This is a genomic window from Rhizobium sp. 18055 (genome assembly GCF_902706285.1).
Lineage (GTDB): Bacteria > Pseudomonadota > Alphaproteobacteria > Rhizobiales > Rhizobiaceae > Rhizobium.
Map to the genome: position 1 here is coordinate 1 of NZ_CACSKD010000021.1, position 55601 is coordinate 55601.

At 62.5% G+C, this 55601-nt stretch carries 59 protein-coding genes and 1 pseudogene (1 of these 60 running past the window's edge); 17 read left to right on the forward strand and 43 right to left on the reverse strand.

What is annotated here, in order from left to right:
* Both GVL52_RS25225 and GVL52_RS25230 read left to right on the forward strand, forming a co-directional pair.
* On the forward strand, positions 1–209 hold a 209-nt coding region (locus GVL52_RS25225), incomplete at its 5' end, for an electron transfer flavoprotein subunit alpha/FixB family protein (RefSeq protein ID WP_200847900.1).
* A 188-nt stretch (positions 210–397) separates the two neighbouring features.
* On the forward strand, positions 398–1279 hold the full coding sequence (locus tag GVL52_RS25230) for a 3-hydroxybutyryl-CoA dehydrogenase (protein ID WP_160012181.1): 882 nt from the start codon (positions 398–400) through the stop codon (positions 1277–1279).
* A 322-nt stretch (positions 1280–1601) separates the two neighbouring features.
* Here the strand turns inward: GVL52_RS25230 and GVL52_RS25235 are convergent, their stop codons facing one another.
* A complete protein-coding gene (locus GVL52_RS25235; RefSeq protein ID WP_160012182.1) occupies positions 1602–2264 on the reverse strand; it encodes a TlpA disulfide reductase family protein in 663 nt (220 codons plus the stop codon).
* Positions 2265–2306: 42 nt separating this feature from the next.
* Here GVL52_RS25235 and argH point away from each other — a divergent pair, with 42 nt between their 5' ends.
* The 5 genes from argH to GVL52_RS25260 all read left to right on the forward strand — a co-directional run bounded on the left by argH (position 2307) and on the right by GVL52_RS25260 (position 8778).
* Entirely contained in the window at positions 2307–3707 is a 1401-nt protein-coding gene (gene argH, locus GVL52_RS25240) for an argininosuccinate lyase (RefSeq protein ID WP_160012183.1), read from the forward strand.
* A 133-nt stretch (positions 3708–3840) separates the two neighbouring features.
* On the forward strand, positions 3841–4035 hold the full coding sequence (locus tag GVL52_RS25245; RefSeq protein WP_160012184.1) for a lipoprotein: 195 nt from the start codon (positions 3841–3843) through the stop codon (positions 4033–4035).
* 12 nt (positions 4036–4047) lie between these two features.
* Positions 4048–5316 carry a diaminopimelate decarboxylase gene (lysA, locus tag GVL52_RS25250; protein ID WP_160012185.1) on the forward strand — a complete coding sequence of 423 codons (1269 nt, stop codon included), beginning with the start codon at positions 4048–4050 and terminating at the stop codon, positions 5314–5316.
* A gap of 173 nt (positions 5317–5489) precedes the next feature.
* On the forward strand, positions 5490–8204 hold the full coding sequence (locus GVL52_RS25255; RefSeq protein WP_160012186.1) for a TIGR02302 family protein: 2715 nt from the start codon (positions 5490–5492) through the stop codon (positions 8202–8204).
* A 127-nt stretch (positions 8205–8331) separates the two neighbouring features.
* On the forward strand, positions 8332–8778 hold the full coding sequence (locus GVL52_RS25260) for a hypothetical protein (protein WP_160012187.1): 447 nt from the start codon (positions 8332–8334) through the stop codon (positions 8776–8778).
* Between the two features lie 88 nt (positions 8779–8866).
* Here the strand turns inward: GVL52_RS25260 and GVL52_RS25265 are convergent, their stop codons facing one another.
* The 3 genes from GVL52_RS25265 to GVL52_RS25275 form a co-directional block, all read right to left on the reverse strand.
* Positions 8867–9226, reverse strand: a complete 360-nt coding sequence (locus tag GVL52_RS25265) for a response regulator (RefSeq protein WP_160012188.1) — start codon at positions 9224–9226, stop codon at positions 8867–8869.
* A gap of 130 nt (positions 9227–9356) precedes the next feature.
* A complete protein-coding gene (gene hpt, locus GVL52_RS25270; RefSeq protein WP_160012252.1) occupies positions 9357–9899 on the reverse strand; it encodes a hypoxanthine phosphoribosyltransferase in 543 nt (180 codons plus the stop codon).
* Positions 9900–9961: 62 nt separating this feature from the next.
* A complete protein-coding gene (locus GVL52_RS25275; protein WP_244619278.1) occupies positions 9962–10618 on the reverse strand; it encodes a hypothetical protein in 657 nt (218 codons plus the stop codon).
* Between the two features lie 204 nt (positions 10619–10822).
* Between GVL52_RS25275 and ftsE the strand changes: the two genes are divergently transcribed.
* The 4 genes from ftsE to GVL52_RS25295 all read left to right on the forward strand — a co-directional run bounded on the left by ftsE (position 10823) and on the right by GVL52_RS25295 (position 14152).
* On the forward strand, positions 10823–11482 hold the full coding sequence (gene ftsE, locus GVL52_RS25280) for a cell division ATP-binding protein FtsE (RefSeq protein ID WP_160012190.1): 660 nt from the start codon (positions 10823–10825) through the stop codon (positions 11480–11482).
* Entirely contained in the window at positions 11475–12485 is a 1011-nt protein-coding gene (locus GVL52_RS25285) for an ABC transporter permease (RefSeq protein ID WP_160012191.1), read from the forward strand. Before ftsE ends, GVL52_RS25285 begins: the two co-directional genes overlap by 8 nt.
* 74 nt (positions 12486–12559) lie before the next feature.
* A complete protein-coding gene (locus tag GVL52_RS25290; RefSeq protein ID WP_160012192.1) occupies positions 12560–13264 on the forward strand; it encodes a YdcF family protein in 705 nt (234 codons plus the stop codon).
* Positions 13265–13354: 90 nt separating this feature from the next.
* Positions 13355–14152, forward strand: a complete 798-nt coding sequence (locus GVL52_RS25295) for a 1-acyl-sn-glycerol-3-phosphate acyltransferase (RefSeq protein WP_160012193.1) — start codon at positions 13355–13357, stop codon at positions 14150–14152.
* Positions 14153–14166: 14 nt separating this feature from the next.
* Here the strand turns inward: GVL52_RS25295 and GVL52_RS25300 are convergent, their stop codons facing one another.
* Positions 14167–14697, reverse strand: a complete 531-nt coding sequence (locus tag GVL52_RS25300) for a gamma-glutamylcyclotransferase (RefSeq protein WP_160012194.1) — start codon at positions 14695–14697, stop codon at positions 14167–14169.
* 51 nt (positions 14698–14748) lie between these two features.
* Here GVL52_RS25300 and GVL52_RS25305 point away from each other — a divergent pair, with 51 nt between their 5' ends.
* The gene (locus GVL52_RS25305; protein WP_160012195.1) at positions 14749–15750 is read left to right on the forward strand and encodes a DUF2125 domain-containing protein; all 1002 of its coding nucleotides are present in this window, start codon (positions 14749–14751) and stop codon (positions 15748–15750) included.
* 265 nt (positions 15751–16015) lie between these two features.
* Here the strand turns inward: GVL52_RS25305 and GVL52_RS25310 are convergent, their stop codons facing one another.
* The 3 genes from GVL52_RS25310 to GVL52_RS25320 form a co-directional block, all read right to left on the reverse strand.
* Positions 16016–16945 carry a prephenate/arogenate dehydrogenase family protein gene (locus tag GVL52_RS25310; RefSeq protein ID WP_160012196.1) on the reverse strand — a complete coding sequence of 310 codons (930 nt, stop codon included), beginning with the start codon at positions 16943–16945 and terminating at the stop codon, positions 16016–16018.
* Entirely contained in the window at positions 16942–18051 is a 1110-nt protein-coding gene (hisC, locus tag GVL52_RS25315) for a histidinol-phosphate transaminase (RefSeq protein WP_160012197.1), read from the reverse strand. The genes GVL52_RS25310 and hisC overlap by 4 nt, the downstream gene beginning before the upstream one ends.
* 82 nt (positions 18052–18133) lie before the next feature.
* Entirely contained in the window at positions 18134–18910 is a 777-nt protein-coding gene (locus GVL52_RS25320) for a class I SAM-dependent methyltransferase (protein ID WP_160012198.1), read from the reverse strand.
* A 53-nt stretch (positions 18911–18963) separates the two neighbouring features.
* Between GVL52_RS25320 and gloB the strand changes: the two genes are divergently transcribed.
* The gene (gene gloB / locus GVL52_RS25325; protein ID WP_160012199.1) at positions 18964–19734 is read left to right on the forward strand and encodes a hydroxyacylglutathione hydrolase; all 771 of its coding nucleotides are present in this window, start codon (positions 18964–18966) and stop codon (positions 19732–19734) included.
* 14 nt (positions 19735–19748) lie between these two features.
* Positions 19749–20171, forward strand: coding sequence for a cupin domain-containing protein (locus tag GVL52_RS25330; RefSeq protein WP_160012253.1), 423 nt, complete (start codon positions 19749–19751; stop codon positions 20169–20171).
* Between the two features lies 1 nt (position 20172).
* Here the strand turns inward: GVL52_RS25330 and GVL52_RS25335 are convergent, their stop codons facing one another.
* The 11 genes and pseudogenes from GVL52_RS25335 to GVL52_RS25385 form a co-directional block, all read right to left on the reverse strand.
* Positions 20173–20514: a helix-turn-helix transcriptional regulator gene (locus tag GVL52_RS25335; protein WP_160012200.1), complete on the reverse strand. Its 342-nt coding sequence runs from the start codon at positions 20512–20514 to the stop codon at positions 20173–20175.
* 104 nt (positions 20515–20618) lie between these two features.
* Complete coding sequence (locus GVL52_RS25340; RefSeq protein WP_160012201.1) at positions 20619–21389, reverse strand: SDR family NAD(P)-dependent oxidoreductase; 771 nt, start codon at positions 21387–21389, stop codon at positions 20619–20621.
* Positions 21390–21588: 199 nt separating this feature from the next.
* Positions 21589–21996, reverse strand: coding sequence for a F0F1 ATP synthase subunit epsilon (locus GVL52_RS25345; RefSeq protein WP_160012202.1), 408 nt, complete (start codon positions 21994–21996; stop codon positions 21589–21591).
* 77 nt (positions 21997–22073) lie between these two features.
* Positions 22074–23522 (reverse strand): F0F1 ATP synthase subunit beta, encoded by a 1449-nt coding sequence (atpD, locus tag GVL52_RS25350; protein WP_160012203.1) that lies wholly within the window; start codon positions 23520–23522, stop codon positions 22074–22076.
* 23 nt (positions 23523–23545) lie between these two features.
* Entirely contained in the window at positions 23546–24430 is an 885-nt protein-coding gene (locus GVL52_RS25355; protein ID WP_160012204.1) for a F0F1 ATP synthase subunit gamma, read from the reverse strand.
* Between the two features lie 26 nt (positions 24431–24456).
* Positions 24457–25986, reverse strand: coding sequence for a F0F1 ATP synthase subunit alpha (gene atpA, locus GVL52_RS25360; protein WP_160012205.1), 1530 nt, complete (start codon positions 25984–25986; stop codon positions 24457–24459).
* The gene (locus tag GVL52_RS25365) at positions 25986–26552 is read right to left on the reverse strand and encodes a F0F1 ATP synthase subunit delta (RefSeq protein ID WP_160012254.1); all 567 of its coding nucleotides are present in this window, start codon (positions 26550–26552) and stop codon (positions 25986–25988) included. The genes atpA and GVL52_RS25365 overlap by 1 nt, the downstream gene beginning before the upstream one ends.
* Before the next feature lie 254 nt (positions 26553–26806).
* Positions 26807–27196: a DUF4345 domain-containing protein gene (locus tag GVL52_RS25370; protein WP_160012206.1), complete on the reverse strand. Its 390-nt coding sequence runs from the start codon at positions 27194–27196 to the stop codon at positions 26807–26809.
* Positions 27197–27309: 113 nt separating this feature from the next.
* Positions 27310–29523 carry a primosomal protein N' gene (locus GVL52_RS25375; RefSeq protein ID WP_160012207.1) on the reverse strand — a complete coding sequence of 738 codons (2214 nt, stop codon included), beginning with the start codon at positions 29521–29523 and terminating at the stop codon, positions 27310–27312.
* A gap of 59 nt (positions 29524–29582) precedes the next feature.
* Positions 29583–29711: pseudogene (locus tag GVL52_RS30990) on the reverse strand (AAA family ATPase); the annotation flags it as partial.
* Between the two features lie 21 nt (positions 29712–29732).
* Positions 29733–30680: a GNAT family N-acetyltransferase gene (locus GVL52_RS25385; RefSeq protein ID WP_160012208.1), complete on the reverse strand. Its 948-nt coding sequence runs from the start codon at positions 30678–30680 to the stop codon at positions 29733–29735.
* A 140-nt stretch (positions 30681–30820) separates the two neighbouring features.
* Between GVL52_RS25385 and GVL52_RS25390 the strand changes: the two genes are divergently transcribed.
* Positions 30821–31756, forward strand: a complete 936-nt coding sequence (locus GVL52_RS25390; protein ID WP_160012209.1) for a tyrosine recombinase XerC — start codon at positions 30821–30823, stop codon at positions 31754–31756.
* Between the two features lie 119 nt (positions 31757–31875).
* On the forward strand, positions 31876–32952 hold the full coding sequence (locus GVL52_RS25395; protein ID WP_160012255.1) for a TraB/GumN family protein: 1077 nt from the start codon (positions 31876–31878) through the stop codon (positions 32950–32952).
* Here the strand turns inward: GVL52_RS25395 and GVL52_RS25400 are convergent.
* The 19 genes from GVL52_RS25400 to sdhC form a co-directional block, all read right to left on the reverse strand.
* Positions 32930–33451: a DUF2867 domain-containing protein gene (locus GVL52_RS25400; protein ID WP_160012210.1), complete on the reverse strand. Its 522-nt coding sequence runs from the start codon at positions 33449–33451 to the stop codon at positions 32930–32932. The genes GVL52_RS25395 and GVL52_RS25400 overlap by 23 nt on opposite strands.
* Before the next feature lie 345 nt (positions 33452–33796).
* The gene (locus tag GVL52_RS25405; protein ID WP_160012211.1) at positions 33797–34087 is read right to left on the reverse strand and encodes a type II toxin-antitoxin system RelE/ParE family toxin; all 291 of its coding nucleotides are present in this window, start codon (positions 34085–34087) and stop codon (positions 33797–33799) included.
* A complete protein-coding gene (locus GVL52_RS25410; RefSeq protein ID WP_160012212.1) occupies positions 34080–34355 on the reverse strand; it encodes a type II toxin-antitoxin system ParD family antitoxin in 276 nt (91 codons plus the stop codon). Before GVL52_RS25410 ends, GVL52_RS25405 begins: the two co-directional genes overlap by 8 nt.
* 146 nt (positions 34356–34501) lie before the next feature.
* A complete protein-coding gene (lpdA, locus tag GVL52_RS25415; RefSeq protein ID WP_160012213.1) occupies positions 34502–35908 on the reverse strand; it encodes a dihydrolipoyl dehydrogenase in 1407 nt (468 codons plus the stop codon).
* A gap of 26 nt (positions 35909–35934) precedes the next feature.
* Positions 35935–36573, reverse strand: a complete 639-nt coding sequence (locus GVL52_RS25420; protein ID WP_160012214.1) for a LysE family translocator — start codon at positions 36571–36573, stop codon at positions 35935–35937.
* Between the two features lie 31 nt (positions 36574–36604).
* Entirely contained in the window at positions 36605–37357 is a 753-nt protein-coding gene (locus tag GVL52_RS25425) for an SDR family oxidoreductase (protein WP_160012215.1), read from the reverse strand.
* Positions 37354–37860 carry a hypothetical protein gene (locus GVL52_RS25430; RefSeq protein WP_244619279.1) on the reverse strand — a complete coding sequence of 169 codons (507 nt, stop codon included), beginning with the start codon at positions 37858–37860 and terminating at the stop codon, positions 37354–37356. The genes GVL52_RS25425 and GVL52_RS25430 overlap by 4 nt, the downstream gene beginning before the upstream one ends.
* A 7-nt stretch (positions 37861–37867) precedes the next feature.
* A complete protein-coding gene (locus GVL52_RS25435) occupies positions 37868–38257 on the reverse strand; it encodes an MAPEG family protein (protein ID WP_160012217.1) in 390 nt (129 codons plus the stop codon).
* 54 nt (positions 38258–38311) lie between these two features.
* Positions 38312–39559, reverse strand: a complete 1248-nt coding sequence (odhB, locus tag GVL52_RS25440) for a 2-oxoglutarate dehydrogenase complex dihydrolipoyllysine-residue succinyltransferase (RefSeq protein ID WP_160012218.1) — start codon at positions 39557–39559, stop codon at positions 38312–38314.
* Between the two features lie 130 nt (positions 39560–39689).
* Entirely contained in the window at positions 39690–42674 is a 2985-nt protein-coding gene (locus tag GVL52_RS25445; RefSeq protein ID WP_160012219.1) for a 2-oxoglutarate dehydrogenase E1 component, read from the reverse strand.
* Between the two features lie 166 nt (positions 42675–42840).
* Positions 42841–43743: a succinate--CoA ligase subunit alpha gene (gene sucD / locus GVL52_RS25450; protein WP_160012220.1), complete on the reverse strand. Its 903-nt coding sequence runs from the start codon at positions 43741–43743 to the stop codon at positions 42841–42843.
* 15 nt (positions 43744–43758) lie between these two features.
* On the reverse strand, positions 43759–44952 hold the full coding sequence (gene sucC / locus GVL52_RS25455; protein WP_160012221.1) for an ADP-forming succinate--CoA ligase subunit beta: 1194 nt from the start codon (positions 44950–44952) through the stop codon (positions 43759–43761).
* Positions 44953–44992: 40 nt separating this feature from the next.
* Positions 44993–45955 (reverse strand): malate dehydrogenase, encoded by a 963-nt coding sequence (mdh, locus tag GVL52_RS25460; RefSeq protein ID WP_160012222.1) that lies wholly within the window; start codon positions 45953–45955, stop codon positions 44993–44995.
* Positions 45956–46135: 180 nt separating this feature from the next.
* Positions 46136–47299 (reverse strand): cell division protein ZapE, encoded by a 1164-nt coding sequence (zapE, locus tag GVL52_RS25465; RefSeq protein WP_160012223.1) that lies wholly within the window; start codon positions 47297–47299, stop codon positions 46136–46138.
* A gap of 48 nt (positions 47300–47347) precedes the next feature.
* The gene (locus GVL52_RS25470; protein WP_160012224.1) at positions 47348–47869 is read right to left on the reverse strand and encodes a protease inhibitor Inh/omp19 family protein; all 522 of its coding nucleotides are present in this window, start codon (positions 47867–47869) and stop codon (positions 47348–47350) included.
* A 285-nt stretch (positions 47870–48154) separates the two neighbouring features.
* A complete protein-coding gene (locus GVL52_RS25475) occupies positions 48155–48934 on the reverse strand; it encodes a succinate dehydrogenase iron-sulfur subunit (RefSeq protein ID WP_160012225.1) in 780 nt (259 codons plus the stop codon).
* 12 nt (positions 48935–48946) lie between these two features.
* Entirely contained in the window at positions 48947–50803 is a 1857-nt protein-coding gene (sdhA, locus tag GVL52_RS25480) for a succinate dehydrogenase flavoprotein subunit (RefSeq protein ID WP_160012226.1), read from the reverse strand.
* Between the two features lie 8 nt (positions 50804–50811).
* On the reverse strand, positions 50812–51192 hold the full coding sequence (gene sdhD / locus GVL52_RS25485; RefSeq protein WP_160012227.1) for a succinate dehydrogenase, hydrophobic membrane anchor protein: 381 nt from the start codon (positions 51190–51192) through the stop codon (positions 50812–50814).
* Positions 51193–51203: 11 nt separating this feature from the next.
* Positions 51204–51599: a succinate dehydrogenase, cytochrome b556 subunit gene (gene sdhC, locus GVL52_RS25490; RefSeq protein ID WP_160012228.1), complete on the reverse strand. Its 396-nt coding sequence runs from the start codon at positions 51597–51599 to the stop codon at positions 51204–51206.
* A 314-nt stretch (positions 51600–51913) separates the two neighbouring features.
* On the opposite strand from sdhC, the gene GVL52_RS25495 reads away from it, so the two are divergent.
* Positions 51914–52498, forward strand: coding sequence for a hypothetical protein (locus GVL52_RS25495; RefSeq protein ID WP_160012229.1), 585 nt, complete (start codon positions 51914–51916; stop codon positions 52496–52498).
* 9 nt (positions 52499–52507) lie between these two features.
* Here the strand turns inward: GVL52_RS25495 and GVL52_RS25500 are convergent, their stop codons facing one another.
* The 5 genes in view from GVL52_RS25500 to tsaD are tightly spaced (at most 10 nt apart) and all read right to left on the reverse strand, a layout consistent with a single transcriptional unit that may run on beyond the window.
* Positions 52508–53155: a methyltransferase gene (locus GVL52_RS25500; RefSeq protein ID WP_160012230.1), complete on the reverse strand. Its 648-nt coding sequence runs from the start codon at positions 53153–53155 to the stop codon at positions 52508–52510.
* 6 nt (positions 53156–53161) lie between these two features.
* Positions 53162–53593 carry an EVE domain-containing protein gene (locus GVL52_RS25505; RefSeq protein WP_160012231.1) on the reverse strand — a complete coding sequence of 144 codons (432 nt, stop codon included), beginning with the start codon at positions 53591–53593 and terminating at the stop codon, positions 53162–53164.
* 2 nt (positions 53594–53595) lie between these two features.
* Positions 53596–53889, reverse strand: a complete 294-nt coding sequence (locus tag GVL52_RS25510) for a YciI-like protein (protein WP_160012232.1) — start codon at positions 53887–53889, stop codon at positions 53596–53598.
* Positions 53890–53899: 10 nt separating this feature from the next.
* Positions 53900–54883 (reverse strand): NAD(P)H-dependent glycerol-3-phosphate dehydrogenase, encoded by a 984-nt coding sequence (locus tag GVL52_RS25515; protein WP_160012233.1) that lies wholly within the window; start codon positions 54881–54883, stop codon positions 53900–53902.
* Positions 54880–55601, reverse strand: the 3' portion of a protein-coding gene (gene tsaD / locus GVL52_RS25520; protein ID WP_160012234.1) for a tRNA (adenosine(37)-N6)-threonylcarbamoyltransferase complex transferase subunit TsaD. The gene runs 373 nt beyond the window's last position; 722 of the gene's 1095 nt are visible here — the last part of the coding sequence; its start codon lies off the right edge, out of view; it ends in the stop codon at positions 54880–54882. The genes GVL52_RS25515 and tsaD overlap by 4 nt, the downstream gene beginning before the upstream one ends.

The following is a 55601-nucleotide window of genomic DNA, read 5'->3' on the forward strand; positions in this document are numbered from 1 at the left end:
AGGTCGGCCAGACCGGCAAGGTGGTCGCACCCGATCTCTATATCGCCGTCGGCATCTCCGGCGCCATCCAGCATCTGGCCGGCATGAAGGACTCGAAGGTCATCGTCGCCATCAACAAGGACGAGGAGGCACCGATCTTCCAGGTGGCCGACTACGGCCTCGTCGCCGACCTGTTCGAAGCCCTGCCGGAACTGCAGAAGGCGCTGTGATTACAATGACGCCCGGTTTCGCAGGCGAGACCGGGCTTTTCGCGCTTGCGTCAAATCTTTCGCATGTGCGAGCGACTGGAAAATTATCTTTTTAGGGTCTACTACTGCTGCCGGGCGATCATTCGCCCGGCAGTTTTGTTGGATAGGTACGGCAGGCGCGGGGGCGAGTGCCAAGCAGGGGTTTGGAGATGACTGCGGTGTTTAAAACGATCGGTATTGTCGGCGCAGGCCAGATGGGTTGCGGCATCGCGCAGGTTTCTGCAGGCGCAGGCTACAGGGTCCATATCTACGACCTCTCCCAGGACCGCATCGAGCATGGTCTCGCCACCATCAACGGCAACCTTGCCCGCCATGTCACCAGCGGCAAGATGACCGACGAGGAACGCGCCGCCTCCCTCGCCCTGATTACCGGCTCCTCCGACGTCAACGATCTCGCCTCCTCCGATCTGGTGATCGAGGCCGCCACCGAAGACGAAAGCGTCAAGCGCAAGATCTACACCCTCGTCTGCCCGGTCCTGAAGCCGGAAGCCATCATTGCCACCAACACCTCATCGCTTTCGATTACCCGACTTGCGTCGGCCACCGACCGGCCGGAGCGCTTCATGGGCATCCACTTCATGAACCCGGTGCCGGTGATGAAGCTGGTCGAGCTGGTGCGCGGCATCGCCACCGAGGAAACCACATTCAAGAAGGCCCGCGAATTCGTCGCCTCGCTGGAAAAGACCGTCACCGTCGCCGAGGATTTCCCGGCCTTCATCGTCAACCGCATCCTGCTGCCGATGATCAACGAGGCGATCTACACGCTCTACGAAGGCGTCGGCACGGTCGATGCCATCGACACCGCCATGAAACTCGGCGCCAATCACCCGATGGGCCCGCTGCAGCTCGCCGATTTCATCGGCCTCGACACCTGCCTGTCAATCATGCAGGTCCTGCACGACGGCCTCGCCGACAGCAAATACCGCCCCTGCCCGCTGCTGGTGAAATACGTCGAAGCCGGCTGGCTGGGCCGCAAATCCGGCCGCGGCTTCTATGATTATCGCGGTGAAGTTCCGGTTCCGACGCGGTAGGCTTTGTCGGGGGGGCGGTCTGGTTGCAATCTACAGAGCCAACAGCCCCCTCATCCCCGGTGCAACGAGTTGCACCTGCCCTGCCGGCACCTTCTCCCCATTGGGGAGAAGAGCACCCGCTCGCCAAGCCAATTGCCCAATTGTCCTCGGCCTTAGTCGCCAGCAACATGCAAGTTCGGGGAAGAACGCCCGCACCCAGCCCCTTCTACCCAACGGGGAGAAGTGCCGGAGCGCAGCGAGGCGATGAGGGGGCAAGCGACGCAAGGAGCGCGCGGCCGGAGCTAAAAGCGATGGCCGAACCCGACACACTCGAACCCCAACACTAAGAGCCCATCGCCCCCCGGATCAACGCCTTGGCATCCTCGCTGTCCCAGGCCGCCGGGCCGTTCATCGCCGAGATCAGGCAGCCCTTGCCGTCGATCAGCAGCGTCACCGGCAATCCGAACGCCAGCCCCTGCTTCTTCAGCCCGTTGAACACCTCGATGGTGTTGTCGCGATAGAGCTGCAGCGCGTCGACGCCGGTGTCGCTGAGAAAGATCTTCGGCTTCTCGTCATCGCCCGTGTCGATATTGACGGGTACCACCTGAAACTTGTCGCTGCCGAGCGCCTTCTCCAGCGCGTTCAGCGCCGGCATCTCCTCGCGGCATGGCACGCACCATGTCGCCCACAGATTGAACAGCACCGTCTTGCCGGCGAAATGGTCGAGCGTCATCGGCTTGCCGTCGGCGCCGTTAAACGCGATCGATGTCATCCGGCGCGGCTCGTCGGCGGTGACCATGGCCGCCACCTCGCCCTTCAGCAGCGGCTTGATCCGCGTGGCGATCTCCTTCGTCGCCTTGCATTCGCTCGCCGCCGTTTCGCCACCGCCATTGCCAGACCCGGTCTCCTTAATGTAAACCGCTGCCGCACCGGCAATGATGCCTGCGACGACCGCGATCCCGATCAGCTTGAGGGATGGCAGGCGCAAGGGCGTTCTTGTTGTCATTTCATTCTCCCGGACACGCGTTCTTCAAGGCAGGCATCTTTCATGGCCGACAGCACGGACACCAAATCCTCCAACCAGATGTGGGGCGGACGTTTCGCTTCCGGCCCAGATGCGATCATGGAGGAGATAAATGCCTCGATCGGTTTCGACAAGAAGCTGTTTGCGCAGGATATCCGCGGATCGATCGCCCACGCCACCATGCTCGCCCACCAGGGCATCATCCAGGCCGACGATAAAGACAAGATCGTCGAAGGGCTAAACACGATCCTGTCAGAGATCCAGAACGGCAATTTCGAGTTCTCCCGCAAGCTCGAAGACATCCACATGAATGTCGAGGCCCGCCTCGCGACGCTGATCGGCCCGGCCGCCGGCCGCCTGCACACCGCCCGCTCGCGCAACGACCAGGTGGCGCTCGATTTCCGCCTCTGGGTGAAGGAAGAGTTGCAGAAGACCGAGCAGCTGCTGACCAACCTGATCGCCGCCTTCCTCGACCGCGCCGAAGAACATGCCGACACCGTGATGCCCGGCTTTACCCATCTGCAGACGGCCCAGCCGGTCACCTTCGGTCATCATTGCATGGCCTATGTCGAAATGTTCGGCCGCGACCGCTCGCGCGTGCGCCACGCCATCGAGCATCTCGACGAGAGCCCGATCGGCGCTGCGGCCCTTGCCGGCACCGGCTATCCGATCGACCGCCACATGACCGCCAAGGCGCTCGGCTTCCGCGAACCGACCCGCAACTCGATCGACACCGTTTCGGATCGCGATTTCGCCATCGAGTTCCTGGCGCTGGCCGCCATCTGCGCCATGCACCTGTCGCGTCTGGCCGAAGAGATCGTCATCTGGTCGACGCCGCAGTTCGGCTTCGTGCGCCTGTCGGATGCCTTCTCCACCGGCTCCTCGATCATGCCGCAGAAGAAGAACCCGGATGCCGCCGAACTGGTGCGCGCCAAGACCGGCCGCATCAACGGCTCGCTGATCGCGCTGCTGACGATCATGAAGGGCCTGCCGCTCGCCTATTCCAAGGACATGCAGGAAGACAAGGAACAGGTCTTCGACGCTGCCGAGAGCATCGAGCTGGCAATCGCCGCGATGACCGGCATGGTCCGCGACCTGACGATCAACACAGCCCGCATGAAGGCTGCCGCCGGCACCGGCTATTCGACCGCCACCGACCTCGCCGACTGGCTGGTGCGCGAAGCCGGCCTGCCGTTCCGCGATGCCCACCATGTGACCGGCCGCGCCGTGGCGCTCGCCGAAAGCAAGGGCTGCGATCTGGCCGAGCTTCCGCTTGCCGATCTGCAGGCGATCAACGCGGCCATAACAGACAAGGTCTACGACGTCCTGACGGTCGAAGCCTCGGTTGCCAGCCGCAAGAGCTTCGGCGGCACCGCCCCGTCGGAAGTGCGCAAGCAGATCGCCTACTGGCGCGCCCGCAACTGAGTGTTTCGGGCGATGTGCTGAGCACTTCGCCGGTTCCCATCGGGCAAAGCCGAAGACCCCAACAATCAGGGTGCACAAGCCGGATAAACTTCGCTATGAAGATGTCCAACGCCGCCGCTCCAAGAGGAATCCCATGCAGACCAGCTTCCCGCAGATCATCCGCCTGACGGTTGTTTTCGCCGTGATCGGCCTTGCCGTTGCCGGATGCGGGCGCAAGGGCGATCTCGATCCGCCGAGCGTGCAGGCAACCAAGGGGGGCGACTCGTCCAAGCCGACGCAACAGCCCGGCGTCAAGGACAGGCCCTTCTTCCTCGATCCCCTTCTGTAACAGGCAACTCCAGTGAACCATTTCGAGTATCGCGACGGCATCCTTTACGCCGAGAACGTTCCCGTTCCCGAGATCGCCAAGGCCGTCGGCACGCCCTTCTACGTCTATTCGACCGCAACGCTGGAGCGCCATTACAAGGTGTTCTCGCAGGCTTTCAGCGATGTCGATTCGATGGTCTGCTACGCCATGAAGGCCAACTCGAACCAGGCCGTGCTGAAGACGCTGGGCAATCTCGGCGCCGGCATCGACGTGGTCTCCGAGGGCGAACTGCGCCGCGCACTTGCCGCCGGCATCCCGGCAAACCGCATCATGTTCTCCGGCGTCGGCAAGACCCCGCGCGAGATGGACTATGCGCTGGAAGCCGGCATCTACTGCTTCAACGTCGAATCCGAGCCGGAACTCGAGATCCTCAACCAGCGCGCCATCAAGGCCGGCAAGAAGGCGCCCGTCTCCTTCCGCATCAATCCTGATGTCGATGCCAGGACGCATGCGAAGATCTCGACCGGCAAGAAGGAAAACAAGTTCGGCATCTCCTGGGAACGCGCCCGCGCCGTCTATGCCCGCGCCGCCACCCTTGATGGCATCGAGGCCAACGGCATCGACATGCATATCGGCAGCCAGATCACCGAACTGCAGCCCTTCGACGACGCCTTCAAGCTGCTGCGCGAGCTGGTCACCACGCTGCGCGCCGATGGCCATGACATCCACCACGTCGATATCGGCGGTGGTCTCGGCATTCCCTACAAGGACGACAACAACCCGCCGCCGCTGCCCGACGCCTATGCGGCGATCGTCAAGAACCAGCTGCGCGAGCTCAACTGCAAGATCGTCATGGAGCCCGGCCGCCTGATCGTCGGCAATGCCGGCATCCTGGTCACCGAGGTGCTCTACGTGAAGGACGGCGGCGAGAAGACCTTCGTCATCGTCGACGCCGCCATGAACGACCTGATCCGCCCGACGCTGTACGAGGCCTATCACGAGATCCGCCCGGTGGTGATCTCCGCTGCCAACGCCCCGCGCATCAAAGCCGATGTCGTTGGTCCCGTCTGCGAAACAGGCGATTACCTGGCGCTCGACCGCGAAATGGCGATGCCGAAATCCGGCGATCTCATTGCCGTCAGCTCCGCCGGCGCCTATGGCGCCGTGCAGGCCGGCACCTATAACAGCCGTCTGCTGGTCCCCGAAGTGCTGGTCAAAGGCAGCGATTTCCATGTCATTCGTCCGCGCCGGACCTATGAGGAACTGATCGCGCTCGACAGCGTCCCGGCCTGGCTCGACTGAGGATAACAATCACTTTTTGGCGAACGGGCGGGAAAAACCGGCATTAGCAGGCGCTTGCCCTCGCCTTCGCCACAAAGAATGTTATCTTTTCCGCAGTGCGAATTGCCAGGCAGTCGCCGGAAGCGCCCTTTGCCCGTGACGCCAGCCCGAAACGCCAGATCGCGGAGACCGGATTGAAGAACAGCGCCAGCAGCAACAAGAAGGGTGCATTTGCCTTGCGGCCGTCCCTCGCACGGCTGGTTGCGGCAAAGCGCCTGACCGCGCAATGCGTGCTGTTTTTCGAGCAGCTTCTGCCGTTGCTGCTGCCCATCCTCTCGCTGGCAGCACTGTATCTCGCCGCCTCCTGGTTCGGCATCTTCCGTATTGTTCCGGATTGGCTGCGTATAGTCCTGTTGCTCGGCTTCGGCCTCGGCCTGCTCGCCACCCTCTATCCCTTCCGCAAGCTTCGCTGGCCGGACACGGCTGCCGCTGACCGCCTGCTGGAAGAGCGCAACGACCTGCCGCACCAGCCGGTCGCGGTGCAGGAAGACGAGCCGGCCTTCGACACCCCATTTGCCCGGGCGCTCTGGCGCGAACACCAGACCCGCATGGCCGAGAAGATCGCCACGCTGGATGCCGGCTTCCCGCAGCCGGATATCGCCACCCATGACCGCTGGGCGCTGCGCGCCGTTCCCGCACTGCTGATCGTCATCGCCTTCGGCTATTCGCTATCGACCAATGGCGGCTCGATCGGTGATGCCCTGCAGGCCCGCCCGCAGGCACAGGCAACCGATCCGGCCGTGCGCATCGACGCCTGGGTCACGCCGCCCGCCTATACCGGCCGCGCCCCTGTCTATCTCACCGCCACCGGTACCGAGCAGGCCGCCATCAAGATCCCGCAGCTGTCGAACCTGACCGTGCGCGTCAGCGGCGGCAAGGCGGACGAGAAGGTTGTCTTCTCAAGGGAAGACGGCCAGAAGATCGAGATTGCCGCCGCCGAAAACACTGCAGCCGCGCCGAATGGCCAGCCTGTTGCGCCGACACCCGCCGCTCAGCAGCCGACAGCAGCCCCCGCTGCCGCCACCACCCACATGATGAAGCTCGAGGAAAACGGCACGCTGGAGGTCAACGGCCGCAGGTGGACCTTCGACGTCATCCCCGACAGGGCCCCGGAGATCGCCTTCAACGGCATGCCGAAGCAGACGGTCAACGGCGCGCTGGAGATCGGCTTCACCATCAAGGACGATTACGGCGTTCAGGAAGCCTCGGCCGAGATCGTCCCCGTCGAGACCGACAGCACCGCGACCCCGCTCTATCCGCTGCCCGATTACAAGCTCGACATCCCGCGCCGCAACGCTCGCGACGCCAAGGGCCTGACAAGCAAGAACCTCACCGAGCACCCGCTCGCCGGCAAGCGCGTGCTGATCACCCTGGTTGCCAGGGACGCAGCCGGCCAGACCGGCCGCAGCCCGCCGCACGAAATGACGCTTCCCGCCCGCCCGTTCAGCGAGCCGCTGGCCGCAGCCGTTGCCGAGGAGCGCCAGACCTTCGCACTCGACACCCGCAAGATGCCCGACGCCATCGCCCTCAACGAGGCGCTGACACTGCGCCCTGAGGAGACGATCCCCAGCCTCACCAATTACCTGCTGATCGAATCGGCCCGCCAGCGCATGAAGCTCGCCAGGGGCGACGAGGCGCTGAAGGACACCGCCGACTATCTCTGGGACATCGCCATCGGTATGGAGGACGGCGACCTCTCGCAGGCCGAGCGCAACCTGCGCAACGCCCAGCAGAACCTTGCCGACGCCCTGCAGCGCAATGCGCCGGATGCCGAGGTCAAGAAGGCCATGGATGAACTGCGCAAGGCGATGCAGGACTACATGAAGGAGCTGGCGCAGCGCATGCAGAATGCGCCGATGCAGCCCAACCAGAACGCCCAGAACGTCATCCGCCAGCAGGATCTGGAGCGGATGATGGACCAGATCGAAAATCTCGCCCGCTCCGGCAACCGCGACGCCGCCCAGCAGATGCTGTCGGAACTGCAGCGGATGATGAACAACATGCAGGCCGGCAAGCCGCAGCGTGGCCAGCAGCAGCAGGGCCAGGACAACAGCCAGATGCGCCAGCAGATGGACAAGCTCGGCCAGATCCTGCGCGACCAGCAGAAGCTGATGGAGGAAACCTTCAAGCTCGACCAGCAGATGAAGGACCGCATGCAGCGCGGCGATCCCGGCATGGACCCCGATATGGGCATGAACGATCCGCTGATGAACGACATGCCGATGGACAATGACGGCATGCCGCAGGACCAGCAGCAGGGCCAGCAAAACCAGCAGGGCGAACAGGGACAACAAGGCCAGCAGGGTCAGAACCCCTCCGACCAGATGACGGCCGAACAGCTGCGCGAGGCGCTGAAGCAGCTGCGCGCGCAGCAGGATGCGCTCGGCAAGCAACTCGGCGAGATGCAGAAGAGCCTCGGCGAAATGGGCATGAAGCCGGGCCAGGGTTTTGGTCAGGCACAGCGCGAGATGGAAGGTGCGGGACGCGAACTCGGCGAGGGCCGCGGCGAACCGGCGATCCAGGGACAGGGCCGCGCACTGGAGGCATTGCGCCAGGGCGCCCGCGACATGATGAGCCAGATGATGCAGGCGCAGCAGGGTCAGCAGGGCCAAGGTCAGGGCCAGGGCCCGCAGGGGCAGGTCGGCCAGGGCAACCAGAACGGCCGCGACCCGCTCGGTCGTCCGCGCCGCGCCGACGGTCCCGATTTCGGCGACCAGGTGAAGGTGCCCGACGAGATCGACGTGCAGCGCGCCCGCGAGATTCTCGACGCGATCCGCGAGAAGCTCGGCAACAACCCTTCCCAGGAGATGGAACGGCGCTATCTTGAACGTCTGCTCGACATTCAATAAAGCACGCAGGATATAGCATTGATTTTAAACACGTCCCGGACCACGGCTTTTCACCCGTATGGGGCTATTCTTGACCCGCAGAAGCTTCGTAGTGTCGCGGCGGCAGGCGACGAACGATAGCGATTCGATGGCAATTCTCTTCAAGACGGTAATCGATGAAAACACGGCATTCGAGTTGATCGGCAATGCCCTGTCCAACCACGGCACCGAATATGACGGCTACCTCAACGTCGTCGCCGACGAAGGCGAGCAGACGCTCTCCTGGGGGCCGAACATGCACGCCGAGCAGTTCCAGGCCGAGGTCACCGAAATCTTCCGCGCCACCTGGGATATCTGTCGCTTCTGGGTGGTCTACGAGCGCCGCGACGACCGCAGGGACCCCGCCGCCAACGACATCCGCAACGCCGCCTTCAAGGTGACGCGTGCCTATGACGGCGTCGTCGTGGTCACCCTCAGCCTGCTCGGCAAGCGCGACGATACCGACGATATCGAACTGATCTTCGTCTGCTTCCGGGAGGACCCACAGCGCCGCAATTTCCGCGTCCGCTTCGAGGGAAAGTTCATTCCCGCGTAGGCGCGACTGGGAGCGTGCCGACCCGGATCGTCTCGGTGGTGGCCGAGGGCGACATCGTCACCGTCGGCTGGAGTAGGGGCTAATCCCCTCAGGCGGCCAGGGCGCGGGCCACGGCCTTGCGGATCTCGGGCAACGCAAACGGCTTCGATACGACGTCGATGATCTTCTCTGCGAGGTCGTCGGCGCGCTCGCGCTGTTCGGCATAGCCGGTCATCAACAGGATCTTCAGCGCCGGGAAGGCAGACTTTGCCTGATGCGCCAGCTCGATGCCGTCCATCACGGGCATGCGGATATCGGACAGCAGCAGGTCGTAAGCGCCGTCATTGAGCTTTTCCAGCCCCTCCGCACCGTCAGCCGCTTCTTCGGTCTCATGACCGTCGAGGCGCAAAGCGCGGGCGACGAAAGAACGCAGGGAATCCTCGTCTTCCGTAATCAGAATTCTTGCCATGATGTGCATTGCTCCGTTTCTTGCCCTGCTAGGCAAATCACACGACTCTCCTTTGCGAGAGGTAAACGGCGGCAGGGCATCGACGAAGCGATGGACGGGATGGTTAACAACCCGTCTTGAAAGGGCACACTCAGGCGTCGCCGGTGACGACGCCGACAAACGGAAGTTCGCGGAAGGCATAGGCCACATCCATGCCGTAGCCGACGACGAAATAGTCGGGGCATTCGAAGCCGACATAATCGGCCTCCAGCTTTTCCTTGCGCTTGACGCTCTTGTCGAGCAGCACGGCGATGGTGACGTTGCGGGCGCCGCGCTCGAACAAAAGTTCCTTCGCAAACTTCAGCGTCCGGCCGGATTCCAGAATATCGTCGATCAGCAGAACGTCGCGGTCCTTCACCTCGCTATCGATATCCTTGACGATGCGCACGCCCTGCGAGACCGTGCCGGTGCCGTAGCTCGACAGCGTGATGAACTCGACCTCGGGTGCCAGGCCCGTCTCGTGCAGCGCGCGGATCAGGTCGGCGGCGAAGATGAACGAGCCCTTGAGGATGGCGATAACAAGCAGGTCCTTGGTCGGACCCTGCGCGATTTCTTTGGCGATCACATGATTGCGCTCGGCAATCTGCGCCGCAGTGAAAAGAGGCTCGATATTTTTACCGCGCACCACAGGCATGAAGGTCTGCTCCCTGAAAAGAAGCACAAGCCGTTACCACAAACAGCGCGCTGAAACACCCCTTACGGCGCGAAGGAGAGCCGGACCTCCGGCATTTTTCCACTGGGATAGCGCACTCTGGTGGAGAACCCGCGGCTTTCGCCGCCATAGATGACATCGACCGGCGGGTTGATCACCACGCTGGCGACCAGATCGTCATCGGCATAAAGATTGGCTCGGATCGGCCGCACCACCTGCGTCGTGCCGCTGGCATTGTCGATGATGCCGTTGATCAGAAGCACCCGCATGCCGTTGGCATCGCGCGGCGTCGTCGTCACATGGGTGAAGTGCAGCGGCTGGAGATCGACGGCCGCATTGGATGTGGGCAGTCCCGAAAAGCCACCGGACAGACCGAAGACCAGCACGCAAAGTGCCACCACCAGGACCGTAAAGCGCTTGGCGGACGCCTGCTGCAACCAGGCTTCGCCAGCCTCGGCAAGCGAGGATGCCAGCAGCCGCAATGGCGATGGACGGGCAGCCGCTGCAGCAGAAGCCCGCCGGCTGTTGTCGTTGAAACCTTGGTTGTTAAACTCGGGCGCGCGCTGCTTGCCGATGACGACGAATTCGGCGTCGGCAATATCGGCCGCACGGCTCTGGCGCTGATCGCGCTTGGCCGGTTCCGGCGGCAGGAAATCATAGGCCCGCCCGGGCGCCTGGTGTCTGAACGAGGAGGATGTCATAACGACCGCCTTTCCGGTATCCACTGGTTTCGGGCCGCATTGGAAATGCGGCATTGAAACGTAACCTCTCTACTCGTAAATTTTATTGGTTAATGCTTCGCAAAGGCCGCCATCAAAGGGGCGTGTTTCCAGCGAAATTTACCGCTTGTTAACGGATCTGGTTAACAAGTCATCCGGTCAAACAACAAGAAACTGAGCGGCCCGTTGATCCACTTCGAGAATGTCGGTTTGCGCTATGGGATGGGACCGGAAATTCTCCGGGACCTGACCTTCGACATCCCGAGGAAATCCTTCCAGTTCCTGACCGGCCCCTCCGGCGCCGGCAAGACCACCCTGCTCAGACTGCTCTTCCTGTCGCTGCAGCCGACCCGCGGCCTGATCCGCATGTTCGACCGCAACATTTCCGATATTCCGCGCACCGAACTGCCGCTGCTGCGCCGCCGCGTCGGCATCATCTTCCAGGAATTCCGCCTCCTCGATCATCTCACCACCTATGAGAACGTGGCGCTTCCGCTGCGCGTGCGCGGCAAGGACGAGAGCTCCTACAAGACCGACGTGCTGGAGCTTTTGAAATGGGTCGGCCTCGGCGAGCGCATCAACGTGCTGCCGCCGGTGCTATCGGGCGGCGAGAAGCAGCGTGCCGCCATCGCCCGCGCCCTGATCGACCGCCCCGAGATCCTGCTCGCCGACGAGCCGACCGCCAACGTCGATCCGCCGATGGCCCGCCGCCTGCTCAATCTGTTCCTTGAACTCAACCGCCTCGGCACCGCCGTCGTCATCGCCACCCACGATCTGACGCTGATGGACCAGGTGGAAGCCCGCCGGATGATTCTTTCGGAAGGGCACCTCGACATCCATGACTGACCCCGCATCCCGCCCTTCCGCGAAGGCCGCAGCCAAGGGTCAGAAACGGCCGGAGATGAAGGTGCGCCCGACCGCGCCGATCCTCCCCTCCGCCAATATCCAGGGCAATGCGCTGATGGTGGTGATCGCAATCATGGCCTTCCTCGCCTGCCTGACGCTCGGCGGCGTCAGCATGGTGCGCTCGACGGCTGGAAGCTGGGAAAGCCAGATCTCCCGCGAGGTCACCATCCAGATCAGGCCGGATGACGGCCTCGACATGGACAAGGCGCTGACGGAAGCCCGCCGCATCGCGCTGACCTTCGTCGGCACCAAGGACGGCCAGGTGGTCGATGAGGCGGCCACCGCGCGCCTGCTCGAACCCTGGCTCGGCACCGGCCTCGATCTCAAGGAACTCCCCGTTCCCCGCCTCGTCATCGTCACCATCGACGAGAACAACCCGCCCGATTTCGACGCCATGCGCGCGCTGTTGAAGGACAGCATCCCGCAATCCTCGCTCGACGATCACCGCACCTGGGTCGATCGCCTCGTCTCGATGGCCCACACGACAGTGATGATCGGCACCGGCGTGCTGTTGCTGGTGTTCTCCGCCATGGTGCTGACGGTGGTCTTCGCCACCCGCGGTGCGCTGTCGGGCAATCGGCACATCGTCGAGGTGCTGCACTTCGTCGGCGCCGAAAGCTCGTTTGTCGCCAATGAGTTCCAGAAGCACTTCCTGAAGATCAGCCTCAAGGGTTCGGCGGTCGGCAGCGCGCTTGCAGCGCTGTTCTTCATGAGCGCCGGCTTCCTGCAGAGCCATACGCTCGCCACCCCGCAGACCGACCAGGCGACGGCGCTGTTCGGCACCTTCTCGGTCGGCGCGCTCGGCTATGCCGGCATCTTCGCGACGATGATCGTCATTGCCCTGCTGACCACCGTCACCGCCCGCGTGACCGTCATGCGCACCATCTACGAGATCGACACGCTGCGCTCGGATCCCACCCGCGCCGACGGCCTGCCCAATTAAGAACCCGAAGCGTATTTTGCCATGAAAGCGTCTGTTCGCCGCCTCAATCTGCGTATATTTTTCGATTCATGAGCATGAGCCACATGTTGCGCAACACGATTCGTTCGAAGCCGGAGCTCAATCGCTCCGACAGCGACCCTGTGCGCCGTGGGCCCGTTCGCCGCATGCTGCGTTGGGGCGGGTTTGCCGTCGTGCTGGCCGCAGCCCTGATCTTCGGCGGCTTCCTGCGCTTTGCCGATTCCGTCACCACATTGAAGCCGCCGGCAGAACCGCATGCCGATGCGATCGTCGTGCTGACCGGTGGCTACCAGCGCATCGACCAGGCGGTGGAACTGCTGCAGAAGGGGGCCGGCAAGCGGCTGCTGATCTCCGGCGTCCATCCCACCACAACGCGCGCCCAGATCCGCAAGATGACCCAGGCAGCCCCGGAACTCTTCAGTTGCTGCGTCGATATCGGTTATGATGCGCTCGACACCATCGGCAATGCCGAGGAAGCGACCAACTGGATTCACGCCAAGGGCTACAAAAGCGTGCTGATCGTCACCAACAACTACCACATGCCGCGCAGTCTGGCCGAACTCGCCTATGTCGATCCCGACACCCAGTTCATCCCCTATCCGGTGGTCAACACCGACCTGAAGAACGCCAACTGGTTCACCGATCCGAATGCCATGCGCGTCATGCTGGCCGAATATGCCAAGGTGCTGCTCGCCGGTGCCCGCAACATCACCGGCCTTGGCCGCCATCCCGGCCTGCGCTCGGCCGAAGGCGACGAATGACCGCCGACCGATCAGCGCTTTTTCTCCCCTTCAATATCGTGTAGGAGGGCTGGACCGCCCGTCAGGCGGATACTGGCCTCGGGAAAGTTCATGATCGCCCTGCGTTCCGTCCTCTTCAACACGATCTTCTACGCCAATCTCATCCTCAGGATGATCGTGTTTTCGCCCTATTATTTCCTGGCGCCGCGCCGGAGTGCCTATCGAATTCCGAAGAACTGGGCGCTGTCAAACCATTGGCTGATGGAAAAGATCGTCGGCACCACCTTCGAGATCGAGGGCCTCGAAAACCTGCCGGAGGGCGGCTACATCCTGGCACCGAAGCACCAGTCCTTCTGGGACACCTATGCGCTGCTTCCCTGGCTGAAGGACCCCGTCTATATCCTCAAGCGCGAGCTGATGTGGATACCGCTGTTCGGCTGGTACGCCAAGAAGCAGCGGATGATCCCGATCAACCGCGGTGCCCGCGGCAAGGTCATGGTCGAGGCGCTGCGCCGCACCAAGGAAGAACTCGCCACCGGCCGCCAGCTGATCATCTATCCCGAAGGCACCCGCCGCCCGCCCGGTGCCGAGCCGCTTTACAAATACGGCATCGCCCGGATGTACCGCGACCTGCAGCTGCCGGTCGTCCCCGTTGCCATGCAGCCCGGCCTGTTCTGGCCGCGCCGCAGCACCATGCGTTATCCCGGCCACTACAAGGTCCGCATCCTGCCGCCGATCATGCCGGGCATGGACCCGGACGCCTTCTTCGCCCACCTGATCGAGGTGACGGAACGCGCCAGCGACGAGATCCTGATCGACGCCGCCGAGCGCAACCCGTCCTTGCCGCTGCCGCCGACAGCCGTGGCCCGCCTCGAACAACTGCGCAAAGAGAAAGCTGCGACCACGTGATCAAGGCGGCCTGATCAGGCCGCCCGCAGCCGCTCGACCTCGTCCACCACGTCTTCCAGCCAGTGGTCGCGAATACCCATCTGCTTCAGATGCGCCAGCGTGTTGAACACATAGGCATCGTTCGGCCCGGATTGCCCCTCGGCCGCATGCACGATGCGCGCCGCTGCAACCGTATCCAGCGACCCTGCATATTGCGTGTGCGCGCGATCGACGACATAGGCGACGCCCTGCACGGTCTGCCCGCCCTGAAGCTGCAACGGAACCTGGCGCTCGAGATAAACGTTGGTCACCAGTTCACGGGCTCTGAGATAGGCAATCACCTCTTCCCAGTCGTCTCCCGCGATCCGAAATGCCATGCCGCGGCACGAGCCGCCGCGGTCGAGCCCCAGCACCAGCCCCGGATTTTGCTGCGTCCCCCGATGCACCCAGGAGCGCACGCACAGCGAACGCCGATAGCCATAGATGAGCGCCTCAGACCGCTCGACAAACGCAAAGCCCGGATTCCACATCAGCGATCCGTAGCCAAACACCCAAAATTCGTCCATATCGCAAGCCAGACCGAGATTCCTATTTGCGAACCACCATTGGAGAACATCATGGCAGCGTCAAGCCAATCCCGTAGCGGCAAGAAATTCTGGTTGCTGGGCGGGGGCATTGTTCTGGTGATCGCGCTTTATACCGGCGCCTGGTTCTATGCCGCCTCGGAACTGAAGAACACCGTGCTGAAGGCGATCGCGCCCGGCAACACCGCAGGCGTCACGGGCGAATGCACCGATATCGATTTCCGCGGCTTCCCGTTCCGCATCGGCCTCTATTGCTCGAAGGTCGATGTCGATGACAACGTCAACGGCGTCTCGGCAAGCTTCGGTGCGCTTCGCTCCGCAGCCCAGGTCTACGCCCCCGGCCACATCGTCTGGGAACTCGATTCGCCGGCCGAAATTCGCACCGCGCACGGCCTCGCCATCAATGCCGAATGGGCAAACATGCAGTCGAGCCTGGTCACCAAGCTCAAGGGCATCGATCACTCCTCGACCATCATCGACGGGCTGAAGGCCACCGCCGTGTCATCAGCTACCGGCCAGACGATCAATTTCGACGCCGCCCACACCGAGATCCACCTGCGCCAGAACGGCGCCGATCTCGACGGCGCCATCTCGCTGACCGACGCCCAGACGGTGATCAAGGACTGGCCCCAGGTCTTCCCGAAACTGTCGAGCAGCGCCGATATCACGCTCGCAGGCAAGGCCGGCATGATCGACGGCAGCGACAGGACCGGCCTTTACGGTGCCAGCGGCGAACTGCGCAAGGCGGTTGCCGATATCGGCGACGGCAAGGTGATGACGCTGAGCGGTCCGTTCTCCTTCGACACGGAAGGCTATCTCACCGGTCAGTTCAAGCTGCAGATCGAAGATCTCAGCGCCTGGCGCGACAGCATCAAGCAGACCTTCCCGGGCATCGCCAAGACCGTCGATACCGCGTCAAAGCTGCTGAAGGCGCTTGCCGGCGGCAGCAACACGGTCTCCGTCGATCTCGTCGTCCAGCGCGGCAACGCCACCGTCAGCGGCTTCATCCCGCTCGGCCAGATTCCGCCGATCTGAGGCCGTGCATCGATGGGTGGGGCGGAGAACAGAATAGCAAACTGTTGATGCGCATATAGGCCCGCATCACCCCTCATCCCGGACTTGATCCGGGATCCAGCTGCGTCGCGTCTGCGACGCAAGAAGGTCTTCCAACCCAAGGACTTGGGTTGGCTGGATCCCGTGTCAGGCACGGGATGAGGATGGAGAATGAGCAGTCCTGGGAGCCCGACAAGACAGCAGGGCGCGACCACCCGCACCATTCATCAACGCACAGCCCGAAGGATCAGGACTTCTTGTCGAGCGTGTGGGGACGGCCGAAATCCGGCGCATCGACATCCTGGCCGGCCTCGATGATCGAACGGCGGATCGCCCTTGTGCGGGTGAACAGGTCGAAGATCTTGTCACCCTCGCCCCAGCGGATCGCCCGCTGCAGATAGGCGAGATCTTCCGAGAACCGCGCCAGCATTTCGAGAATCGCATCCTTATTGTGCAGGCAGACGTCGCGCCACATGGTCGGGTCGGACGCCGCCAGACGGGTGAAATCGCGAAAGCCCGACGCCGAATACTTGATCACTTCCGATTGCGTGACGGTTCCCAGATCATCGGCCGTGCCGACGATGTTGAAGGCGATCAGATGCGGCAGGTGCGAGACGATCGCCAGCACCTTGTCGTGATGCTCGGGGTCCATGACGTCGATCTTCGAACCCAGCGCCTCCCAGAACCGGCTGAGCGCTGCGAGAGCCGCCTCGTCGGTATCGGCAAGCGGCGTGAAGATGCACCAGCGGCCCTCGAACAGGCCGGGGAAGCCGGCATCCGGGCCGGACTTTTCCGTGCCCGCCAGCGGATGGCCGGGGATGAAATGCACATGATCGGGCATATGCGGCTGCATCTGCGCAATCACCGATGCCTTGGTCGAACCGACATCGGTGACGATCGCCCCCGGCTTCAGGCTGCCGGATATTTCCTTGGCGACGCTTCCCGATGCACCGACCGGCACCGAAACGATCACCAGATCCGCATCCTTCACCGCCTCGGCCGATGACGTCGTATAGCGATCGCCAAGCTGCAGCTCCTCCGCCCGTTTCAGCGTATCCGCGCTGCGGGAGGCAATCACCACCTCTTTCGCCAGGCCCAGGCGCTTGATGTCGTGGGCCAGCGACGAGCCGATCAGGCCGATGCCGATCAACGCGATGCGATCGAACTGGATGGTCATACCTTCCGTCCCATAAACTCGCCGAGCGCCTCGATGACGCCGCGGTTCGCCTCTTCGGGGCCAACGCTCATGCGCAGCGAATTGGCAAAGCCGTAGCCCTTCACCGCACGCAGGATATACCCACGGCTGGCGAGGAAATCATCGGCCTGATCGGCGCGCTTGCCGTCCACATCAGGGAAATGGATCAGCACGAAATTGGTCACCGACGGCGTCACCTTGAGGCCGATCGCCTCGAAGGCGCCGGTCAGCTTGTCGATCCACATCTGGTTGAAGGCGACGGTCTCCTGCACGAAGGCCTGATCACGAACTGCCGCGGCACCGGCGGAAATCGCCGCCGCATTCATATTGAACGGGCCGCGCACGCGGTTCAGCGCATCGATGATCTCGGCAGGCGCATACATCCAGCCGACGCGCAGCGCCGCCAGGCCGTAAACCTTCGAGAAGGTCCGCGTCATCACGACGTTGGGGTTCTGCGAGACGATCTCGATGCCGGCCTCGTAATCGTTGCGGCGAACATATTCGGCGTAGGCGGCGTCGAGCACCAGCAACACATTCTTCGGCAGTTCTGCCTGCAGGCGGCGGATCTCGTTGACCGGCACATAGGTGCCCGTCGGATTGCCGGGATTGGCGATGAACACCATCTTGGTCGTATCAGTCACGGCAGCAAGGATCGCATCGACATCGACCGTCGCTTCCTTCTCCTTGACGGTGACAACGGTGGCACCGGCGCCCATGATCTGGATCTTGTAGACCAGGAACCCGTGCTCGGTGATAATCGCCTCGTCGCCGGGTGCCAGATAGACGTGGCAGAGCAGGCCGAGCAGCTCGTCCGAACCATTGCCGCAGAGAATATTAGCCGGGTTGAGGCCATGAACCGCAGCGATTGCCGCGCGCAGTTCGACCGCCTGGCCGTCAGGATAGCGCTCGAGACTGTCGGCAGCGGCGCGGTACGCTTCGATCGCCTTCGGGCTGGCGCCGAGCGGCGTTTCGTTCGACGAGAGCTTGTAGACGCGGGCCACACCCGGCGCATGTTCCTTGCCCGGCACATAGGCTGCGATGTCAAGAATACCGGCACGGGGAACAGGCTTGCTCGTCTCTACGCTCATGGGATCAACCTTGGAAAAGGCCGGAGGTTCCGGCTGAAAATTGCCCAGAGGCAATAGAACGGAAAGCCGGTTTTGTCGAGTGCTAGCGGCTACGCGTCGTCGGCACGCCATGCGGCGAAAGCACCGGCACGAACACGCGCCGTGAGGCGCGCGACGCCACCGGCAGGCCCTGATAAAGCCGCTTCTGCGCCTCGACGATGATGACGCCCGAAAACGCCGGCCACAGAGCCCGCCCGACCCGCTCGAAAGCGCCGCGAAGCCGCATCATCGTCCGCAGCTTCGACGGCGGAAACAACAGAGCCTCGGCCGAAGCGCCCGGCGTGAAATTCGTTTCCCGCAGCAGATGCGTCAGCTGGCCGCGCGAATAGGGGCGACCCGAGCCGAACGGCGTATGCTCCAGCCGCGCCCAGACGCCGCGACGGTTCGGCACCACGATGATCAGCCGGCCGCCCGGCGCCAGCACCCGCCAGAGTTCCTTCAGCGTCTCGCGCGGGCTCTCGGCAAACTCCAGCGAATGCACCATCAGCACCCGGTCGATCGACGAGTCGGGCAGCGGCAGTTCCTCGTCGAAGATCAGCGCCGTCGATGACAGCGATCCCATCGGCCAGTTCACCGCCCCCTGCCCCGCGGGCATGAAGGCGAAGGTGCGCTCGGTATCGGTCCGGAAGCGATCGAGGAACGGCACGGCATAGCCGATCCCCACCAGCCGCTCCTGCGGCAGCTTCACCCACAGCGAAGAGAGCGCCATGGCGATCGACTGCTCGGCGATGCGGCCGAGGTCGGAATGATAGAACTGGCGTAGGTCGACGATATCTGCGTGCATTGCGGCAAATGTTACCAGTGGGCGGTTGGACTTCAAGGCCGCAGCCTCTACATTCCTGACATCTACGGAATAAAGAGGTGCTTTAGATTATGAAATCTTTGGATTTAGACGTTTTTTTGTGCCGCACCGACAATTTCGGCGTGCTGGTTCACGATCCCGAAACCGGCCTGACTGCCTCGATCGACGCCCCCGATGCCGACGCGGTCATAGCAGCCGCAGACCGCCGCGGCTGGACCATCAGCCACATCTTCACCACCCACCACCACACCGACCATGTCGAAGGCAATCTGGCGCTGAAGGAAAAATACGGCTGCGAGATCATCGGCCCGATCAACGAGGCGGTGGCGATCCCCGGCCTCGACAGGACGATGGCCGATGGCGACACCTTCCTGTTCGGCGATCATCCGGTGAGCGTCATCGAGACCCCCGGCCATACCGCAGGCCACATCTGCTACAACTTCGTCGAGGACAAGCTGCTGTTTGCCGCCGACACATTGTTCGCGCTCGGTTGCGGCCGCCTGTTCGAAAAGCCGCCGGCCGACATGTGGCGCTCGCTGCAGAAGCTCGCCGTGCTGCCGGATGAAACCGCCATCTATTTCGGCCACGAATACACGCTCGCCAACGCCCGCTTCGCGCTCACCATCGATCCCGACAATGAACGCCTGAAAATCCGCGCCGCCGAGATCGAAGCCCTGCGCGCCGAGGGCAGGTTCACCATTCCAACGACGCTGGCCATGGAAAAGGAGACCAACCCGTTCCTGCGCGCCGCCGACCCGGCCATCCGCCGCAACCTGCTGATGGAGAGCCGCACCAACGAAGAGGTGTTCGCCGAGATCCGCAAGCGCAAGGACAATTTCTGATGCCAGCGGCGCAGATCTCGCCCGACGACATCATCCGCGAACTGGCGATGCAGCCTCACCCGGAAGGCGGCTGGTACGTGCAGACCTTCAGAGATGCGCAAGGCGGCGCCCGCGGCCACTCGACGGCGATCTACTATCTGCTGAAATCGGGGCAGCGCTCGCACTGGCACCGCGTCCACGATGCCGCTGAAGTCTGGCACTACTACGCCGGAGCGCCTCTGGCGCTTCACCGGGCCGAGGACGGCGGGACGATCGAAACGCTGACGCTCGGCCTCGACATTCTCGGCGGCGAGCGCCCGCAGGCGATCATCCCTGCCAACTGGTGGCAATCGGCAGAGACAACCGGCGACTACACGCTGGTCGGCTGCACGGTCTCTCCGGGTTTTGAATTCTCAAGCTTCGAGATGGCACCGCCTGACTGGGCACCGGGCGGCTGAGCTATTGCTCGACACCATCGGGCAACATGACAAACAGCGACTTCAGCAACGACACGGTGCCCGAGTTGCCGACGCGGTAGTAGATCATCCGCCCGTCGCGGCGGGTCTGCACCAGTCCCTCGAGCCGCAGCCGCGCCAGCTGCTGCGATACCATCGCCTGCTGCATGCCGAGAATGTCTTCGATCTGTCCGACGGTCTTTTCATCTTCGGCAAGAATGCAGAGAATGAGCAGTCGAGTATGGTGGGCGAGGGCCTTCAGCAGTTCACTTGCTTCGCGAGCCTTGGTCGAAAAACCCTGCAATTCATGATCGGCCATACCAGATCGTGGTGTCGGCAAGTGCATAATGTATCTCTAGTTGCATATATATCGAGACTGATGAGTCCTGATAACATATACGCAGCCGGCGATCGTTCGGATCTCCTAAAATACCAAAAAAAGTCGTACAATCAGCAGATAAGCTGACCGCCGTTGATTTCGAGCACCTGGCCGGTGACATAGCCGGAGAGCGTTGGCGCCGCCAGGAACAGATAGGCGGGTGCGCAATCCTCCGCCGTTCCCAGCCGCTGCAGCGGTATCGCCTTGCGTGTCTGCTCCAGTTTCTCGGGCGATGAGTAGCGCTGGTGGAAATCGGTTTCGATCGTGCCCGGCGAAACACAGTTCACCCGGATGCCATCGGGTGCCAGTTCGCGCGCCAGCCCCTTCGAGTAGGTAGAAACGAAAGCCTTGGAGGCGGAATAGATCGCCGATCCGGGACTTCCGCCCGTCAGCGCCGAGATCGATACCGTGTTGACGATCGCCGCTTCGCCTGCCGCCCTCAGCGCCGGCAGCAGCGCGCGCGTCACCTCCACCACCGAGGTCTGGTTCAGCTGCACCACCGCGCCATACTGCTCGTCGGTCAGCGTGTCGGCCGGAAAGCGACCGAACATCGTGCCGGCATTGTTGACGAGCACATGCACCTTGTCGAAATGCGTCAGCACCTGCGTCGCGAAGGCTAGGCTTCCCTCGCCAGTGGAAAAGTCGCCGGAGACGAGGATGGCGCGGCGATCCTCCTCCGCCGTCAGCAGGAAGTCCGGCAGGATCCGATCATTGTCGCGACCGGTGTGAACCAGCACCCGGGCGCCGCAATCGAGAAACTGCCGCGCGACTTCGAGCCCGATGCCGCGGCCGGCCCCTGTCACCACCACATTGCGGTTCTCGAACAACTTCGGATGAAACATCAGACTTCCCCCCATTCGCAGCCGAAACCGAACTGGTAACAGCGCAGCCGAGAATAGCCCTTGCACCGAGCAGTTATCAACCTCTTCAGGCGATTGATCGCGATCGTGCCGCAACGGCCGCGTCCGCTGCCGGGCCCTGTCGCAGGCAACAAAAAAGCGGCCCGAAAGGCCGCTTCGATGACAGTCCGATCCCGAAAGATCAGTCCTTGCGGACGACACCCGTAAGGTGTGTCATTTCCATGATGAAGTGTTCCAGCTTCGACTTGTGCTCGTGATGCTGGGCGTCCTCGAGTTCGGCCTTGGCAGCGTCGATGCGACGGTCAAGCTCGTCCCTCGAGAGATCCTCGACCGCGATTGCCGATTCGGCAAGCAGCGTGCAGCCGGTCGGCAGGATGTCGGCGAAACCGCCGAAAACCACGAAGTCCTTCTTGACGCCGCTCGCGGAACGAACGCTGACCACACCAGGCTTGATTGTCGTCATCGTCGGCGCGTGGTGCGCCATGACGGTCATCTCGCCTTCGGTTGCCGGAATGACAACTTCGGTCACCATCTCGGACAGCAGCAGGCGCTCCGGAGATACGAGTTCAAAATTGAAATTGTCAGCCATGACGTTTCACTTCTTGATTGTCTTTGAAACGAGAGACGGCGCGCAGGGGCGACCCCGGCGCGCCGTAAATGAATGCATCAAGCCGCTGCGGAGAGCTTCTTGGCCTTTTCGATGGCTTCTTCCATCGAGCCGACCATGTAGAAGGCTGCTTCCGGCAGATGATCGTACTCGCCGTTCACGAGGCCCTTGAAGCCCTTGATCGTGTCTTCGAGTGCAACCAGCTTGCCAGGCGCACCGGTGAACACTTCGGCCACGAAGAACGGCTGCGACAGGAAGCGTTCGATCTTGCGGGCGCGGGCAACGGCCAGACGGTCTTCTTCAGACAGTTCGTCCATGCCCAGGATGGCGATGATGTCCTGCAGCGACTTGTAGCGCTGCAGCGTCGTCTGCACCTTGCGGGCAACTTCGTAGTGCTCTTCGCCGACAACCATCGGGTCGAGCATGCGCGAGGTGGAGTCGAGCGGGTCAACGGCCGGGTAGATACCCTTTTCGGCGATCGAGCGCGACAGAACCGTCGTTGCATCAAGGTGGGCGAACGAGGTGGCCGGAGCCGGGTCGGTCAAGTCGTCGGCGGGGACGTAAATCGCCTGAACCGAGGTGATCGAGCCCTTGGTCGTTGTGGTGATGCGTTCCTGCATCTGGCCCATGTCGGTCGCCAGCGTCGGCTGATAGCCAACGGCCGACGGAATACGGCCGAGCAGAGCCGACACTTCGGAACCTGCCTGCGTGAAGCGGAAGATGTTGTCGACGAAGAACAGAACGTCCTGGCCCTTGTCGCGGAAGTCTTCAGCGATCGTCAGACCGGTCAGAGCAACGCGAGCGCGCGCACCCGGCGGTTCGTTCATCTGGCCGTAAACCAGAGCAGCCTTGGAGCCTTCGCCGCCGCCGTGCTTGTTGACGCCCGATTCGATCATTTCGTGGTAAAGGTCGTTGCCTTCGCGGGTACGTTCACCCACGCCTGCGAAGACCGAGTAACCACCGTGCGCCTTGGCGACGTTGTTGATCAATTCCATGATCAGAACGGTCTTGCCAACGCCTGCACCGCCGAAGAGGCCGATCTTGCCGCCCCTTGCATAAGGTGCGAGCAGGTCGACGACCTTGATGCCGGTGACGAGGATCTGTGCTTCGGTCGACTGATCGACGTAGGCAGGCGCGTCCTGGTGGATCGAGCGCTTGCCAGCTGTGACCAGCGGACCAGCTTCGTCGACCGGCTCGCCGATGACGTTCATGATGCGGCCGAGCGTTTCCGGACCAACCGGAACGGTGATCGGCGAACCCGTATCGGAAACCGGCTGACCGCGAACCAGACCTTCGGTCGAGTCCATGGCGATCGTGCGAACCTGGTTTTCACCGAGGTGCTGTGCCACTTCCAGAACGAGGCGGTTGCCGCCGTTCGTGGTTTCGAGCGCGTTGAGGATCGCCGGCAGTTCGCCTTCGAAAGCAACGTCGACAACGGCGCCGATAACCTGCGTGACTCTGCCGGCAGAGCCTGTCGCAGTCTTCTTGGGGGTAGCTGCCTTAGCCATCTTCTTACCCTCTTTCCCTTACCTCAGAGCGCTTCCGCGCCCGAAATGATTTCAATGAGTTCCTTGGTGATCTGAGCCTGACGCTGACGGTTGTAGGAAAGCGTCAGCTTATTGATCATCTCACCAGCGTTACGCGTCGCATTGTCCATCGCGCTCATCTTGGCGCCCATTTCACCGGCGACGTTCTCGAGGAGCGCGCGGAAAATCTGGACCGAGATGTTGCGTGGAATCAGATCCTCGAGGATCGATGCCGGATCGGGCTCGTATTCGTAGACTGCACCCGCATGTGCCGCGTCCTCGGCAACCACCTCGCCAGCCGAAGCCGGGATGAGCTGCTGTGCCGTCGGGATCTGCGAGATCACCGACTTGAACTCGGAATAGAACAATGTGCAGACGTCGAATTCACCGGCTTCGTACATCTCGATGATGCGCTTACCGATGCTGTCGGCATTTTCGAAGGCGATACGCTTGACCTCGCGAAGTTCCTTGCGCTCGACGATGAGCGGCAGGAATTCGCGGCGCAGGCTATCGTAGCCCTTCTTGCCGACCGTGAAGATCTTCACCGTCTTGCCTTCGGCAGCCAGCTTGCGGGCGTGGTCGCGGGCAAAACGAGAAATCTGCGAGTTGAAACCGCCGCAGAGACCGCGATCAGCCGTGCAGACAACGAGCAGGTGAACCTGATCCTTGCCTGTACCGGTCATGAGCGTCGGCGCACCATCCGCATCGGTGACGGCCTTGGCGATATTCGCCAGAACCGCACCCATCCGCTGCGAATAGGGCCGTGCGGCCTCGGCCGCCTCCTGCGCACGCCGAAGCTTCGCCGCGGCGACCATTTTCATCGCCTTGGTGATCTTCTGCGTCGCCTTGACGGAGGCGATCCGGTTTTTCAGATCCTTAAGTGAAGGCATCCGTGATCCGTCCTAACTGGGTCCGATTACGAGAAAGACTTCGCGAAGCTATCGATGGCAGCCGTAAGCTTGCCCTTCGTATCGTCGCTGATGGCCTTTTCGGTACGGATCGTGTCGAGGATCGCCGAACCTTCGGAGCGGAGGTACGACAGCAGACCCTGTTCGAACTTGCCGACCTGGTTGACCGCGACCTTGTCGAGGTAACCGTTGACGCCAGCGAAGATCACCGCAACCTGCTCTTCCGTCTTCAGCGGCGAGAACTGCGGCTGCTTCAGGAGTTCGGTCAGGCGTGCACCACGGTTCAGCAGGCGCTGTGTCGAGGCATCGAGGTCGGAGCCGAACTGGGCAAAGGCAGCCATTTCGCGATACTGGGCGAGCTCGCCCTTGATAGAGCCGGCAACCTGCTTCATGGCCTTGACCTGAGCGGCAGAACCAACGCGCGAAACCGACAGACCGACGTTAACAGCCGGGCGGATACCCTGATAGAACAGGTCGGTTTCGAGGAAGATCTGGCCGTCGGTGATCGAGATCACGTTGGTCGGAATAAACGCCGAAACGTCGTTACCCTGGGTTTCGATGACAGGCAGAGCCGTCAGCGAGCCAGCGCCCATTTCGTCGGAAAGCTTTGCAGCGCGCTCAAGCAGACGCGAATGCAGATAGAAAACGTCGCCCGGGTAAGCTTCGCGGCCCGGCGGGCGGCGCAGCAGAAGCGACATCTGGCGATAAGCCACAGCCTGCTTGGAAAGGTCGTCGTAACCGATCAGAGCATGCATGCCGTTGTCGCGGAAGTATTCGCCCATGGCGCAACCGGCAAACGGTGCGAGATACTGCATCGGAGCAGCATCAGACGCGGTCGCGGCAACGACGATCGAGTACTTCATTGCGCCACGTTCTTCGAGAACCTTGACGAACTGGGCAACGGTCGAACGCTTCTGGCCGATAGCGACGTAGACGCAGTACAGCTTTTCAGCGTCTGGGCCGTTGTCGTGGATGGCCTTCTGGTTCAGGATCGCGTCGAGAATGATCGCGGTCTTGCCGGTCTGACGGTCGCCGATGACCAGCTCGCGCTGGCCACGACCGACAGGGATGAGCGCATCGATGGCCTTGAGGCCGGTCGACATCGGCTCATGAACCGACTTGCGCGGAATGATGCCGGGAGCCTTGATGTCAACGCGCGAACGACGCGTTGCATTGATCGGGCCCTTGCCGTCGATCGGGTTGCCGAGAGCGTCGACAACGCGGCCGAGCAGTTCCGGACCAACCGGAACGTCAACGATTGCGCCGGTCCGCTTAACGGTGTCGCCTTCCTTGATGCTGCGGTCGGAGCCGAAAATAACGACACCGACGTTATCGGACTCAAGGTTCAGCGCCATGCCGCGAATGCCGCCCGGGAACTCGACCATCTCGCCAGCCTGGACATTGTCCAGACCGTATACGCGAGCGATACCGTCACCGACGGAGAGCACCTGACCGACTTCCGAGACCTGGGCCTCTTTGCCGAAATTTTTAATCTGATCTTTGAGAATTGCGGAAATTTCCGCGGCGCGGATATCCATCAGCCAACCTCTTTCAATGCAAGCTTAAGGGTAGATAGTTTGGTGCGAAGAGACGTATCAATCTGGCGGGACCCGATTTTCACGATCAGACCACCAAGAATCGAAGGATCAACGGTCACGTTGACCACCACGTCTTTGCCGGTGACGCTCTTCAACGCCGCCTTCAATTCAGTTTCCTGCGCGGTATCCAGCGCATGGGCCGAGGTCACCTCGGCTGAGACTTCGCCGCGCTGCTTTGCGGCGATGATACGGAAGGCCTTGATCATGCCCGGAAGGGCAAACAGGCGGCGGTTACGCGCCACGACCTTGAGAAAGTTTGCGACGAAACCACTGATCCCAGCTTTTTCGCTGATCGCAACGATCGTCTTCATCTGGTCTTCAGCCGAAAAAACCGGGCTCGAGATGAAGCGCTTCAGATCGTCGCTCTCATCCAACATCGCCTGAAAACGGTCGAGATCGGCGGTCACGGAAGGGACTGCCTTTTCCTCGAGCGCCAGTTCGAACAGCGACGAGGCATATCGTTCTGCAACACCAGATACAAGCTGGGACGTGTCTGCCACGGGCACAAATTTCCCTGATTTCAACCCAAGAATCCGGCCTCCGGCGGGCGCCTGATCTAAATTCCTGAATTCGTTATGATTTCCCCCAGAAATCGCAAGAGAAGCCTCTTGCTTCTTCCGAAATTCGGGGTCCGTCTAACATAGGATATCCGGACTCGCAACACGCGTAACGCCCTAATCCTGTTTTAGCATCGATTTCTGCCGGAAAAATGCGGAAACCGCCCGTGACCCACGGTCGCGGCCTCAGAATTCCATATGTTTCAGGCCGAAAAGAAACCGAAAACGTAGCCGAGCGGCAGCGCCGCGAGAACGATCTGCACAACCAGGAGTATATAATTCATGACAGTGCCGCCCCGGTCGGAGAGCAGCGAAATGATCCGCGCAAAGGCGGCCATCGCAAACGCCGCACCAAGCGCCAGGTAGGTCCAGTTTTGCGCCAGCATGATCGCTGACAGACCCGTGCCGAGATAGAAGCCGCCCATCGAGCGCTGCTCGGCATAGCCGTCCCGCCGTTCGCCGCGCGGTGCCAGCCCGAACACTTTCATGGCATAACCCGGCGCGAACATGATGAGGAAGCCCACCAGGGATGTAAATGCCGCTGCACCGAAGGCCAGTTGCTCGCCCAGCTCCGTCGGAAAATAGAAATCCATTGAATCGACCCCGAATAACCTGATTTGCAGCCCTTATGGCACGATTGCGGCAGGCCGCAAACGCCCGCAATCGGACGATCGACAGGAAGCCCCGATTTATAGAAAACCCGGATTTACAAGAAGCTCTGCGGATCGATGTCGAGCTGCACATGAATGGAGCCGCGCTCCTTCGGCGACTGCGACAGCATGGCCCGCAAGAACCCCTGCATGTCGGCGTTTTTCCGCCCATGCACCAGCAGCCGGAAGCGATGGCGGCCGCGCACGATCGCAAGCGGCGCCTCCGCCGGTCCGAGCACCGAAATCCCGGTCACGACAGGCGCCGCGTTGCGGATGCTGCGGGCATGCGCCTCGGCATCGTTGCGCGTTTCGGCCGACACGATGATCGATGCCAGCCGCCCGAATGGCGGCAGGATGGCACGCTCGCGCTCGGCGATCTCGCGCTCGTAGAAAGCAGCGGCATCGCCGGAGACGATCGCCTGCATGACAGGATGCTGCGGCTGGTAGGTCTGCAGCAGCCCGTGGCTCTTCAAGCCCGTACGCCCGGCACGCCCCGTCACCTGCGACAGCAGCTGGAACGTCCGCTCGGCTGCCCTCGGATCGCCATTGGCCAGCCCCAGATCGGCATCGACGATCCCGACAAGCGTCATCAGCGGAAAGTTATGCCCCTTGGCGACCAGCTGCGTGCCGATGACGATATCGGCCTCGCCCTTGGCAATCGCATCGAGCTCTAGCCTGAGCCGCTTCACGCCGCCCATGATATCCGACGACAGCACGATCGTCCGTGCTTCGGGGAAGTGGCGTTCCACCTCCTCGGCAATCCGCTCCACGCCCGGCCCGCAGGCAACGAGATGGTCGAAGGTGCCGCATTCCGGGCAGGCCTCTGGCGTGCGCTCGTTATAGCCGCACTGATGGCACTGCAGCTGTTTCTTGAACCGGTGCTCGACCAGCCAGCTGGAGCATTGCGGGCACTGGAAGCGATGGCCGCAGACCCGGCAAAGCGTCAGCGGCGCATAGCCGCGCCGGTTGAGGAACAGCAGCGCCTGCTGCTTCTTCTCCACCGTCTTGCCGATCGCCCGCACCAGCACCGGCGACAGGAAGCCGCCGCGCTCGGGCGCATGCCGGCGCATATCGACCAGATGCAGATCGGGCAGTGCCGCGTCACCATAACGGGTCGGCAGATGAATGGTGGTGTAGCGCCCGCTCTGGCCGTTGACCTGGCTCTCCACCGATGGCGTCGCCGACACCAGCACGACAGGGAAATCCCCGATCCGCGCTCGCACCACGGCCATATCGCGGGCATTGTAATAGACGCGATCCTCCTGCTTGTAGGCAGGGTCGTGCTCTTCATCGACGATGATCAGCCCGAGATCCTCGAACGGCAGGAACAGTGCCGAGCGCGCACCGGCAACCACCCGCACCTCCCCCATCACCGCTTGGCGCCAGACCTTCTCGCGCGTCCTCGGCGGCAGGTCGGAATGCCATTCGGCAGGCTTGGCGCCGAACCGGTCCTGGAAACGCTCCAGAAAACTCGCCGTCAGGGCAATTTCCGGCAACAGGATCAGCACTTGCTTGCCGCGCTTCAGCGTCTCGGCAATCGCCTCGAAATAAACCTCGGTCTTGCCCGAACCGGTGACGCCATCGATCAGCGACACCGCGAACTGGCCGTTGCGCACCTCGCCGAGAATTTCCTCCGCCGCTTCCTTCTGCGGCCCGGCCAGCCGCGACGGCGCAAAATCAGGATCGGGTTTGGCGACGATCGGCGGCGGGGCCAGGAAGATCGTCTCGAATATCCCCTGCGTCACCAGTCCGTCGACGACGCTGGTCGAAACCCCTGCCGCATGCGCCAGCCCGCTGCGCGTCCACGACATCCCGTCGCCGGCCGTCTCCAGCACCCGGGCACGCGCCGGCGTCATCCGCTCCGGCTGACCGCCGACGAAGCGCAGCCCCTCGACCATCGGCTCCGGATCGAAGGCATTCGGCACCCTCAGCGCCATCCGCGCCACCAGCCCCGGCGGCGACAGCGTGTAGCTCGCCACCCAGTCGATGAAGTCGCGCATCTCTTTGGCGAGTGGCGGACAATCGAACACCTTGGTGATCGGCCTCAGCTTCTTCGGATCGACGCCCTCGTCGCCACCCTCCCAGACCGTGCCGATCACCTGGCGCGGCCCGAGCGGCACCTGCACCACCGACCCCGGCTCCACCGCAATGCCCTCGGGCACCGCATAGGAATAGGGTTTTGGCGCAGGCATGGGAACGAGCACCGCAACCGTACGGACGGCAGGCGGTGGTGCAATCGGGCCAAAGAGATCGGACGAATCTATGCTCATCGGGCGCGACCATGCCCGCAACCGCAGCAAATTGAAACCCGCGACATCGGTGCCGCAGCCTTCAGCACACGATAGAGATTGGATTTTCCGACACCGTTTTCACCGAGAAACAACGCCGTCCCCGGCAGATCCATATGGATCGAACGGAGCGACCGGTAATTCTGGGCAAACATCGAGCGGAGCAGCATGCCTCGCTTTACCCTATCCGCTCAGCGAAATGAATGGGCCGCGGCCATCTCCGGTTCCGCAGGCGCCACCACCGGCTGGAACCGCGCATCGCCATTGGCCTTCAGCGCGTGCACCGTATGCGTCTCGATCGCCCGCGTGACCTCGTTGATATCGCCGTCGAGCTGCTCGACCGGGATCATCTCGCCGATGACGAAATCGAAGCGGTCGCCGCGCTTGTTGAGCAGCTCGTGGAATACCGTCATGTCCCTGAGCTCCGTCGACCATTTGGCGAACCAGTAGAACAGCCCGGAATTGCGCGCCGTCATGTGAACAGGCAGGATCGGCAGATTGTATTTGCGCGCCAGCCCGACGGCAGACGTCTTCCATGGGCGCTCGTTGAGCGTCCCGTTTGCCCAGTAGGCGATGCGCCCGGAGGGAAACAGCACCGTCGCCTTGCCCTCGCGCACGGCATGGTTGGTCAGCTGCAGCGTCTCGCGGGCCTTCAGCTTGCTCTTGAATTCCTCGCGCCACTCGACCGGAATGACCACCTCGGCAAACCGCGGATTGACCCGCACCGCATCGCGATTGGCAAACACCATCATATCAGGCCGGCGGTGCTTCAAGAGGTCGAAGACGGCGACGCCGTCGGCAATCCCGGTCGGATGGTTGCTCACCAGAATGAAGCCGCCGCTCTGAGGAATACGTTCGCCATGGCTGACATTGATGTCGAGATCGAGCAGATCGCTCATATACTCGAAGCACTGGAAGCCCGGCATGTTGGCAACGTCATTGGCGAATTTCATCGCCTTGTTGTAGCGCAGCAGCGTGTAGAGAAACGGCCGCATCACCGGCCATAGCGGGTGACCGACGATGCGCTGTCCGCGCTCGGCAATCAGCGTATCGACGATGTGGCCGGGTTTGCCCTGGGAGACCAGTGCGACCGCTTCTGCGAACTGTCCGAATGCCGTGATGGTTTGGCGCCGTGCCATGCAAGATCCTGCGTCGTTGGGAGCCAGTATCGCGATTATTATGATCGAAGCATGACAGGCACTTGGCCGATGTTAGCGATTCCATAACCGTCCCTCCTTCAGAGTTGGCAGTTGAACCGGCAAATTCAAGGGGCATGGACGTGAACGAACTCCTGATCATGGCCGACCCACGGCTGATGGCTGAACGCGCCGCATGGCTGCAGAGCCTTGCCAGCGAACGCCGCCTTTCCGAGCACACGCTCGACGCCTATGAGCGCGACACCCGCCAGTTCCTGACCTTCCTCACCGGCCATCTCGCCGGCCCGACGACGCTGAAGGACATCCACGCGCTGCGCCCCGCCGATTTCCGCGCCTTCCTCGCCGCTCGCCGCCGCGAGGGCTCCGGCGCCCGCTCGCTCGGCCGCAATCTGGCCGGCCTGCGCTCCCTGCTGCGCTATCTCGAAAAGAAGGGCCTGGTGAACGCCGCAGGTGCCGCCGCCATCCGCTCGCCGAAGCAGCCGAAATCGCTGCCGAAGCCGCTCTCCGACACACAGGCGATCACAGTTGTCAGCGACGAGGCACAGTTGCACGACGAGCCCTGGATCGCCGCCCGCGACGCCGCCGTCATGACCCTGCTCTACGGCTGCGGCCTGCGCATCTCCGAAGCGCTCGACCTTTTGCCCGGTGATCTTCGCCCCGGCGCCACCAGCCTCAGGATCACCGGCAAGGGCAACAAGACCCGCCTGGTGCCGCTGCTCTCCGTCGTCTTCGATGCCGTCGAGAAATACCGGGCGCTCTGCCCCTATCACCTGGCCGCCGACCAGCCGCTGTTTCGCGGCGCCCGCGGCGGCAAGCTGCAGCAGGCGATCATCCAGCGCACCATGCAGAAGATGCGCAGCGCCTTCGGCCTGCCCGACACCGCCACCCCGCACGCACTGCGCCACTCCTTTGCCACCCATCTTCTGGCCGGTGGCGGCGATCTGCGCACCATCCAGGAACTGCTCGGCCACGCCAGCCTGTCGACCACGCAGATCTATACCGGTGTGGATTCAGCAAGGCTTCTCGAGGTTTACGACCGCGCCCACCCCCGGGCGTAATCCTTTGTTAACGTCTTCCCTTAAAGGAATATGCGCAGGCGAGCGCGTAGAGCTAGGGCCTTACTCTTTGTGACCGGAACACCATCATGACGATCTCCCTTGGCCACCGCAGCCAGCCCATGGCAACAAGGCTTATGGCAACACGGCTCCCCGCTTCCCCGGGCAATATCGTGCTCTGGCTGATCGCCGCCTTCCATGTGGTGCTCGCCGCCATGCTGATCACAGCTCTCGTCTCCGTCTCGCCGGCTGCCGCCGCGGACGAGGCCAGCTGCACCGGCCGCAACATCCTTGATGATCTCAAGCAAAGCGATCCGGCCCGCTACGCGCAGGCAGTCAAGGAAGGCGATGCGGTGCCGAACGGCAAAGGCATCTTCTGGAAGATCGAAAAGCCGGGCATCAAGCCCTCATGGCTGCTCGGCAGCATGCATGTCACCGATCCGCGCGTGCTGCAGCTGCCGCCGCGCACCCAGGCCGCCCATGACGCCGCCGACACCATCGTCATCGAATCCGACGAGATCCTCGACGAGAAGAAGGCCTCGGCCGCTTTGATGATGAAGCCCGAGCTGATGATGTTCACCGATGGCACCACCATCGAAAAGCTGCTCTCGCATGAGGACTACACCCGCCTCGAGGAAGGCCTGAAGCAGCGCGGCATTCCGCTTTCCGCCGTCTCGCGCATGCGCCCGTGGATGATCTCGAGCGTCGTTGCGCTGCCGAGCTGCGAAATGGCCCGCAAGGCCAAGGGCGTGCAGTTCCTCGACCAGAAGATCGCTACCGATGCGGTCGCCGAGGGCAAGCAGGTCAAGGGCCTGGAAACGCTTTCCGAGCAGTTGCAGGCGATGGCCGAGCTGCCGACGGAATTCCACATGAAATCGCTGATCGAGACGCTGGAACTCGGATCGAAGATGAACGACGTGGTCGAGACCATGACCGATCTCTACCTCACCGGCGATATCGGCATGACCATGCCGATGCTGAAGACCGTCTCGCCCGAGGGCGAGGAGGAAGACAGCGACTACGCCGCCTTCGAGCAGCGCATCATCCTCGACCGCAACAAGGTCATGGCCGAACGCGCCGCCCCGATCCTTGCCAACGGCAACATCTTCATGGCCGTCGGCGCGCTGCACCTGCCGGGCGAACAGGGCGTCATCGAACTGCTGCGTAAGCAGGGCTTTACGCTGACGGCGGTGAACTGAGGGCTTTCAGCCGCTTGCCCATATGGGCCATCATCGCCACTACCACCAGATTGTGGAACGGCGTGATGACCGCGATGTATATCCGGCCGATCAGAATCTTGCGCCGCACCAGCGTCGTGGCGCTCACCCGCTTGACATCACCCGCATCCTCGACATCGATGACGACGCGAAAGTCGAGATGCCGGTCGTCGAAACCGACGATTACCTGCCGCGCGGATTGTGACAGCAACGGGAATATCCCGATCTTTTCCAGCCCCTCGGGCAAATCATGCGCTGCCGTCTTCAGCCCCAGTAGCGGACCGACGATCAGGTTACGCAACCGCATCAGACCTGTAATCCAGAACGGCGCATAGCCGAGCATCAGCCGCGCGGCCTTGATCGCCGTCAGTGATTCGGCAGGCACGCTCAGCTGATAGCAATCCGCCCAGTCGGCCTGCGGCAGCGCCGAATGCGGCAGGCATGGCGCGATCTTCAAAGGTCTGGCTGGCATCCACAACATGGCTGTCTCTTCCTCGGCAACAGTCTGGCCCAACAGATAGCACGTTGAGCCATGCAGCGCCGCCCTGTGCGGCAGCCTGCGGCAATACGCGCCGCCTCGTTGCTCGCCAGCAGTAACGCCTACACGACGCCGGCACGACATCCTCCGGGCAATGAGCGAGCGCCACGCATCCCTTCTCCCTAGTGGGGAGAAGATGCCGGCAGGCAGATGAGGGGGATGAGGCGCGCAAGCGCCGAATAGCGCATAAGGTACAAAAAGTCGGCTGATGGACTACCGAGTAGCCCCCTCATCCGGCCCTGCGGGCCACCTTCTCCCCAAGGGGAGAAGGGGACGACGCGCCACTGCCTACGCCAGCCAACTCTCCACGTCGCGCGGACCGTAAACGATGGTCACCACCAAGATCCCGTCAGCCGTTGGTTCGTAAACAGCGACATAACGCCCCTCGATCAAGATGCGCGCCGTGCGGCTCAGCTCCGGCCGGCGCGGCCCCATTTCGGGATGGCTGGCGGCGAGTTCGAATTTCTCCAGAAGTCGTCGCAACAGGCCATCGGCGGCTCGTTCATTGTCCGGTGCAATCGAACGCCAGATATCGCGCAGGTCGTCTTCCGCGCGAGGGCTGAGCGTGTATCTAGCCACGCGACCGTGCTTCCGCCTTCAACTCTGCGAGAAGCGTATCGGCATCGACCTCACGGCCCTCACCGCTCGCCATACCCTCGTCATAGGCCTTCCTGAGACGCGCCATCTCCATCCGCCGGATTTCTTCTCGCTGCTCCCAGAGGCGCAGGGCATCGCGGACGATTTCGCTGTTCGACGCATAGCCACCATTGTCGATGGCGTTCTGCATCGTCGCCGCCTGATGCGGCGTAAGGGACACTGTGAGGGTGCGCATGTTGGTGGCTTTCATGGCTGACCTTATAACACCGCCAACAGGATCTAACAAATATTGTTAGCTGCCGCCTTCGGTTGTGGATGACCGGCAACGCCTAATCCAAACAAAAAAAGCCGCGGTCCTTTCGAACCGCGGCCGCATCGGGATCGCTCCCTGATGTCCTACATGTGGATCGGCTTGAAGAATGCGGCGAGTGCCGCTTCCTTGACCGCTTCCGACATCGTCGGGTGCGCGTGGCAGGTGCGGCCGAGGTCTTCTGCCGAGCCGCCGAATTCCATCAGCACGGCGATCTCGTGGATCATCTCGCCAGCGCCGAAGCCGACGATGTGGCCGCCGAGAACGCGGTCGGTGGTCTTGTCGGACAGGATCTTCACGAAGCCGTCGGTGGCGAGCATCGCGCGGGCGCGGCCGTTTGCCGTGAACGGGAACTTGCCGACCTTGTAGGCGATGCCGGCCGACTTCAGCTCTTCCTCGGTCTTGCCGACGGAGGCGACCTCAGGCTGGGTGTAGACGACGCTCGGAATGACGTCGTAATTCACGTGACCAGCCTGGCCGGCGAGGATTTCGGCGAGAGCCACGCCTTCGTCCTCAGCCTTGTGCGCCAGCATCGGGCCCTTCACCACGTCGCCGATCGCATAGATGCCGGCAACATTGGTCTTGAAGTGGCCGTCGATCTCGACGCGACCGCGATTGTCGAGCGCAACGCCCGCCTCCTCGAGGCCGAGGCCCGCCGTGTATGGCTTGCGGCCGGTGGCGATCAGCACGACGTCGGCTTCGAGCGTCACCTTGTCGCCGCCCTTGACCGGCTCGAAGGTCACCTTCGCGCCCTTGCCGCCCTTTTCGACGCCGACGACCTTGGCGCCGAGGTTGAATTCGATGCCCTGCTTGGCAAGCATCCGCTGGAACTGCTTGGCGACGTCGCCATCCATGCCGCCGAGGATGGTGTCGAGATATTCGACCACCGTCACCTTGGCGCCGAGGCGCGACCAGACCGAGCCGAGCTCGAGGCCGATGACACCGCCGCCGACGACGATCATCGTTTCAGGAACCTTGTCGAGCGCGATACCGCCGGTCGACGAGATGATCACCTTCTCGTCGAGATCGACCTTCACACCCGGGATGCCGGCAACGTCGGAGCCGGTGGCGATCACGATGTTCTTGCCTTCGATTTCCTGCACCTTGCCGTCTTCGGCGGTGACGGAGACCTTGCCGGCCGAAACGATCTTGCCGGTGCCGAGGAAGCTGTCGATCTTGTTCTTCTTGAACAGGAAGGCGACGCCATCGACGTTGGCCTTCACGGTCGCATCCTTGTGCGCCAGCATCTTGTCGAGGTTCAGCTTCGGCGCCGGCACTTCGATGCCGAGCGCATCCATGCCGTGGCCGGCCTGATGGAACATCTCGGAGGCATGCAGCAGCGCCTTGGAGGGAATGCAGCCGACGTTCAGGCAGGTGCCGCCGAAGGTCGCGCGCTTTTCGACGACAGCAACCTTGAGGCCGAGCTGGGCCGCCTTGATGGCAGCGACATAGCCGCCGGGGCCGGTTCCGATAACGATCACATCATAGGACATTGGGTCTTTTCCTTTTCGTTATTTGTTTAGTCCGCCGCACGCGCAAGTGCGAGGCGGAAGCCGAAGCCGACAAGAGCGGCGCCGGTAATGCGGTTGAACCATTTGCCGCTGGCGATGAAGCGATCGCGGATCGGCTTGACGGTGAAGAAGGTGGAGACGCCGGCAAACCAGGCGACCAGCGCCGTGGCCATGCCGATGCCGTAGCTGAACTGGATCAGCGCCGGCGTGTCGTGATGGACCAGCGTCGAAAACAGCGACAGGAAGAACAGCACCGGCTTCGGGTTCAGGGCGTTGGTGACAAAACCCATGCCCAGGCACTTCAGCGCCGAAATCGGCTTGCGGTCTTCCTCGGTGACTTCGATCTCGCTGACATCAAAGCCCGGCGCGCGAAACGACTTGATGCCGAGATAGACGAGGTAGGCAACACCGGCCCACTTGATCAGCGCAAACAGCATCAGCGACTGCGACACGATCAGCCCGAGGCCGAGGATGGTGTAGCTGATGTGGAACAGCAGCGAGAAGCCCATGCCGAGACCGGTCATCATCGCGGCGCTGCGGCCGTGCACGATGCTCTGGCGCAGGATCACCGCGAAGTCGGCACCGGGCACGACGATGAAGATCGAGAAGACGGCCATCAGGCCGAGAAATTCGAGCAAGTACTGCATGTTCACACCGCCACTGGATTGATGTGCCCGGTCATCGACCGCCGCTCACATTGAGGATCGAACCCGTTATATAGGAAGCCTCCTGCGACAACAGGTAGAGCACCGCATCGGCGATCTCCTCTGCCGTGCCCGCCCGCTGCATCGGAATGCTCGGCGCCATGTCGCGCGCCCGATCCGGCAGGCCGCCCGATGCATGGATCTCGGTGGCGATCACACCCGGCCGCACCGCATTCACCCGCACCCCCTCGGTTGCCACTTCGCGGGCAAGACCGATGGTGAAGGTATCGATCGCGGCTTTCGAGGCAGCGTAGTCGACATATTGCGACGGCGAACCGATGATCGCCGCCATCGAGGAGATATTGACGATCGCCCCGCCCGTGCCGCCATGCCGGCTCGACATCCGCCGCACCGCTTCGGCGGCGCAGAGGACGGAGCCGGTGACGTTGATCCGCATCATCCGCTCGATGCGCTCGACCGACATCTCATCGACCCGCGCCGGTGCATCGACGATGCCGGCATTGTTGACCAGCCCGTCCAGCCGCCCGAAACGGTCATCGACAGCCTGAAACATCGCCACGATATCCCCAGCATTGCCGACGTCGCCCTTGATGGCAAAGGCCGCGCCGCCACCCGCTTCGATCGTGGAAACCACCGCATCGGCCGCCGCCTGGTTGGCCGCATAGTTCACCGCCACCCGCCAGCCTTTGGCAGAAGCAAGCAGGCAGATCGCGGCGCCGATGCCGCGGCTGCCGCCGGTGACGAGAAGAACGGGTGCATCAGTCATTTCGCGCATTCCTTGAAATCGAGCACGTCCCAGGGCGCCAAGGACGCCTTGCCCTCGCCCCAGACCGACGAGGCCCGAATGGCAGGCCCGATCCCTGGGAGAACCACCTTGTCGGCGGCATTGCCGGCTTCCGGCTGCAGATTGTCCATCTCGCCCCTGGCGTTCATCCCATAGACCATGCCCTGCCAGATGGTGCAGGCCTCCAGATCGGCGCCGGTCGCATCGCCGTCGGGGCAATGGAACATCACCATGCCGATCGACCGCACAGGATCCTCCGACGGCATCACATAGCCGTCGAGCACCAGCGCGGTCTTCAGCACGTTGAGCTTGAACTGGTTGCTGGCCGCCGCAGCCGGCGAATTGATTGGCGAGAAGCGCAGCTCGTAGGCGCCGTCGCGATCGGCATAGACGGCATTGGCCTGCTTGCACTCGGCAGCCAGTAGCGGCTGCCCGCACAGCGAGGCGAGAACGATGGCCGCAATGGTGATCGAAGGCTGACCCATCATCCCCTCACCACACGATGCCGATGAACATCAGCACCAGCCCGATTGCCGAGACCGACCAGATCCACGAACGATAAGGGCTGAGCCCGATCAGATAGGCTGGCAGGTAGGCGACGCGCGCCCAGAACCACAGTGCCGCGCCCCAATGGGTGAGGCTGTCCGAATGGCCGGAGGCGACGCTGACCACCGCAAGCGCGATAAAGATCGGATAGGTTTCCTGGAAATTCCTCAAGGCCCGGGTGGCGCGGCCGGTGAAAAGGTTCGGCTCGGGCTCGTGGTCGCGTGTCGAGTTGGCGTCCTTGACGCCGCTCTGCATGCGGTAGGCCGCCGCCTGCGCCATCATATAGGCAAAGGCGAGCGCAGCACTCCAGAGCAGATAGACAAGTTCCAGCGACATCAGATGTTCCGGGGCTGAGGCGAAAAGGGCCGCTCGCGCGGCCCTGTCGGTCTCTTAGAGATCGAGAACGAGGCGTTCCGGATCTTCCAGGCTTTCCTTGACGCGCACGAGGAAGGTCACGGCTTCCTTACCATCGACGATCCGGTGATCGTAGGACAGCGCCAGATACATCATCGGACGGATGACGATCTGGCCGCCGACGACGACGGGACGATCCTGGATCTTGTGCATGCCGAGAATGCCCGACTGCGGTGCATTCAGGATCGGCGAGGACATCAGCGAACCGTAGACGCCACCATTGGTGATGGTGAAGGTACCGCCCTGCATGTCGGCCATCGACAGCGCGCCGTCACGGGCGAGCTTGGCCAGACGACCGAGGTCCTTTTCGATGCCGGCGATCGACAGCTGGTCGGCATCGCGGATGATCGGAACGACCAGGCCCTTGTCGGTGCCGACGGCCATGCCGATGTGGCAGTAGTTCTTGTAGATCAGGTCGGTGCCGTCGATTTCGGCGTTGACCGCAGGCAGTTCCTTCAGCGCGTGGGTGACGGCCTTGGTGAAGAAGCCCATGAAGCCGAGCTTGACGCCGTGCTTCTTCTCGAACACGTCCTTGTACTTGGCGCGCAGGGCCATCACCGCGCTCATGTCCACCTCGTTATAGGTGGTCAGCATCGCTGCGGTGTTCTGTGCGTCCTTGAGGCGCTTGGCGATCGTCTGGCGCAGGCGCGTCATCTTCACGCGCTCTTCGCGGCCGGCGTCTTCGACGGTCGAAGGACCGCGCGGTGCGGCAGGAACCGCGGCAGGCGCAGACGCCGGAGCGGAGATGCCCTTGGCAACAGCAGCGATCACGTCGCCCTTCAGGACCTGGCCGCGCTTGCCTGATCCATCGACCTGATCGGCCGAGATGTTGTTTTCAGCGAGCATCTTCGAAGCTGCCGGTGCCGGCGGCATCGAGGTTGCGGTGGCCGAGGCGGAAGCTGCAGCAGCAACCGGTGCCGGTGCGGCAGGAGCGGGCTCGGCGGCCTTGGCAGGCGCAGCAGCAGGTGCCGAGGCAGCAGCGCCGGCGCCGGCCGAGATGTGGCCGAGCAGAGCGGCAAGACCGACGGTTTCGCCGGGCTGCACAATGATTTCCGAAAGAACGCCGGAGGACGGTGCCGGGACTTCGATGGTCACCTTGTCGGTTTCAAGCTCGACCAGCGGCTCATCGGCCTTGATGACATCGCCGACCTTCTTGAACCAGGTGCCGACGGTTGCCTCGCTGACGGATTCACCGAGAGTTGGAACGCGGATTTCTGTGGCCATTGTTTAAATCCTGAATTTTGATCCGTGAATTGTGATCACTGTGATGTTGGACGGCGTTCCGGCAGCGGGGCCGAACAGCGAATTAATGCGGAGAGGAAGCGGCCGCCGCTCCCTCTCCGATCTCATTCTGTTAGCCGCCGAGCGCATCCTCGAGGAATGCTGCGAGCTGTGCCAGATGCTTGGACATCAGGCCGGTTGCCGGCGAAGCGGCAGCCGGACGTCCGGTGTAGCGAACGCGCTGGTACTTCGCATCGATATGGGCGAGCACCCATTCCAGATACGGGTCGATGAACGACCAGCCGCCCATGTTCTTCGGCTCTTCCTGGCACCAGACCATTTCCGCATGGCGGAAGCGCGAGAGCTCGTTGATGAGCGCCTTCGCCGGGAACGGATAGAGCTGTTCGACGCGCAGCAGGTAGACATCGTCGATGCCGCGCTTTTCGCGCTCTTCGAGAAGGTCGTAGTAGACCTTGCCCGAGCACATCACGACGCGACGGATCTTGGCGTCCTTCTGCAGCTTGATCGGACCGTCCTTGATCACCTCGGCATCGTCCCAGAGCAGACGGTGGAACGAGGTCTCGCCGGCCATCTCCGCCAGACCCGACACTGCACGCTTGTGGCGCAGCAGCGACTTCGGCGTCATCATGATCAGCGGCTTGCGGAAGTCGCGCTTCAGCTGGCGGCGCAGGATGTGGAAGTAGTTTGCCGGCGTGGTGACGTTGGCAACCTGCATGTTGTCTTCGGCGCACATCTGCAGCCAGCGCTCGAGGCGGGCCGACGAGTGCTCCGGACCCTGGCCTTCATAACCGTGCGGCAGCAGGCAGACGAGGCCCGACATGCGCAGCCACTTGCGTTCGCCCGACGAGATGAACTGGTCGAACACCACCTGCGCACCGTTGGCGAAGTCGCCGAACTGGGCTTCCCAGAGCGTCAGCGCATTCGGACGCGCCAGCGAGTAGCCGTATTCGAAGCCGAGAACGGCTTCTTCCGACAGCATCGAGTTGATGACTTCGTAGCGTGCCTGGGTCGGCGACAGGTTGGCGAGCGGGATGTAGCGCTCTTCCGTTTCCTGATCGTAGAGAACCGAGTGGCGCTGCGAGAACGTGCCGCGTTCGCAATCCTGGCCCGACAGGCGTATCTTGTGGCCTTCGACGCAGAGCCCGCCGAACGCCAGCGCTTCCGCCGTTGCCCAGTCGATGCCTTCGCCGGTCGAGATCATGTTCGAGCGGTTTTCCATGAAGCGCTGGATGGTGCGGTGTGCGCGGAAGCCTTCCGGGATCTCGGAAAGCTTGCGGCCGATTTCCTTCAGCTGCTTCATCGGAACGGCAGTCTTGCCGCGACGCTGTTCGTCGGCATTGTCGGCCGTGCGCAAGCCCGACCACTCGCCGTCAAGCCAGTCGGCCTTGTTGGGCTTGTAGTGCTGGCCGGCCTCGAACTCCTGCTCGAGATGGGCGCGCCAGTCGGCCTTCATCTTTTCGACTTCGCCCTCGCTCAGCACGCCCTCGGCAACGAGGCGCTCGCCGTAGAGCTGCAGCACCGTCTTGTGGGCACGAATGACCTTGTACATCTTCGGCTGCGTGAAGGACGGTTCGTCGCCTTCATTGTGGCCGTAGCGACGGTAGCAGAACATGTCCAGCACGACAGGCTTGTGGAACTTCATGCGAAATTCCATGGCGATCTTGGCACCGTAGACGACCGCTTCCGGATCGTCGCCGTTGACGTGCAGGATCGGTGCTTCGATCATCTTGGCGACGTCGGACGGATAGGGCGACGAGCGCGAGAAGGCCGGATTGGTGGTGAAACCGATCTGGTTGTTGATGATGACGTGCATCGTGCCGGCAACGCGGTGACCGCGAAGGCCAGACAGGCCGAGGATTTCGGCAATCACGCCCTGGCCGGCAAACGCCGCGTCGCCGTGGATCAACAGCGGCAGCACCTTGGAGCGCTCGGAAAGCGGAATGGTGTCGCCTTCCCAGACGGTGGCGCCCATGTCCTGCTTGGCGCGCACCTTGCCCATGACCACGGGATCGACGATCTCGAGGTGCGAGGGGTTGGCCGTCAGCGACACGTGGATCTTGTTGCCGTCGAACTCGCGGTCGGAAGAGGCGCCGAGGTGATACTTGACGTCGCCGGAACCTTCGACTTCGTCAGGCGCGTAGGAGCCGCCCTTGAACTCGTGGAAGATGGCGCGGTGCGGCTTGCCCATCACCTGGGAGAGCACGTTCAGGCGGCCGCGGTGGGCCATGCCGAACACGGCTTCCTTGAGGCCCAGATGGCCGCCACGCTTGAGGATCTGCTCCAGCGCCGGAATCAGCGATTCACCGCCGTCGAGGCCGAAACGCTTGGTGCCCTTGAACTTGACGTCGAGGAACTGCTCGTAGCCTTCGGCTTCGATGATCTTGGCAAGGATCGCCTTCTTGCCTTCGGCCGTGAAGGCAACGCCCTTGTCCGGGCCTTCGATCCGTTCCTGGATCCAGGCCTTTTCCTCGGGGTTGGAAATGTGCATGAACTCGACGCCGAGCGTCGAGCAATAGGTGCGCTCGAGGATCTCGATCATCTCCGGGATGGTCGCGTATTCGAGGCCGAGCACGTTGTCGATGAAGATCTTGCGATCGTTGTCGGCGGCAGTGAAGCCGTAATTCTCAGGGGCCAGCTCGTGGTAGTCTTCCACCGGCGCGGCAATGCCGAGCGGGTCGAGCTTGGCGTGCAGGTGGCCGCGCATGCGATAGGCCCGGATCATCATGATGGCGCGCACGCTGTCGCGCGTCGCCTGCAGGATGTCGGCGCCATCGGTCGGCTTGCCGGCGGCTTCCGCCTTGGCCTTGACCTTGGTCTCGACGACCTTCTCGATCACGCCCCAGTTGCCGTCGAGCGCCGAAACCAGATCACCGCTGGCGGCAAGCGGCCAGTTGCTCTTGCGCCAGGAAGCACCCTTGGCTGCCCGCTTCACATCGTCAGGATTGTCTTCCAGCGCCTTGAAGAACGCCCTCCACTCCTCGTTGACCGAGGCGGGATCCTCCTCGAAGCGCGCGTGCAGCTGCTCGATGTAAGCAGCGTTGGCGCCATCCAGGAACGAAGTGATCTGAAACTGCTCGTTGGCTTCTTGCCGTGCCATGGTGATACGCGGACGTCGTCGTCCGCCTCCTGACTTTTGTGTTTTTGCCGATCTCCCGACCGGCTGCCGCATCTGTCTTCGCCGCCTGTCCGCGGCTCATTCCGTGTCGTGGTCTAAACCGGGCAGCACGACACGAATGCGTCCTGCCCGGGTCTTATAGATTGGATCAGCCCTTGAGGACTTCAACCAGCGTGGTGCCGAGGCGAGCCGGAGATGGCGACACCTTGATGCCGGCCGCTTCCATGGCTGCGATCTTCGATTCCGCATCGCCCTTGCCGCCGGAAACGACAGCACCGGCGTGGCCCATCGTGCGGCCCTTCGGAGCCGTACGACCGGCGATGAAGCCTGCCATCGGCTTCTTGCGGCCCTTCTTGGCTTCGTCGATCAGGAACTGGGCTGCTTCTTCTTCAGCCGCACCACCGATTTCGCCGATCATGATGATCGACTTGGTGGCGTCGTCAGCGAGGAACATTTCCAGCATGTCGATGAACTCGGTGCCCTTGACGGGGTCGCCGCCGATACCGACAGCCGTCGTCTGGCCGAGGCCTTCGTTCGACGTCTGGAACACCGCTTCATAGGTCAGCGTGCCGGAGCGCGAGACGATACCGACCGAGCCCTTGCGGAAGATCGAGCCCGGCATGATGCCGATCTTGCATTCTTCCGGCGTCAGAACGCCCGGGCAGTTCGGGCCGAGCAGGCGCGACTTGGAGCGGTCCAGGCGAGCCTTGACGCGAACCATGTCCATGACAGGGATGCCTTCGGTGATGCAGGTGATGAGACCGATCTCGGCGTCGATCGCCTCGATGATCGCATCGGCTGCACCTGCCGGCGGAACGTAGATCACCGACGCGTCGGCGCCCGTGCGTTCCTTGGCTTCGGCAACGGTGGCATAGATCGGCAGGCTTTCGCCCTTCGAGCCGGTCCAGGTTTCGCCACCCTTCTTCGGGTGGATACCGCCGACCATCTGCGTGCCGTAATAGGCAAGCGCCTGTTCGGTGTGGAACGTGCCGGTCTTGCCGGTCAGGCCCTGAACGAGGACCTTGGTATTCTTGTTGACGAGAATAGACATTATCAGGTCCTCAAATTAGGCGTTGATCGCCGCGACGATCTTCTTGGCAGCGTCGTCGAGATCGTCAGCAGCCGTGATCGCAAGACCCGATTCGTTGAGGATCTTCTTGCCGAGTTCGACATTGGTGCCTTCGAGGCGCACGACCAGCGGAACCTTGAGGCCGACTTCCTGAACCGCTGCGACAACGCCTTCGGCGATGACGTCGCACTTCATGATGCCGCCGAAGATGTTGACGAGGATGCCCTCGACCTTCGGGTCAGCGGTGATGATCTTGAAGGCAGCAGCCACCTTCTCCTTGCCGGCGCCACCGCCGACGTCACAGAAGTTTGCCGGCTCCTTGCCGTACAGCTTGATGATGTCCATCGTCGCCATGGCGAGACCGGCACCGTTGACCATGCAGCCGATGTTGCCGTCGAGCGCCACGTAAGCGAGGTCCCACTTGGAGGCTTCGATTTCCTTGGCGTCTTCTTCGCTCTCGTCGCGCAGCGCCTTGACGTCGTCGTGACGGAACAGCGCGTTGCCGTCGAACGACATCTTGGCGTCGAGGACGCGCAGATGGCCATCCTTCATGACGATCAGCGGGTTGACTTCGAGCAACGCCATGTCCTTTTCGCCGAACGCCTTGTAGAGCGCCGGGAACAGCGACTTGGCGTCTTCGGCGGCAGCGCCGGAAAGCTCGAGAGCCTTGGAGATCGCAGCAACGTCGGCAGCGGTTACGCCGGCTTCCGGGGCAATCGCGATCGTGTGGATCTTCTCAGGCGTGTCGTGGGCAACGGCTTCGATGTCCATGCCGCCTTCGGTGGAAACCACGAAGGCAACCTGACCGACCGAACGATCGACCAGGAGCGAGCAATAGAGCTCGCGGTCGATGTCGGCGCCGTCTTCGATGTAGAGGCGGTTGACCTGCTTGCCGGCGTCGCCCGTCTGGGCGGTGACCAGCGTGTTGCCGAGCATGTCCTTGGCGTGCGCCACGACTTCCTCGATCGACTTGGCGAGACGTACGCCGCCCTTGGCATCAGGGCCGAGTTCCTTGAACTTGCCCTTGCCGCGGCCACCGGCGTGAATCTGGCTCTTGACCACGTAAAGCGGGCCCGGGAGCGACTTGGCAGCAGCTTCGGCTTCCTCGACCTTGAGGATTGCCACACCTTCCGCGACCGGCGCGCCATAGCCCTTCAGCAGAGCCTTGGCCTGATATTCATGAATATTCATGGATCTATTCCTGTTTGGATTGCGTCAGCGGTCCGTCGGCTTACTTCAGCGACGGCGCGATGTTGATGCAGGCTTCGCACAGGCCGGCAACAGCGGCGACAGACTTGTCGAAGGCTTCCTTCTCGGCCTTGTTCAGGTCGATCTCGATGATGCGCTCGACGCCACCGGCACCGATCACCGTGGGAACGCCGACATACATGTCCTTGACGCCGTACTGGCCGGTCAGCTGTGCTGCGCAAGGCAGAACGCGCTTCTTGTCCTTGAGGAAGGATTCAGCCATTTCGATCGCCGACGCTGCAGGCGCGTAGTAGGCCGAACCGGTCTTCAACAGACCGACGATTTCGGCGCCGCCATCGCGGGTGCGCTGGATGATTTCTTCGAGGCGTTCCTTGGTGACCCAGCCCATGGTGATCAGGTCGGTCAGCGGAATGCCGCCAACGGTCGAGTAACGGGCGAGCGGCACCATCGTGTCGCCATGGCCGCCGAGAACGAACGCCGTGACGTCCTGAACCGAAACGTTGAATTCCTTGGAGAGGAACAGGCGGAAGCGCGACGAATCCAGAACGCCGGCCATGCCGACAACCTTGTTCGCAGGCAGGCCGGAAAACTTCTGCAGCGCCCAGACCATCGCGTCGAGCGGGTTGGTGATGCAGATGACGAACGCATTCGGGGCATACTTCTTGATGCCGGCGCCGACCTGTTCCATGACCTTGAGGTTGATGCCGAGAAGATCGTCGCGGCTCATGCCGGGCTTGCGGGCAACGCCTGCGGTGACGATGCAGACGTCTGCGCCTTCGATTGCCGAGTAATCGCTTGCGCCGGTGAGGTTCGCGTCGAACCCTTCGACCGGCGAGGACTGGGCGATGTCGAGGCCCTTACCCTGCGGGATGCCGTCGGCGATATCGAAGAGAACGATGTCACCCAGCTCCTTGAGGCCGGCGAGATGCGCCAGCGTGCCACCAATCATGCCAGAACCAATGAGAGCGATTTTGTTACGCGCCATTTCGGTGTTTCCTTTGCGACCAAACTTCGTCGGGCGACGCACGAGGGGGCTGCGCCCAATTGCCGCAATCGCATAAACCCAAAGAGCTAAAATGGCAAATGAATATTTTGGCGTGAGTAATTTCAATCGTTTAGAACATAAAATTCTTACGTAAACGTAAGAATATGTATGACCAAATCGTTACTCGGCCGCCCGCTTCTCGTGGTGCAGGGCAAGATATTCGGCGCTCCGCATCTCGAACAGCCGCGATGCTGTCCGGTCGAATTCGAAGCCTTCAGTACCACGCGCTTGTGTCAGCAAGTTCTCAGGCATGGCCTCGGCGGAAATATATAGCCGCACCGCGTGGTCGTAGAGCGTATCGACCAGAATGATGAAACGCTTCGTCTGGTTCCGCTTCTCCGGTCCGAGCAAGGGAACGTGATCGAGAAATATGGCATCAAAGCGTTCGGAGATGGCAAGAAAGTCCGCAGCCCCCAGTGGCCTGTCGCAAAGATCGGCAAAGCTGAACCGCGCCAGCCGGTCGACGGCAAGCGGCACATGGATCGAGCGCCCCTTCATCGGAATCTCGATCGGATGCGCCTTGCGCCCGTGCAGCGCCTGGTTCCACGAGGCATCCATCGCCATGTCGGCGTGATTGCCGAGCGGTGTCAGGTAAACAGGCAGGCTATTGATCTTCTCCATCCGGTAATCGGTCGGAGAATCCAGCGTCACCGTCTCGACATACTGGTTGAGCAGGCCGATGAACGGCGTGAACAGGCTGCGGTTCAGCCCGTCGCGGTAGAGATTGTCAGGCTCGACATTGGAGGTGGCAACCAGGATGCAGCCGCGCCCGAACAGGTCGGCAAACAGCCGCGACAGGATCATCGCATCGGCAATGTCGGTAACAGTGAATTCGTCGAAGCAGAGCAGCTCGGCCTCGTCGTAGAGCGCGGCACCCACCACCGGGATCGGATCCGCCTGCTTGGTCTCACCGTTCTTCAGCTTCAGCCGGTGGGCGGCGATGCGGTTGTGCACGTCGGTCATGAATTCGTGGAAATGCGCCCGCCGCTTCTTCGGCGTCGGCGCCATGCCGAAGAACATGTCCATCAGCATCGTCTTGCCGCGGCCGACGCTGCCGTGGATATAGAGGCCCCTGACCTTGTCGGACGACTTCTTCTTGGCGGCGAACAGCCAGCCGAGCGCGCTCGACTTCGCCGCCGGGCGCTTCTGCTTCAGCTCCGACAGCACCCGATCGAGGCACCTGGCCACATGCATCTGGGCATCGTCGATCTGAAGCGCACCCGAGGCCGTCAGCGACTTCAATTGTTCGCTGACGCTCAAGCTGTAGTCTGGCATCGGTTGCATGTAAAATATCCGCCCGGAGAAGATCGGCGGAGCGAGCCGCCGGCTCGCTTATCGGCTGAGTGTGATCGGCTGCCCGGTGTTGGTCTGGCCGGTGAAGGCATTGTCGGCGGTCTTGTAGACGCTGCCGATCTGGTTGCCGCTGCGATCCTTGAGCAGAACCTGCTTGCCGGACACTTCCCAGGACCCCATCGCCGTCAGCTCGCCGACGCAGCCGCGCGTACCGCCGCGCGATCCGCTGCCGAGATTGGTGAGCGTCAGGAACATGTCGCAGGAGCCGTTGACCCGCCAGCTGCCGACCAGAGATTCCTTGGTGACATCCATGCCACCACCGCCGTTGGACGCCATGGCGCCCGGCTGGGCACCGCCCATCGGCGGCTGATTGGTCGGAGCCGCAGGAAACTGCGAGGAGCCCGACACCGGCGGCAACTGTCCGCCCTGAACCGAAGGAACCGGCTGCGCCGTCAAGGGCGCCGGCGCTGCACTGTAGCTGGCATCATTATACGCCGTACGCTGGCAACCGGCGAGTGACAGAACGACCGCCATACCTGTCATCGCATATCGCAACTGCATCTGAATGCTCCCGAATGTCCGCTTTTGTCGCATGAAACTAATGAATAGACTGATTTTCGAGTTAACGTATTTCACGTTGGTTAATCAAGTCGGCACAGCCTTAAATTGCCCGTGACAGAGCTAGGCCTGTAACGGCACAATTCAACCTTTGTGGCCGAGAACTTCCTGCAGATAGAATTTGTCAGCAAGGTGATGGGCAGCCATTTCATCGCGCCGGGCAGCCGGTTTGCACTGCAAAGCACGATCCGGCGGCCCTGATCCCGGGCCGCCATGCGATCAAACGCCCTAAACGCGACGCTCGACCATCATCTTCTTGATCTCGGCAATCGCCTTGGCCGGGTTCAGACCCTTCGGGCAGGTCTGCGCGCAGTTCATGATCGTGTGGCAGCGATAGAGGCGGAACGGATCTTCAAGGTTGTCGAGACGTTCGCCGGTCGCTTCGTCGCGCGAATCGATCAGCCAGCGATAGGCCTGCAGCAGCACGGCCGGACCGAGATAGCGGTCGCCGTTCCACCAGTAGCTCGGACAGGAGGTCGAGCAGCAGGCACACAGGATGCACTCGTAGAGACCGTCGAGCTTCTGGCGATCGTCGTGGCTCTGCTTCCATTCCTTGGCGGGAGCGGGAGAAACGGTCTTCAGCCACGGCTCGATCGAGCGGTGCTGGGCATAGAAGTTGTTGAGGTCTGGCACCAGATCCTTGACGACGGGCAGGTGCGGCAAAGGATAGATCTTTACCGTGCCGTTGATGTCGTCGAGACCCTTGGTGCAGGCCAGCGTATTGGTGCCGTCGATGTTCATCGCGCACGAACCGCAGATGCCCTCGCGACAGGAACGGCGCAGCGTCAGCGTCGGGTCGATCTTGTTCTTGATGTAGAGCAGACCATCGAGCACCATCGGGCCGCAATCGTCGATATCGATATAGAACGTATCGATCGACGGGTTCTGGCCATCGTCGGGGCTCCAGCGATAGACGCGGAATTCGCGGGTATTGGTCGCGCCAGCGGGCTTCGGCCATACCTTGCCTTCGCGCATCTGGGAATTCTTGGGGAGAGCGAGTTCAACCATGTCAAATTCCTCCTAGTACACACGAGCCTTGGGGGCGATCTTCTGCGGGTCGATGCCCTCTGCGATGAGCTCGGTATGCACAGGGCGGTAGTCGAGCTTGACGTCGCCGGCGTCGTTGACCCAGGCGAGCGTATGCTTGCGCCAGTTCTCGTCGTCGCGGCCGGCAAACTTGCCTTCGGTGTAATCCTCGCGCGCATGCGAGCCGCGGCTCTCCTTGCGGGCTTCGGCGCCGTAGATCGTGGTGATGGCGTTGGCCATCAGGTTCTGCAGCTCCAGCGTTTCCACCAGGTCCGAGTTCCAGATCATCGAGCGATCGGTGACCTTGATGTCGCGCATTTCCTGCCAGATGGCAGAAATCCGCTTGCAGCCCGATTCCAGCGATTCCTGCGTGCGGAACACGGCGGCGTCTTCCTGCATGGCGCGCTGCATCTTTTCGCGCAGAACCGATGTCGGCGTGCCGCCGCTGGCGTTACGCAGGCCGTCGAAGCGATCCATGATCTTGTCGCAGGCGGCAACGTTGAGCGCTGGAACCGGCGATGCGCGGTCGATGACTTCGCCGGCGCGGATGGCGGCGGCACGTCCGAACACCACGAGGTCGATCAGCGAGTTGGAGCCGAGACGATTGGCACCGTGCACCGAGGCGCAACCGGCTTCACCCACAGCCATCAGGCCGGGCAGGATGCGCTCAGGATTGTTGCTGTCGGCGTTCAGCACTTCGCCCCAGTAATTGGTCGGAATGCCGCCCATGTTGTAGTGAACCGTCGGCAGAACCGGGATCGGCTCGCGGGTCACGTCGACACCGGCAAAGATCTTGGCGCTCTCGGAAATGCCCGGCAGGCGCTCGTGCAGAACGGCGGGATCGAGGTGGTCGAGATGCAGGAAGATGTGGTCCTTGGCCTTGCCGACGCCGCGGCCTTCGCGGATTTCGAGCGTCATGCAGCGCGAGACGACGTCACGCGAGGCAAGGTCCTTGGCCGAAGGAGCATAGCGCTCCATGAAGCGTTCGCCCTCGGAATTCACGAGGTAACCGCCTTCGCCGCGTGCGCCTTCGGTGATCAGACAGCCGGAGCCGTAGATGCCGGTCGGGTGGAACTGCACGAACTCCATGTCCTGCAGGGGCAGGCCGGCACGCGCCACCATGCCGCCGCCGTCGCCGGTGCAGGTGTGGGCCGATGTTGCCGAGAAGTAGGCGCGGCCGTAGCCGCCGGTCGCCAGCACCACCATCTTGGCGGCGAAGCGATGGATCGTGCCGTCGTCGAGGTTCCAGGCAACGACGCCGGTGCAGCGGCTGCCGTCATCCGACATGATCAGGTCGAGCGCGAAATACTCGATGAAGAATTCGGCATTGTTGCGCAGCGACTGGCCGTAGAGCGTGTGCAGGATGGCGTGGCCGGTGCGGTCGGCAACGGCGCAGGTGCGCTGTACCGGCGGGCCTTCGCCGTAGTTCTGCATGTGGCCGCCGAACGGCCGCTGGTAGATCTTGCCCTCTTCATTGCGCGAGAAGGGAACGCCGTAGTGCTCCAGCTCATAGACCGCCTTCGGCGCTTCCATGGTCAGATACTGCATGGCATCGACGTCGCCGAGCCAGTCGGAGCCCTTGACGGTGTCGTAGAGGTGCCACTGCCAGCTGTCGGGCGTCATGTTGCGCAGCGATGCGGCAATGCCGCCCTGGGCGGCAACGGTGTGGCTGCGGGTCGGGAACACCTTGGTGATGCAGGCGGTCTTGAAACCCTGCTCGGCCATGCCGAGCGTGGCGCGAAGACCGGCACCACCGGCGCCGACGACGATCACGTCATAGGAGTGATCGACATACTTGTAGGCTTTGCCATTCTGAGCAGGGCCATTCTGAGTGGATGAAGTCGATGCCATGATATCAATTATCCTACGAACGCGATCTTCAGAATGGCGAACAGACAGAGCCCGGCCATCAGGATCGAAAAGAAGGTGTTGAGCATCACGAGCGCGATCTTGGTGACTTCATGGTGCACATAGTCTTCGATGATGACCTGCATGCCGAGCTTCATGTGGATGATGCCCGAGATGATCATCAGGCCCATGATGACGGCGACGAACGGGTTCGACAGCGCGTGCACGACCTCCGAATACGGCTGGCCGGCATGGACGATCATGAAGATGATGAAGAAGAGAAACAGCGGCACATTGGCCACCGCCGTCACGCGCTGGCGCCAGAAATGTTCCGTGCCGTCCTTGGCCGAGCCAAGACCGCGAACCTTACCCAAAGGGGTACGCATATCCATGAGATCAACCCTTAGAAGCGAATGATGAAGCCGATCACCCAGACCAGCACGGTCAGACAGAGCGAGGCGATGATGTTGAGCTTGGCGAGCTTGGTCGAGAAGTGCTTGTCGAAGCCATAGCCGAGATCCCACATGAAGTGGCGGAAGCCGCCGAGCATGTGGTGGATCAGCGCCCAGGTGTAGCCGAGCAGCACGAGCTTGCCGACGATGCTGCCGAGCACCCAGTTGGCCCAGTCATAGGACGACTGGCCGGTCGCGGCGGCGATCAGCCACCAGGCAATCAGGATCGTGCCGACATAGAGTGCGCCACCGGTGATGCGGTGGACAATCGACATGATCATGGTGGGGATTGGTTTGTAGATCTGCAAATGCGGCGACAGGGGCCGATTGTTTGTCACGTTCGCCATCAGAACCTCGCGGCGGTCTTTCTGCGCTCCTGGGAGCCAGGAAGCATCCAAGCAACCACACGATTGACAGAAAGCTGTGTGTGCGTTGCATCAATGGCGACGTTTAATCACGGAAACCCCTAACGACAAGTATAATTGACGCACCCGCGTAATTTAATCGATTTGCGTCTTGACGCCTCGGCAGGGATAGGCAAACCGGCCCACCCCACACCCCCTTGCGGATGATTTTTCAAGCGCCGATGGACAAGCCGCCGCTTTTGGCGCATTTTCGCGTTAACGCTTTGTTAAGAATTTGGTTTCCGGAGACCAGCGCGATGTGGAAGACATCCTCGAAACTCGTTTCGCTCGCTGTTGCGATGCTGATCGCCCTGCCTGCCATGGCAGGTGATTTCGGCGACAGCCCCTTCCCGCGCCATCACGGCGGCGGTCATCGGGGCGCAGGCTTTCAGGGCACAGGCTTTCAGGGCTCAGGCTTTCAGGGCTCAGGCCAGCACGGCCAGTTGATCATCCGCCATCAGGGTGCTTCGGTCATCGGCCAGTCGGGTGGCTGGAACAGAGGGCAGATGCGCTTTGCCGGCAATCACGACGGCTTTCGCGGGAAAAATCCCTGGCGGCGTGGCGGCTTCATCCAGCGCTTCTCCTCGCCATCATCGAGCTTTGCCCGCAACAATGTGCTGATCATCAACCGGACGGGGCAGGATCAGCGCCAGGGTGGCACCTATGCCGGGTCATCCTATGCTTTCGAGGCCAACGGCGGCACGTATATCGGTGCCAATGGTTATGCGATCTACGGATATCGGCCGACCGTCCGCCTGGCACCCATGGCCAAGGTCATCACCGTCTCCACCCGCCGCAATCCCTGCTCCTACGAAGCCGGCGTCTGCGTCATCCGCCACTGACATCCGGCTTCAACGTGTAAACCGCCAGACCGTGGTTTTCTTGACCTCGCTGTCTTCGAGCGCCCGCGTCACCGGCACCTCGTAGACGGCGCAGGCCTGCAGCTTATCCCTCGGCAGGTAAGCCCGCCCGGGATCGCCGACGATCACGCTCACACCTGACGAAGCCAGCCGCTCGAACCACGGCACCAGCGCCGCGGCAAAATCGCGATCATAGAAAACATCGCCGGCGAGCAGTACATCGGCATCGACATCGCTGCCGATCAGGTTCTCTCCGGTGAAACCGATCTCGACACCATTGAGCGCCGCATTCAGCGCCACCGCCGTCGCCGTCCACGGATCGATATCGGCGGCGAGCACACTGGTCGCTCCTGCCATTATCGCCGCAATCCCAACCAGCCCGGAGCCGCTGGCGAAATCCACCACGCGTTTGCCGGCGACAGTCTCGGGATGATCGAGCACATACCGCGCCAGCCCCTGCCCGCCGGCCCAGGCAAACGCCCAGAACGGCGGCGGCAGGCCGATCTCGGCGAGCTCCTCTTCCGTCTTCAGCCACAGCTCATGCGCCTCGGTCGCCAGATGCAGCCGGATTTCCGGCACATGCGGCGGCGTCATCGGGCTGGTATTGCCGCGGATGAAAATCTCGGGATCGGTCTTCACTTGAGGTCAGCGCGGCGGATTGTCGAGCCCGCCCATGCGGCAGACTTCCAGCCATTCCTCGTCGGTGACAGGCTGCACCGAAAGCCGCATCGACGTCACCAGCGACATCTTCGCGAGCTTCTCGCTCGCCTTCACATCCTTCAGCGTCACCGGCTTCGGCATATCGCAGACGGCGCGGATATCGACGCAATCCCACTTCGGATCGCCCTCAGCGGTCGAATCGGGATGCGACAACGCGCAGACCTCGACGATGCCGACCACTTCGAGCCCGTCATTGGAGTGGTAGAAGAAGCCCTTGTCGCCGATCTGCATTGCCCGCATGTTGTTGCGCGCCAGATAGTTGCGAACCCCGGTCCACTCCGTGCCCTTTTCGCCCGCAGCCTTCTGCTGCGCCCACGACCATTTGGCCGGTTCGGATTTGTACAGCCAGTGCGCCACGCTTACGCCTCCGGCTTGTTGAAGACCCAGTTGAACGGCTGGACCTCGACACTCGCAAACAGCCCGGCCTTGGCGTAGGGGTCGGAGTCGGCAATGGCAGTGGCCGCTTCGATGGTCTCGGCCTCGACGATCACAAGGCTGCCGCAGGGCTTGCCTTCAGCATCGAGAAACGGACCCGCCATCTTCAGCGTGCCGGCAGCGTTCAGCGCGTTGAGATGATCGACATGCTCAGGCCGCGTCTCCATGCGAACGTTGAGGTGGCCGGGCTTGTCCTTGCAAACAAAAGCGAAAAGCATGTGAATTCTCCTATTCGGTCGTGATCGGGCGCGTCATCAGCTGGTCGATCGCTTCGGCAACGCCGAGCTGACCCGAGATGATGGCGGAAACAGCGTCGGTAACGGGCATGTCGATCGCAAGCGGCTTTGCCAGCCGCGACACCACGGCAGCGGCAAAGGCGCCCTCGACCAGCTCGCCATGCGCGGGATCACGCGTCTCGCCGCGCCCGAGCGCGATGCCGAAACGCAGATTGCGCGATTGGTGGCTGGTGGCGGTCAGAACCAGATCGCCGAGGCCGGACAGCCCCGGAACCGTATCCGCCTGCCCGCCCTTGGCGACGACGAAGCGCGACATCTCGGCAAGCCCACGGGCAATCAGCGCCGCACGCGCCGAATCGCCGATCCCTGCACCCTCGACGATACCGCAGGCAATCGCCAGCACGTTCTTCAACGCCCCGCCCAGCTGCACGCCGATCCGGTCGGATGATGGATAGAGCCGGAAGGTCCGCCCCGAAATCGCCTGCGCCAGCCGCTCGGCAATCTCGCCGTTTTCGGCCGCCACCACCATCGCGGTTGGCAGCCCCTTGGCGATATCGGCGGCAAAGCCCGGTCCCGACAGCACGGCAATCGGATGCCCCGGCAGCGCCTTCGCCAGCATGTCGGTCAGAAGATTGCCAGTCGTCTTCTCGATGCCCTTGGCACAGGTGACGACAATGGCATCCTTGGCCAGATAAGGTTCGTATTGCCTTGCCGCGTCGGCCTGCGCCTGCGAGGGCATGGCAAACAGCACGATCCCGGCATCGCCGATCGCATCGGCCTCCGCCGAAAACAGCAATGCCTCCGGCAGCGGAATGCCCGGCAGCACGGCGTCGTGCAGATGCTCGGCCGCAAGATCGGCCATCAGCTGGGGATCGCGGCCGACCAGCGTCACCTTGTGCCGCCCGGTCAGCGCAATCACCGCGGCCAAAGCCGTGCCGAACGCACCGGCGCCGATGACGGCAATGGTCTCACTCATGCCTTCGCTCCCCGCTTGCCGAAGCCCAGCAATGCCTCGGCGTTCGAATCCAGCGGCCAGCGCGAGCGCGGCTGCACGTCGAGCTCATCGGGCAGAACGCCCGTCGCCATCCGCTCCAGCCCGGCCCAGGCGATCATCACCGCATTGTCGGTGCACAGATGCAGCGGCGGCGCCACGAAGCGGAAGCGGTTCTTGTCGCAGAGAGCCTGCAGCGTGCCACGCACCTCGAGATTGGCGGCCACGCCACCGGCCACGACGAGCGCCGGCTGCGCGACATCGGGAAACAGCGTCTTGAAGCGCTCCAGCCCGCGGCCGATGCGATCCTTCAAGGTTCGCGACACGGCGTTCTGGAACGAGGCGCAGATATCGGCCACGTCCTGATCGCTGAGCGGCGCGATCTCGGTCGCCGCCTGCCGCACCGCCGTCTTCAGCCCGGAAAAGGAGAAATTGAGCTTTGCCTCGCCGACCAGCGGCCGTGGGAACTTGAAACGCTCGGGATTGCCAGATTTCGCCGCCCGCTCCACCGCCGGCCCGCCGGGATAGGGCAGGCTCAGCAGCTTGGCGGTCTTGTCGAAAGCCTCGCCCAGTGCATCGTCGATCGTCGTGCCCCAGCGCTCGTAATCGCCGACGCCGCGCACCAGGATCAGTTGCGTATGACCGCCGGAAACCAAGAGCATCAGATAGGGGAACGACAGCCCGTCGGTCAGCCGCGCCGTCA

What these genes read in the sequence shown, in the direction of transcription:
- GVL52_RS25230 (WP_160012181.1), top strand. Translation starts at nt 398, where the DNA reads ATGACTGCGGTGTTTAAAACGATCGGTATTGTCGGCGCAGGCCAGATG.
- GVL52_RS25235 (WP_160012182.1), bottom strand. Translation starts at nt 2,264, where the DNA reads ATGACAACAAGAACGCCCTTGCGCCTGCCATCCCTCAAGCTGATCGGG.
- argH (WP_160012183.1), top strand. Translation starts at nt 2,307, where the DNA reads ATGGCCGACAGCACGGACACCAAATCCTCCAACCAGATGTGGGGCGGA.
- GVL52_RS25245 (WP_160012184.1), top strand. Translation starts at nt 3,841, where the DNA reads ATGCAGACCAGCTTCCCGCAGATCATCCGCCTGACGGTTGTTTTCGCC.
- GVL52_RS25260 (WP_160012187.1), top strand. Translation starts at nt 8,332, where the DNA reads ATGGCAATTCTCTTCAAGACGGTAATCGATGAAAACACGGCATTCGAG.
- GVL52_RS25265 (WP_160012188.1), bottom strand. Translation starts at nt 9,226, where the DNA reads ATGGCAAGAATTCTGATTACGGAAGACGAGGATTCCCTGCGTTCTTTC.
- hpt (WP_160012252.1), bottom strand. Translation starts at nt 9,899, where the DNA reads ATGCCTGTGGTGCGCGGTAAAAATATCGAGCCTCTTTTCACTGCGGCG.
- GVL52_RS25275 (WP_244619278.1), bottom strand. Translation starts at nt 10,618, where the DNA reads ATGACATCCTCCTCGTTCAGACACCAGGCGCCCGGGCGGGCCTATGAT.
- GVL52_RS25285 (WP_160012191.1), top strand. Translation starts at nt 11,475, where the DNA reads ATGACTGACCCCGCATCCCGCCCTTCCGCGAAGGCCGCAGCCAAGGGT.
- GVL52_RS25290 (WP_160012192.1), top strand. Translation starts at nt 12,560, where the DNA reads ATGAGCCACATGTTGCGCAACACGATTCGTTCGAAGCCGGAGCTCAAT.
- GVL52_RS25295 (WP_160012193.1), top strand. Translation starts at nt 13,355, where the DNA reads ATGATCGCCCTGCGTTCCGTCCTCTTCAACACGATCTTCTACGCCAAT.
- GVL52_RS25300 (WP_160012194.1), bottom strand. Translation starts at nt 14,697, where the DNA reads ATGGACGAATTTTGGGTGTTTGGCTACGGATCGCTGATGTGGAATCCG.
- GVL52_RS25305 (WP_160012195.1), top strand. Translation starts at nt 14,749, where the DNA reads ATGGCAGCGTCAAGCCAATCCCGTAGCGGCAAGAAATTCTGGTTGCTG.
- GVL52_RS25310 (WP_160012196.1), bottom strand. Translation starts at nt 16,945, where the DNA reads ATGACCATCCAGTTCGATCGCATCGCGTTGATCGGCATCGGCCTGATC.
- hisC (WP_160012197.1), bottom strand. Translation starts at nt 18,051, where the DNA reads ATGAGCGTAGAGACGAGCAAGCCTGTTCCCCGTGCCGGTATTCTTGAC.
- gloB (WP_160012199.1), top strand. Translation starts at nt 18,964, where the DNA reads ATGAAATCTTTGGATTTAGACGTTTTTTTGTGCCGCACCGACAATTTC.
- GVL52_RS25335 (WP_160012200.1), bottom strand. Translation starts at nt 20,514, where the DNA reads ATGCACTTGCCGACACCACGATCTGGTATGGCCGATCATGAATTGCAG.
- GVL52_RS25340 (WP_160012201.1), bottom strand. Translation starts at nt 21,389, where the DNA reads ATGTTTCATCCGAAGTTGTTCGAGAACCGCAATGTGGTGGTGACAGGG.
- GVL52_RS25345 (WP_160012202.1), bottom strand. Translation starts at nt 21,996, where the DNA reads ATGGCTGACAATTTCAATTTTGAACTCGTATCTCCGGAGCGCCTGCTG.
- atpD (WP_160012203.1), bottom strand. Translation starts at nt 23,522, where the DNA reads ATGGCTAAGGCAGCTACCCCCAAGAAGACTGCGACAGGCTCTGCCGGC.
- GVL52_RS25355 (WP_160012204.1), bottom strand. Translation starts at nt 24,430, where the DNA reads ATGCCTTCACTTAAGGATCTGAAAAACCGGATCGCCTCCGTCAAGGCG.
- atpA (WP_160012205.1), bottom strand. Translation starts at nt 25,986, where the DNA reads ATGGATATCCGCGCCGCGGAAATTTCCGCAATTCTCAAAGATCAGATT.
- GVL52_RS25370 (WP_160012206.1), bottom strand. Translation starts at nt 27,196, where the DNA reads ATGGATTTCTATTTTCCGACGGAGCTGGGCGAGCAACTGGCCTTCGGT.
- GVL52_RS25375 (WP_160012207.1), bottom strand. Translation starts at nt 29,523, where the DNA reads ATGAGCATAGATTCGTCCGATCTCTTTGGCCCGATTGCACCACCGCCT.
- GVL52_RS25385 (WP_160012208.1), bottom strand. Translation starts at nt 30,680, where the DNA reads ATGGCACGGCGCCAAACCATCACGGCATTCGGACAGTTCGCAGAAGCG.
- GVL52_RS25395 (WP_160012255.1), top strand. Translation starts at nt 31,876, where the DNA reads ATGGCAACAAGGCTTATGGCAACACGGCTCCCCGCTTCCCCGGGCAAT.
- GVL52_RS25400 (WP_160012210.1), bottom strand. Translation starts at nt 33,451, where the DNA reads ATGTTGTGGATGCCAGCCAGACCTTTGAAGATCGCGCCATGCCTGCCG.
- GVL52_RS25410 (WP_160012212.1), bottom strand. Translation starts at nt 34,355, where the DNA reads ATGAAAGCCACCAACATGCGCACCCTCACAGTGTCCCTTACGCCGCAT.
- lpdA (WP_160012213.1), bottom strand. Translation starts at nt 35,908, where the DNA reads ATGTCCTATGATGTGATCGTTATCGGAACCGGCCCCGGCGGCTATGTC.
- GVL52_RS25420 (WP_160012214.1), bottom strand. Translation starts at nt 36,573, where the DNA reads ATGCAGTACTTGCTCGAATTTCTCGGCCTGATGGCCGTCTTCTCGATC.
- GVL52_RS25425 (WP_160012215.1), bottom strand. Translation starts at nt 37,357, where the DNA reads ATGACTGATGCACCCGTTCTTCTCGTCACCGGCGGCAGCCGCGGCATC.
- GVL52_RS25430 (WP_244619279.1), bottom strand. Translation starts at nt 37,860, where the DNA reads ATGGGTCAGCCTTCGATCACCATTGCGGCCATCGTTCTCGCCTCGCTG.
- GVL52_RS25435 (WP_160012217.1), bottom strand. Translation starts at nt 38,257, where the DNA reads ATGTCGCTGGAACTTGTCTATCTGCTCTGGAGTGCTGCGCTCGCCTTT.
- odhB (WP_160012218.1), bottom strand. Translation starts at nt 39,559, where the DNA reads ATGGCCACAGAAATCCGCGTTCCAACTCTCGGTGAATCCGTCAGCGAG.
- GVL52_RS25445 (WP_160012219.1), bottom strand. Translation starts at nt 42,674, where the DNA reads ATGGCACGGCAAGAAGCCAACGAGCAGTTTCAGATCACTTCGTTCCTG.
- sucD (WP_160012220.1), bottom strand. Translation starts at nt 43,743, where the DNA reads ATGTCTATTCTCGTCAACAAGAATACCAAGGTCCTCGTTCAGGGCCTG.
- sucC (WP_160012221.1), bottom strand. Translation starts at nt 44,952, where the DNA reads ATGAATATTCATGAATATCAGGCCAAGGCTCTGCTGAAGGGCTATGGC.
- mdh (WP_160012222.1), bottom strand. Translation starts at nt 45,955, where the DNA reads ATGGCGCGTAACAAAATCGCTCTCATTGGTTCTGGCATGATTGGTGGC.
- zapE (WP_160012223.1), bottom strand. Translation starts at nt 47,299, where the DNA reads ATGCAACCGATGCCAGACTACAGCTTGAGCGTCAGCGAACAATTGAAG.
- GVL52_RS25470 (WP_160012224.1), bottom strand. Translation starts at nt 47,869, where the DNA reads ATGCAGTTGCGATATGCGATGACAGGTATGGCGGTCGTTCTGTCACTC.
- GVL52_RS25475 (WP_160012225.1), bottom strand. Translation starts at nt 48,934, where the DNA reads ATGGTTGAACTCGCTCTCCCCAAGAATTCCCAGATGCGCGAAGGCAAG.
- sdhA (WP_160012226.1), bottom strand. Translation starts at nt 50,803, where the DNA reads ATGGCATCGACTTCATCCACTCAGAATGGCCCTGCTCAGAATGGCAAA.
- sdhD (WP_160012227.1), bottom strand. Translation starts at nt 51,192, where the DNA reads ATGGATATGCGTACCCCTTTGGGTAAGGTTCGCGGTCTTGGCTCGGCC.
- sdhC (WP_160012228.1), bottom strand. Translation starts at nt 51,599, where the DNA reads ATGGCGAACGTGACAAACAATCGGCCCCTGTCGCCGCATTTGCAGATC.
- GVL52_RS25495 (WP_160012229.1), top strand. Translation starts at nt 51,914, where the DNA reads ATGTGGAAGACATCCTCGAAACTCGTTTCGCTCGCTGTTGCGATGCTG.
- GVL52_RS25510 (WP_160012232.1), bottom strand. Translation starts at nt 53,889, where the DNA reads ATGCTTTTCGCTTTTGTTTGCAAGGACAAGCCCGGCCACCTCAACGTT.
- GVL52_RS25515 (WP_160012233.1), bottom strand. Translation starts at nt 54,883, where the DNA reads ATGAGTGAGACCATTGCCGTCATCGGCGCCGGTGCGTTCGGCACGGCT.